General features: G+C 57.3%; 57 protein-coding genes, 1 pseudogene and 1 riboswitch (2 of these 59 only partly in view). Of the genes and pseudogenes, 29 read left to right on the top strand and 29 right to left on the bottom strand.

The window, feature by feature from the left end; all coding sequences use genetic code 11:
* Nucleotides 1–1,107, top strand: the 3' portion of a protein-coding gene (locus BXY66_RS11140; RefSeq protein ID WP_132860173.1) for a xanthine dehydrogenase family protein molybdopterin-binding subunit. Its footprint begins 1,134 nt before the window's first position; 1,107 of the gene's 2,241 nt are visible here — the last part of the coding sequence; its start codon lies off the left edge, out of view; the stop codon is at nt 1,105–1,107.
* A 41-nt stretch (nt 1,108–1,148) separates the two neighbouring features.
* Here the strand turns inward: BXY66_RS11140 and BXY66_RS11135 are convergent, their stop codons facing one another.
* A complete protein-coding gene (locus tag BXY66_RS11135; protein ID WP_132860172.1) occupies nt 1,149–1,913 on the bottom strand; it encodes an enoyl-CoA hydratase/isomerase family protein in 765 nt (254 codons plus the stop codon).
* Between the two features lie 201 nt (nt 1,914–2,114).
* Here BXY66_RS11135 and BXY66_RS11130 point away from each other — a divergent pair, with 201 nt between their 5' ends.
* Nucleotides 2,115–2,498: a response regulator gene (locus tag BXY66_RS11130; RefSeq protein ID WP_132860171.1), complete on the top strand. Its 384-nt coding sequence runs from the start codon at nt 2,115–2,117 to the stop codon at nt 2,496–2,498.
* Here the strand turns inward: BXY66_RS11130 and BXY66_RS11125 are convergent.
* The 3 genes from BXY66_RS11125 to BXY66_RS11115 all read right to left on the bottom strand — a co-directional run bounded on the left by BXY66_RS11125 (nt 2,495) and on the right by BXY66_RS11115 (nt 4,785).
* Nucleotides 2,495–2,833: an Hpt domain-containing protein gene (locus BXY66_RS11125; RefSeq protein WP_165929152.1), complete on the bottom strand. Its 339-nt coding sequence runs from the start codon at nt 2,831–2,833 to the stop codon at nt 2,495–2,497. The genes BXY66_RS11130 and BXY66_RS11125 overlap by 4 nt on opposite strands.
* Before the next feature lie 20 nt (nt 2,834–2,853).
* On the bottom strand, nt 2,854–4,290 hold the full coding sequence (locus BXY66_RS11120) for a sensor histidine kinase (RefSeq protein WP_132860169.1): 1,437 nt from the start codon (nt 4,288–4,290) through the stop codon (nt 2,854–2,856).
* Between the two features lie 111 nt (nt 4,291–4,401).
* Nucleotides 4,402–4,785, bottom strand: a complete 384-nt coding sequence (locus BXY66_RS11115; protein ID WP_132860168.1) for a hypothetical protein — start codon at nt 4,783–4,785, stop codon at nt 4,402–4,404.
* Between the two features lie 551 nt (nt 4,786–5,336).
* Between BXY66_RS11115 and BXY66_RS11110 the strand changes: the two genes are divergently transcribed.
* Nucleotides 5,337–5,924 (top strand): acyl-homoserine-lactone synthase, encoded by a 588-nt coding sequence (locus tag BXY66_RS11110; RefSeq protein ID WP_132860167.1) that lies wholly within the window; start codon nt 5,337–5,339, stop codon nt 5,922–5,924.
* Between the two features lie 50 nt (nt 5,925–5,974).
* Here the strand turns inward: BXY66_RS11110 and BXY66_RS11105 are convergent, their stop codons facing one another.
* The 7 genes from BXY66_RS11105 to cbiE all read right to left on the bottom strand — a co-directional run bounded on the left by BXY66_RS11105 (nt 5,975) and on the right by cbiE (nt 12,535).
* On the bottom strand, nt 5,975–7,054 hold the full coding sequence (locus tag BXY66_RS11105) for a response regulator (RefSeq protein WP_132860166.1): 1,080 nt from the start codon (nt 7,052–7,054) through the stop codon (nt 5,975–5,977).
* Nucleotides 7,055–7,388: 334 nt separating this feature from the next.
* Nucleotides 7,389–8,147, bottom strand: a complete 759-nt coding sequence (gene cobF, locus BXY66_RS11100) for a precorrin-6A synthase (deacetylating) (protein WP_132860165.1) — start codon at nt 8,145–8,147, stop codon at nt 7,389–7,391.
* Entirely contained in the window at nt 8,144–8,866 is a 723-nt protein-coding gene (gene cobA, locus BXY66_RS11095; RefSeq protein ID WP_132860164.1) for a uroporphyrinogen-III C-methyltransferase, read from the bottom strand. Before cobA ends, cobF begins: the two co-directional genes overlap by 4 nt.
* A complete protein-coding gene (locus tag BXY66_RS11090) occupies nt 8,863–10,185 on the bottom strand; it encodes a cobyrinic acid a,c-diamide synthase CobB (protein WP_132860163.1) in 1,323 nt (440 codons plus the stop codon). Before BXY66_RS11090 ends, cobA begins: the two co-directional genes overlap by 4 nt.
* Entirely contained in the window at nt 10,186–10,980 is a 795-nt protein-coding gene (gene cobM, locus BXY66_RS11085) for a precorrin-4 C(11)-methyltransferase (protein WP_132860162.1), read from the bottom strand.
* A complete protein-coding gene (locus tag BXY66_RS11080; RefSeq protein WP_132860161.1) occupies nt 10,977–11,342 on the bottom strand; it encodes a cobalamin biosynthesis protein in 366 nt (121 codons plus the stop codon). The genes cobM and BXY66_RS11080 overlap by 4 nt, the downstream gene beginning before the upstream one ends.
* Nucleotides 11,339–12,535, bottom strand: a complete 1,197-nt coding sequence (cbiE, locus tag BXY66_RS11075) for a precorrin-6y C5,15-methyltransferase (decarboxylating) subunit CbiE (protein ID WP_207911305.1) — start codon at nt 12,533–12,535, stop codon at nt 11,339–11,341. The genes BXY66_RS11080 and cbiE overlap by 4 nt, the downstream gene beginning before the upstream one ends.
* Here cbiE and BXY66_RS11070 point away from each other — a divergent pair.
* Entirely contained in the window at nt 12,534–13,268 is a 735-nt protein-coding gene (locus tag BXY66_RS11070; RefSeq protein ID WP_132860159.1) for a cobalt-precorrin-6A reductase, read from the top strand. The genes cbiE and BXY66_RS11070 overlap by 2 nt on opposite strands.
* Nucleotides 13,269–13,279: 11 nt before the next feature.
* Here BXY66_RS11070 and cobJ read toward each other — a convergent pair whose 3' ends face one another.
* The 7 genes from cobJ to BXY66_RS11035 are packed head-to-tail and all read right to left on the bottom strand — an operon-like array spanning nt 13,280 to nt 21,242.
* Nucleotides 13,280–14,032: a precorrin-3B C(17)-methyltransferase gene (gene cobJ, locus BXY66_RS11065; RefSeq protein WP_132860158.1), complete on the bottom strand. Its 753-nt coding sequence runs from the start codon at nt 14,030–14,032 to the stop codon at nt 13,280–13,282.
* Nucleotides 14,029–14,760 carry a precorrin-2 C(20)-methyltransferase gene (gene cobI / locus BXY66_RS11060; RefSeq protein WP_132860157.1) on the bottom strand — a complete coding sequence of 244 codons (732 nt, stop codon included), beginning with the start codon at nt 14,758–14,760 and terminating at the stop codon, nt 14,029–14,031. Before cobI ends, cobJ begins: the two co-directional genes overlap by 4 nt.
* Entirely contained in the window at nt 14,757–15,386 is a 630-nt protein-coding gene (locus BXY66_RS11055; protein ID WP_132860156.1) for a precorrin-8X methylmutase, read from the bottom strand. The genes cobI and BXY66_RS11055 overlap by 4 nt, the downstream gene beginning before the upstream one ends.
* Nucleotides 15,386–16,531 carry a precorrin-3B synthase gene (gene cobG / locus BXY66_RS11050; RefSeq protein ID WP_132860155.1) on the bottom strand — a complete coding sequence of 382 codons (1,146 nt, stop codon included), beginning with the start codon at nt 16,529–16,531 and terminating at the stop codon, nt 15,386–15,388. The genes BXY66_RS11055 and cobG overlap by 1 nt, the downstream gene beginning before the upstream one ends.
* Nucleotides 16,528–19,818 (bottom strand): cobaltochelatase subunit CobN, encoded by a 3,291-nt coding sequence (gene cobN, locus BXY66_RS11045; protein ID WP_132860154.1) that lies wholly within the window; start codon nt 19,816–19,818, stop codon nt 16,528–16,530. The genes cobG and cobN overlap by 4 nt, the downstream gene beginning before the upstream one ends.
* A 6-nt stretch (nt 19,819–19,824) precedes the next feature.
* Entirely contained in the window at nt 19,825–20,862 is a 1,038-nt protein-coding gene (gene cobW, locus BXY66_RS11040; protein ID WP_132860153.1) for a cobalamin biosynthesis protein CobW, read from the bottom strand.
* Nucleotides 20,859–21,242, bottom strand: a complete 384-nt coding sequence (locus tag BXY66_RS11035; protein WP_132860152.1) for a DUF1636 family protein — start codon at nt 21,240–21,242, stop codon at nt 20,859–20,861. Before BXY66_RS11035 ends, cobW begins: the two co-directional genes overlap by 4 nt.
* A 78-nt stretch (nt 21,243–21,320) precedes the next feature.
* Nucleotides 21,321–21,532: riboswitch (cobalamin riboswitch) on the bottom strand.
* A 41-nt stretch (nt 21,533–21,573) separates the two neighbouring features.
* On the opposite strand from BXY66_RS11035, the gene cobO reads away from it, so the two are divergent.
* From cobO to BXY66_RS11015, 4 genes are read left to right on the top strand one after another with little or no spacing between them, the layout of a single operon-like run.
* Entirely contained in the window at nt 21,574–22,191 is a 618-nt protein-coding gene (gene cobO / locus BXY66_RS11030; RefSeq protein ID WP_132860151.1) for a cob(I)yrinic acid a,c-diamide adenosyltransferase, read from the top strand.
* Nucleotides 22,191–22,538, top strand: coding sequence for a Lin0512 family protein (locus BXY66_RS11025; RefSeq protein WP_132860150.1), 348 nt, complete (start codon nt 22,191–22,193; stop codon nt 22,536–22,538). The genes cobO and BXY66_RS11025 overlap by 1 nt, the downstream gene beginning before the upstream one ends.
* Nucleotides 22,535–22,879 carry a Lin0512 family protein gene (locus BXY66_RS11020; RefSeq protein ID WP_132860149.1) on the top strand — a complete coding sequence of 115 codons (345 nt, stop codon included), beginning with the start codon at nt 22,535–22,537 and terminating at the stop codon, nt 22,877–22,879. The genes BXY66_RS11025 and BXY66_RS11020 overlap by 4 nt, the downstream gene beginning before the upstream one ends.
* Before the next feature lie 16 nt (nt 22,880–22,895).
* Nucleotides 22,896–24,329: a cobyric acid synthase gene (locus tag BXY66_RS11015; RefSeq protein WP_132860431.1), complete on the top strand. Its 1,434-nt coding sequence runs from the start codon at nt 22,896–22,898 to the stop codon at nt 24,327–24,329.
* A 38-nt stretch (nt 24,330–24,367) separates the two neighbouring features.
* Here the strand turns inward: BXY66_RS11015 and BXY66_RS11010 are convergent, their stop codons facing one another.
* Complete coding sequence (locus BXY66_RS11010) at nt 24,368–25,345, bottom strand: GlxA family transcriptional regulator (protein WP_132860148.1); 978 nt, start codon at nt 25,343–25,345, stop codon at nt 24,368–24,370.
* A 73-nt stretch (nt 25,346–25,418) separates the two neighbouring features.
* On the opposite strand from BXY66_RS11010, the gene bcoG reads away from it, so the two are divergent.
* The 5 genes and pseudogenes from bcoG to BXY66_RS10985 all read left to right on the top strand — a co-directional run bounded on the left by bcoG (nt 25,419) and on the right by BXY66_RS10985 (nt 30,056).
* On the top strand, nt 25,419–26,333 hold the full coding sequence (gene bcoG, locus BXY66_RS11005) for a 3-dehydrocarnitine:acetyl-CoA trimethylamine transferase BcoG (RefSeq protein ID WP_132860147.1): 915 nt from the start codon (nt 25,419–25,421) through the stop codon (nt 26,331–26,333).
* Nucleotides 26,334–26,452: 119 nt separating this feature from the next.
* Nucleotides 26,453–27,025 carry a lipocalin family protein gene (locus BXY66_RS11000; RefSeq protein ID WP_243694350.1) on the top strand — a complete coding sequence of 191 codons (573 nt, stop codon included), beginning with the start codon at nt 26,453–26,455 and terminating at the stop codon, nt 27,023–27,025.
* A gap of 26 nt (nt 27,026–27,051) precedes the next feature.
* Nucleotides 27,052–27,381, top strand: a pseudogene (locus BXY66_RS10995) (3-hydroxyacyl-CoA dehydrogenase NAD-binding domain-containing protein); the annotation flags it as partial.
* A gap of 444 nt (nt 27,382–27,825) precedes the next feature.
* Complete coding sequence (locus tag BXY66_RS10990) at nt 27,826–29,301, top strand: carnitine 3-dehydrogenase (RefSeq protein WP_132860145.1); 1,476 nt, start codon at nt 27,826–27,828, stop codon at nt 29,299–29,301.
* Nucleotides 29,298–30,056 (top strand): SDR family oxidoreductase, encoded by a 759-nt coding sequence (locus BXY66_RS10985; RefSeq protein WP_132860144.1) that lies wholly within the window; start codon nt 29,298–29,300, stop codon nt 30,054–30,056. Before BXY66_RS10990 ends, BXY66_RS10985 begins: the two co-directional genes overlap by 4 nt.
* A 16-nt stretch (nt 30,057–30,072) precedes the next feature.
* Here the strand turns inward: BXY66_RS10985 and BXY66_RS10980 are convergent, their stop codons facing one another.
* Nucleotides 30,073–30,930, bottom strand: coding sequence for a helix-turn-helix domain-containing protein (locus BXY66_RS10980; RefSeq protein WP_132860143.1), 858 nt, complete (start codon nt 30,928–30,930; stop codon nt 30,073–30,075).
* Between the two features lie 113 nt (nt 30,931–31,043).
* On the opposite strand from BXY66_RS10980, the gene BXY66_RS10975 reads away from it, so the two are divergent.
* The 3 genes from BXY66_RS10975 to BXY66_RS10965 all read left to right on the top strand — a co-directional run bounded on the left by BXY66_RS10975 (nt 31,044) and on the right by BXY66_RS10965 (nt 33,117).
* On the top strand, nt 31,044–31,250 hold the full coding sequence (locus tag BXY66_RS10975) for a DUF2061 domain-containing protein (RefSeq protein WP_132860142.1): 207 nt from the start codon (nt 31,044–31,046) through the stop codon (nt 31,248–31,250).
* On the top strand, nt 31,243–32,148 hold the full coding sequence (locus tag BXY66_RS10970) for a fatty acid desaturase (RefSeq protein ID WP_132860141.1): 906 nt from the start codon (nt 31,243–31,245) through the stop codon (nt 32,146–32,148). The genes BXY66_RS10975 and BXY66_RS10970 overlap by 8 nt, the downstream gene beginning before the upstream one ends.
* Nucleotides 32,149–32,214: 66 nt before the next feature.
* Nucleotides 32,215–33,117, top strand: a complete 903-nt coding sequence (locus BXY66_RS10965; protein WP_132860140.1) for a DMT family transporter — start codon at nt 32,215–32,217, stop codon at nt 33,115–33,117.
* Here BXY66_RS10965 and BXY66_RS10960 read toward each other — a convergent pair.
* Both BXY66_RS10960 and BXY66_RS10955 read right to left on the bottom strand, forming a co-directional pair.
* A complete protein-coding gene (locus BXY66_RS10960; RefSeq protein ID WP_132860139.1) occupies nt 33,114–33,827 on the bottom strand; it encodes an NUDIX hydrolase in 714 nt (237 codons plus the stop codon). The two genes, BXY66_RS10965 and BXY66_RS10960, sit on opposite strands and share 4 nt — an antisense overlap.
* Before the next feature lie 41 nt (nt 33,828–33,868).
* A complete protein-coding gene (locus BXY66_RS10955) occupies nt 33,869–34,264 on the bottom strand; it encodes a DUF983 domain-containing protein (protein ID WP_132860138.1) in 396 nt (131 codons plus the stop codon).
* Between the two features lie 226 nt (nt 34,265–34,490).
* Between BXY66_RS10955 and BXY66_RS10950 the strand changes: the two genes are divergently transcribed.
* The 4 genes from BXY66_RS10950 to BXY66_RS10935 all read left to right on the top strand — a co-directional run bounded on the left by BXY66_RS10950 (nt 34,491) and on the right by BXY66_RS10935 (nt 36,720).
* Nucleotides 34,491–35,087: an EF-hand domain-containing protein gene (locus BXY66_RS10950; protein ID WP_165929151.1), complete on the top strand. Its 597-nt coding sequence runs from the start codon at nt 34,491–34,493 to the stop codon at nt 35,085–35,087.
* An 89-nt stretch (nt 35,088–35,176) separates the two neighbouring features.
* Complete coding sequence (locus tag BXY66_RS10945; protein ID WP_132860136.1) at nt 35,177–35,761, top strand: RNA polymerase sigma factor; 585 nt, start codon at nt 35,177–35,179, stop codon at nt 35,759–35,761.
* Nucleotides 35,754–36,152 (top strand): hypothetical protein, encoded by a 399-nt coding sequence (locus tag BXY66_RS10940; RefSeq protein WP_132860135.1) that lies wholly within the window; start codon nt 35,754–35,756, stop codon nt 36,150–36,152. Before BXY66_RS10945 ends, BXY66_RS10940 begins: the two co-directional genes overlap by 8 nt.
* A 34-nt stretch (nt 36,153–36,186) precedes the next feature.
* Nucleotides 36,187–36,720: a periplasmic heavy metal sensor gene (locus BXY66_RS10935; protein ID WP_132860134.1), complete on the top strand. Its 534-nt coding sequence runs from the start codon at nt 36,187–36,189 to the stop codon at nt 36,718–36,720.
* Here BXY66_RS10935 and BXY66_RS10930 read toward each other — a convergent pair whose 3' ends face one another.
* Nucleotides 36,721–38,130 (bottom strand): diguanylate cyclase, encoded by a 1,410-nt coding sequence (locus tag BXY66_RS10930; RefSeq protein ID WP_132860133.1) that lies wholly within the window; start codon nt 38,128–38,130, stop codon nt 36,721–36,723.
* Between the two features lie 82 nt (nt 38,131–38,212).
* On the opposite strand from BXY66_RS10930, the gene BXY66_RS10925 reads away from it, so the two are divergent.
* The 6 genes from BXY66_RS10925 (at nt 38,213) to BXY66_RS10900 (ending at nt 44,525) form a co-directional block, all read left to right on the top strand.
* Complete coding sequence (locus BXY66_RS10925; RefSeq protein ID WP_132860132.1) at nt 38,213–38,497, top strand: DUF3572 domain-containing protein; 285 nt, start codon at nt 38,213–38,215, stop codon at nt 38,495–38,497.
* A gap of 72 nt (nt 38,498–38,569) precedes the next feature.
* On the top strand, nt 38,570–39,271 hold the full coding sequence (locus BXY66_RS10920) for an HAD family hydrolase (RefSeq protein ID WP_243694349.1): 702 nt from the start codon (nt 38,570–38,572) through the stop codon (nt 39,269–39,271).
* Nucleotides 39,272–39,484: 213 nt separating this feature from the next.
* Nucleotides 39,485–41,062, top strand: a complete 1,578-nt coding sequence (locus BXY66_RS10915; RefSeq protein WP_132860130.1) for a trimethylamine methyltransferase family protein — start codon at nt 39,485–39,487, stop codon at nt 41,060–41,062.
* A gap of 69 nt (nt 41,063–41,131) precedes the next feature.
* Nucleotides 41,132–42,856: a DUF4153 domain-containing protein gene (locus tag BXY66_RS10910; RefSeq protein WP_132860129.1), complete on the top strand. Its 1,725-nt coding sequence runs from the start codon at nt 41,132–41,134 to the stop codon at nt 42,854–42,856.
* A gap of 64 nt (nt 42,857–42,920) precedes the next feature.
* Nucleotides 42,921–43,508, top strand: coding sequence for a heme NO-binding domain-containing protein (locus tag BXY66_RS10905; protein WP_132860128.1), 588 nt, complete (start codon nt 42,921–42,923; stop codon nt 43,506–43,508).
* Nucleotides 43,509–43,520: 12 nt separating this feature from the next.
* Nucleotides 43,521–44,525 carry a diguanylate cyclase gene (locus BXY66_RS10900; RefSeq protein WP_132860127.1) on the top strand — a complete coding sequence of 335 codons (1,005 nt, stop codon included), beginning with the start codon at nt 43,521–43,523 and terminating at the stop codon, nt 44,523–44,525.
* On the opposite strand, the gene BXY66_RS10895 is transcribed toward BXY66_RS10900, so the two are convergent.
* Entirely contained in the window at nt 44,522–45,424 is a 903-nt protein-coding gene (locus BXY66_RS10895) for a LysR family transcriptional regulator (protein WP_132860126.1), read from the bottom strand. The two genes, BXY66_RS10900 and BXY66_RS10895, sit on opposite strands and share 4 nt — an antisense overlap.
* Nucleotides 45,425–45,623: 199 nt before the next feature.
* Between BXY66_RS10895 and xdhA the strand changes: the two genes are divergently transcribed.
* The 3 genes from xdhA to xdhC are packed head-to-tail and all read left to right on the top strand — an operon-like array spanning nt 45,624 to nt 50,220.
* Nucleotides 45,624–47,093, top strand: coding sequence for a xanthine dehydrogenase small subunit (gene xdhA / locus BXY66_RS10890; RefSeq protein WP_243694348.1), 1,470 nt, complete (start codon nt 45,624–45,626; stop codon nt 47,091–47,093).
* Entirely contained in the window at nt 47,093–49,405 is a 2,313-nt protein-coding gene (gene xdhB, locus BXY66_RS10885) for a xanthine dehydrogenase molybdopterin binding subunit (RefSeq protein WP_132860125.1), read from the top strand. Before xdhA ends, xdhB begins: the two co-directional genes overlap by 1 nt.
* The gene (gene xdhC, locus BXY66_RS10880; RefSeq protein ID WP_132860428.1) at nt 49,402–50,220 is read left to right on the top strand and encodes a xanthine dehydrogenase accessory protein XdhC; all 819 of its coding nucleotides are present in this window, start codon (nt 49,402–49,404) and stop codon (nt 50,218–50,220) included. The genes xdhB and xdhC overlap by 4 nt, the downstream gene beginning before the upstream one ends.
* A gap of 102 nt (nt 50,221–50,322) precedes the next feature.
* On the opposite strand, the gene BXY66_RS10875 is transcribed toward xdhC, so the two are convergent.
* The 5 genes in view from BXY66_RS10875 to BXY66_RS10855 are tightly spaced (at most 11 nt apart) and all read right to left on the bottom strand, a layout consistent with a single transcriptional unit that may run on beyond the window.
* Nucleotides 50,323–51,681, bottom strand: a complete 1,359-nt coding sequence (locus BXY66_RS10875) for an aminotransferase class III-fold pyridoxal phosphate-dependent enzyme (protein WP_207911304.1) — start codon at nt 51,679–51,681, stop codon at nt 50,323–50,325.
* 11 nt (nt 51,682–51,692) lie between these two features.
* On the bottom strand, nt 51,693–52,796 hold the full coding sequence (locus BXY66_RS10870) for a mandelate racemase/muconate lactonizing enzyme family protein (RefSeq protein ID WP_132860124.1): 1,104 nt from the start codon (nt 52,794–52,796) through the stop codon (nt 51,693–51,695).
* Nucleotides 52,793–53,908, bottom strand: a complete 1,116-nt coding sequence (locus BXY66_RS10865) for a mandelate racemase/muconate lactonizing enzyme family protein (RefSeq protein WP_132860123.1) — start codon at nt 53,906–53,908, stop codon at nt 52,793–52,795. Before BXY66_RS10865 ends, BXY66_RS10870 begins: the two co-directional genes overlap by 4 nt.
* Nucleotides 53,905–54,507, bottom strand: a complete 603-nt coding sequence (locus BXY66_RS10860) for an NADAR family protein (protein WP_132860122.1) — start codon at nt 54,505–54,507, stop codon at nt 53,905–53,907. The genes BXY66_RS10865 and BXY66_RS10860 overlap by 4 nt, the downstream gene beginning before the upstream one ends.
* Nucleotides 54,504–54,783, bottom strand: partial view of a mandelate racemase/muconate lactonizing enzyme family protein gene (locus BXY66_RS10855; RefSeq protein WP_132860121.1) — the 3' end only. The gene runs 833 nt beyond the window's last position; only the last 280 of its 1,113 coding nucleotides appear in the window; its start codon lies off the right edge, out of view; its stop codon occupies nt 54,504–54,506. The genes BXY66_RS10860 and BXY66_RS10855 overlap by 4 nt, the downstream gene beginning before the upstream one ends.

The raw sequence follows: 54,783 nt of genomic DNA, 5'->3' as shown, positions 1-54,783 counted from the left end.
ACCGTACTCGTTGAGGACGACAAGGTGACGGTTTGGACAGGTCACCAGATCCCGCGGATGTTGCAACAGCAGGTGGGCAAGATCACAGGCCACAAGCCTGATCAGGTGGAGTTCATCAATCAATACATGGGGGGCAGTTTCGGACACCGACTGGAGTTTGAGCACGTCAAAGTTGCGGCCGAGGTCGCGAACCAGATGCGTGGGACGCCGGTCAAGATGACCTATTCCCGCGAAGAAGACTTCGCCCATGACTTCCCGAGACATATCGGAATGGCGAAAGGCTCCGGCGCGGTCAAAGACGGCAAAGTCGTTGCCATGGACCTTTCGGTTGCAATGCCTTCGGTGATCAATTCGCAGATGGGGCGCGCGGGAATTTCTGTACCAGGGCCGGATACGCAGATTTCCGCGGGCGCGTGGAACAATCCCTATGCGATGGAAAACTTCCGGATGCGGGCTTATCGAGTTCCGGAACTGGCTCCAACGTCGAGCTGGCGTTCTGTCGGGGCATCCGCGGGCGGCTTCTTCTTTGACAGTCTCCTGGACGAACTCATCCATGAAGCTGGCGCAGACCCGCTGGAGGAGCGCATCCGTCTGATGGAGCATGATGTCAGCCGGAAGGTGCTGGAAGCCGTGGGCGAAATGTCAAACTGGGGTAGCCCGATTGGTGCGAATAAAGGGCGCGGTATTGCTTTTGTTGAGAGCTTTGGCGTGCCGACCGCCGAGGTGATCGAGGTCACAAACACCGAAGATGGAATTCGCATCGATAAGGTCTGGGTGGCTGCAGACGTTGGGACTGTGATCGACCCAGTGAACTTTGAAAACCTTGTGCAGGGCGGGGTCGTCTTTGCCCTCGGTCATGCGATGAACAGTGAGATTACGTACTCCGATGGTATGGCCGAACAAGCCAACTATTGGGATGCTGAAGGCATGCGGATGCACCAGTGCCCTGAGATTTTTGTCAAAGGTCTGGAAAGCAGCGACAAGGTGCGCGGGATCGGCGAGCCGCCTGTTCCTCCGGCGGCGCCGGCGCTGGCGAATGCGATATTTGCTGCAACGGGGCAGCGAATTCGTGAGCTGCCGCTCTACAACCACATCGACTTCGTATAATCAAAAAAGCCCTCGCAATCGACCGGTTGCGGGGGCTTGTTTCAGTCGGCTTTGAAATTTGCTGGGCGCTTCTCAAAGAACGCCGCACGGCCTTCTTGGGCGTTCTCACTGTCAAGCAGCCCCGGCTGTACATCGCGTTCGTAATCGATCGCACGGTCCAAACGGCCTGAGTCAAATGCCTTTATCGCTCTCAAGGCGCCGGGCGCGAGCGTTTCGATGTGTTGGGCGAGTTTCAGCGCCTCGGCCACAGCTTCGCCATCCTCGCAGAGATTATCGACCATTCCATAATTATGACCGTCCTCGGCCCCGACAGGTTTTGCATAAAGCATGATCTGACGGGCGCGGGATTGCCCAACGCGGGCTGGTAAGGATCCGAGAAGGCCGTAATCCGGCATCAGGCCGATTTTCGGGAAAGCCGACATGAACCGTGCAGATTTTCCCGCAATAACGGTATCGCACAGCATCGCCAGCGCCATTCCAGCGCCTGCCGCCCAACCTTCGACAGCGCCGATTACTGGCACGGACGCCCCTGTAATCTGGTTAGCCAGGTGCTTGACGCGCTCAAAGTTGATGCGTTTCAGACGCTGAGGTGCGTCCATAGTGGAAATGTCGCCACCTGACGAAAAGTTTCCGCCGGCACCAGTGATAATGATTGCGCGCAAACTGGGGTCAGCTTCGGCTTCTTCGAGCGCGTTGCTGAGCGCTGAGCGGGTGGCGGCGCCAATCGGGTTGAGCCGCTTTGGATCGTTCAGCGTAAGAATAAGGGCGTTACCTTGCCTTTCCTGCAGGATCGCGTTTTCGGTCATTGAGTGTCCTCCTCGTTGGCAGGAGACTAAGTCGGGTGGCGCGCGAGGCAAAGAGGCGCCACGTGGCTGAACGCGACGTTACCTGACAAGAACATCAGCCGCAGAATGGTCACAGGTTGTGACACGCGTTCGGCGGTTGTCTTTCAAATACCCGAGCGGAAGGATAAAGTTTTGGCGGGATGGAAACACTGGACACACTAAATGACGGAAATCCGTAAAATTCTGCACGTGGAAGACGACCCGGACATTCGTGAGATAGCCTATTTGGCACTTGCGGAGCTTGGTGGTCTCGAGGTCTTGCAATGTGCAGACGGCGCGGACGCGCTGGCAAAAGTCGAGGACTTTGCGCCGGATCTGATTTTGCTGGACATGATGATGCCGGGCATGACCGGTGTTGAAACACTTCAAGCTATTCGTGCGCAAACGGCCGTTGATGCTCCGGCGGTGTTCATGACGTCAAAGAATGTCGCGACTGAACATCAGGACGACATCAAGACGCTGGCTGTGGGGGCGATTCAGAAGCCGTTTGATCCGGTGGCGCTTCCGGATCAGCTGCGGGCAATGGCGGCTAACGCGACCGGTTAATCAAGTCCAGCCACGCGTCGCAGCTCTTCGGTAAGCATATCGGTCGCGGACAGAATTTCATAAAAACGTTTCTCGTCAGGACGTTGTTTGCGCGCTTCGTCGACCAACACTTCGGCCTCTTCCGCGCGGCTGCCAAGGGCCGCCATGCCATAAGTCGCGGAAATGCCTGCCAGTTTATGGGTGGCAATGAAGAGGTTTTCATAGACCTTCTTGCTTGGCCCTTTTTCCATCAGCGTGGACACCATGTCCTCGATTTCCGCCTCTCTCTCGGGAAGCGTAGCAAGGAAATGCGCGCGAAGTTTTGCAAATTTGTCTTGATGTTCTTGAGGAAACACTGTCGTCGGTCTCTTGATTATTAGTCGTCGGATACATCCGGCGCGGGGGGGAAAACGATGTAGAAACGGGTGCCTTCGCCAGGCGTGCTTTCAAAGTCGATGTCGGCGTCGTGGTCGTCTACGATTTGGCGCACAATTGATAGCCCAAGTCCCGTACCGTCAAAGTCGCGTCGGTCGGAGTTGTCCACCTGCTGAAATTTTTCGAACACTTTTTCATGTGCGTCTTCGGGGATACCGATGCCATAGTCACGGACTTCGAGCATTGGGCGGTCGCCGTAGAGGCCGGCAGTGAGTTCAATGTACGACCCCGCATAAGAGAACTTCACGGCATTGGACAATAGATTGTCCAGAACCTGCATCATACGCTCGTGATCAGCCCGTATGGTGATCGGGTGCTTGGGGCGACTGACGCGGATAACGGTTTCAAACTGATCTGCATAGGGCGTGACGGATTGCGCGGCCTCCTCGATCAGTTCGCCCAAATCAATTGAAGCAAAGATGTAGGTCATCTTATGCGCTTCCATCTTTTGGATATCGAGAAGGTCGTTGATCAACTTCGACAGGCGTTGGCTGTTTTTGTGCGCGATGTCGAGCATACGGGCGGCGCTGTCCGGGTTCTTTGACAGATCGGTGTCGCGCAACAGCGTGAGCGAGCCATTGATGGATGTCAGTGGCGTACGCAATTCATGGCTCACCACGGATACAAACTGCGACTTCACCTCGTAGCTCTCTTGAGCGCGGTCTCGCTCGGCACGCAACTCGTCGAGTTGGTCCAGACCCTTTTGATAGAGTCTCAGGAAGATGACGGAACATTCCAATACGAAGTAGAGAACGAACAGCGAAGTCGCGAAGTGCAGCCACGCAGTTGATTGATACGATGTGTGTTCCGTCCAGATGTCGGCACCCGGGATATAGATAAACAACATGCCGTAGATGACGAGACGAACAGCCAGAACTTGAGGCAGCTGGTGGTTATTCACAGCTGCAAAAAGGCCAGCGGCAAACAAAAAGAAGAGCGATGCAAAGTGCTCGGTCGGGCCTTCGAGTTTGGCGATAAGATAGGTGAATGTTGCTACTGCAAACGTCGACAACGTGTTGGAAAAGAACAACCACTTCAGCAGCGCGATACTGTGACGGAAAGAATGGTCTTTGCGGTTGATAACGCGCAGCGAAATGAAGCTGTCGAACAGGTCGGTGACCTGGCAGAGGAAGTAGCAAAGGACTGCAATCGGGATGGAATAGTAGAAGCCACACAAAATGGCTGCGCCCGCGTAGATGCCTTGACGTTGCCAGAACAGTGCAAGGCCGCCGCTGGCAAAATCATGCATTTGCTTCTTGAGGCGACGGGCTTCTTCGACGGTAATCTTTTGGGACGGGAAGAGCGTGCGCAAACGGCGGCGCCATCGAAATGCGACCGTTTGAATCCAGTTCGGAGTCTTTATGATGCCTTGCAACATTGCGTTTTCCCACGATTTGGATCCCGACTGGGAATCCTGCCTAATGATTGGTTAACGGGGAAATGTGGCCGCAGAATGGACTGACTGGGCCAAGATTTGGCCGGTTGCCAATCAGTTGGGCAGACCAGCGGTTCGCATCTGAAACACCTGACCGCCGTGCGACAGTTCCGGCATTTTGGCCGATCGCTGCTGGAAACTGCGCATTTCGAAGGTCGTGTCGACATGGCGATTGCCGTGGGGCACATAGCCCGACTGCACAAAGGCACCATGAGCTTCGATGACATCTCCCAAAGCTACGGTTTTTTGAAAGCGCTTTATCAGATCCGGATTACAGATCGTGAAGCTGACGCGGTTCGGGTATTTGAAGCCAGGAGCCTTTTCCCGGGTCGCACATTCGGGAGAGAGATCCACCAGAAGCTTGGGTTCTGTGGCGTTCAACAGCAGCGTTCCGGCAACTTCGCCTTTGACGTGGAAGTTCATAAAGTAGGGCTGCATCGTCAATCTCTCTGCCTGCGTTACATCTCGCGGTCAGCTGCCGCTACGTTACATAGCTGCATTCACAAAACGGCGAATTCGTGTTCGTCTCTGGAAATAATTGCGAAAAATCAAAAAAGCCTTTCCGTTACAAAAAATTCTTTTTTAATCAAAGGCCTGCGAGGCGTCAGTAAAATATGGGCAATGACTTGAGTCCAATGCGCAATTTTCAACCGAAGCATGAGCAAATACCCGCACATGACTGAAAGTTAGTGATTTTTTTATTGGAAAGTTCGGAAAATTATGTCTCAATTGAGGCGAGAGGCCGAGCACTTGCACCGCTTCGGACGCAGAACGCGTTGGTTTAATTTGTGATCGCGGTCACCCTTTGAGGGCGAGACGTGACGCAGGCGTGTGCACCGTAGGGGATGGGGTTTGCAATGCTTGGATTGCTCGTTGTGCGGTGCGTAGTGTTTTGGTTTGTTAACGCGTTCCGGGTCCCCAAGTGTTCAAACGCGGTCCGGTGTTTGTGAGTTTCTCTTATATGCGACTAAGACCGGAGACGAGGCGCAATGCTTGCGACCACACTATCGTTTGAGAACATGCATCAGCATGGCGAACTGATGGTCAACCTTCTGAAGGCGCGAAAGCAGTCTTTCATCGTGCAGAATAACTGGGACCTGCCCGAAGCAGAGGGCATGGAATATGACCAATACGACACCCCGGCCAGTCGTTGGATTGCCGTGCATGAGGATGACAAGATTCTCGCCGGAATCCGTCTGACGCCCACCACGGCGAAGTGCGGCATGTACACGTATATGATCCGCGACGCGCAGAAAGGCATGTTGGAGTCAATTCCGTCAGATTTGTTGGATTTCGAAGCTCCTGTTGATCCTGATGTTTGGGAGTCAAGCCGCGTATTTGTCTCCCACCTCGTACCTGCGGAACAGCGGACCAGAGTTCAGGCGCAACTGATGATGCAGTTGATCGAAACGGCGCGAGCGCTTGAGGCGAAGCAGGTACTGGGACTGGTACCGGCAGTTTGGTCCCGCTGGATCGGGCGACTGGGACTCGTCGCTGTGCCGGCTGGTCCAGTCATGACCATTGACGGTGCTCGCGTTCAGGTCGCCAGCATGGATCTCAATTCTTTCCGCCACTAAAATCGCATGAGCTCGAAACAAAAAACCGGCCTTGGGGCCGGTTTTTGGTTTTATCCGTAGGCCGTTGCAGGACCTTCACTCGATTTATCTTCCCGAAGTGCGTCCTGCAGCAAAACCTCGTACGCTCTTCGCTCCATTTCCGTTTGAAAGCCAGTGCGCGGCGCCATGCGTACCGATTTGCGCAAGAGTGCCAGCACTTCCTTTTGGCTCTTTGCACGGGTTTCTGCGCTTGCAGACGCTTTTTGTAGGCTGAAGAGCGCCCCAGCGCGCGTCAAAGAGCGAAGGCTAAAGGCTTCGCCAACGCACACTTTGGTGGGTGTCTCGATTTCGCGCAGGGCTGGGCAGTACTCGAGCCGTGTGTTCAGGTCGAGTTCGTACTTCTGGTGAGAGAACCCATTATTGCGGGGCAACAGGCACAGGAATACGCCGTTTCCTCGATAGGCGGCCATCGCGCCGTTGTCTGCCAAGACGGAGACGATCTCGCTGGAGATCTCCGTCAGCATTTGGCGAAACGCGATCGGGTCGGACTTGTTGAAGATTTTTTCAACTCCGGCAATCTTCACGGCAAAAACGGAGCTGCGCAGCAACTTGGACCGTGACAGCTGCATGATGTAGTTTTCAAAAGCGACATAGCCAACGACCTGCGTGACGCCGATGACTTCAACCGGTTCGTTCAGGCTGTGGGATGTATTCTGGATGAGATCCCGCTTGAGCGCGGTCATTTCGGAGGCGCTGGCACTCACCCGCTGTTGTTCTCCGACAAGCTTGTCCGCGACGCTGATACGGCTGAACAATTCGAGGAAATCAAACGGCTTTGTGATGTAGTCCGTCGCGCCGGCCGCAAATGCTCCGTCGATGTAGCGCTTCTGCGACATCGCTGTGAGCATGATGATTGGTGTGCGAGCGTAACCTTTTGTTTTGCGGATTTTTTCCGCCAGCGTGATGCCGTCCATGACCGGCATCTGAATATCGAGCAGGAAGCAGTCAAACGGTGTTGACTGTCGCGCGATCGCGCGAATGGCTTCTGGGCCTGACGGCACCGTAACCAGCTCGTGGTTGGTTTTGGCTGTCACTGCTTCGGTGAGCAGTGCGCAGATGTTCTCGTCGTCGTCGACGGCCAAAATCTTCATTCTTAGCCCCTTCTTGGGTCCAAAATTTCCAAGTCTTACCCAAACCGTTTCATACGCAGGTGCTGACGCAAGTGAGTCAGCCTTCGTACAAAAAGTGCAGGGGGATTGCGTCGAGAAATGGGCGAAAGCTGGACCAATTGGTTTTTTTGAACATTTGTCAAAAAACCTTCGGAAAGTGACGCGAAATGGCGTCAAATTGCGACGATAAGGCTTAGATGAGGGCGAAAGTGTGTGGCATTTTTGCAAATATTTCCTGCTGACCCGATGGTTGTCGAACTATTGGCAGCCTGGTCGATCGCCTCAATTTCGGCAGGAGGCTGATAGGATCAACAGCTTAATTTGCTGACTTACGCAGCACATAGATGTCCATGATCCAACCAGATTCGGCCCGCGCCATAGCTCTTGTGCTGACAATGTCCTCGCCGACCTCGGACAAAAGCCCCTCTATTAAGACCTGTTGCGGCATGCCCACATAAGCGCCCCACCAGATTGAAACACCCGAAGGGTCTAGGTGTTGAAAGGAACATTCTCCATCCAGCATCACAGCAACAGTATCTACGCCCTCGGGCCAACCGTCTTCTCGGAGTTTCCGGCCGGTTGTTATGAGAACCGGTGCGCCGAGTGTATTGAGTGGGATGGTATGTGCCGCGGTTAGCATCTGCAGCGAAGTAATGCCTGGTACTACGTTTACGTTCAGAGCCATCCCGCGGGCGATCAATCGGTCAGCTATCCGCAGCGTGCTGTCATAAAGCGACGGGTCGCCCCACACCATCAGAGCCACACTACCCTCCTTGGAGACATGGCTGGAGATGAGCTTTTGCCAAATGGCTGCCAGTGCGTCGTGCCAGGTGTTTACACCATCGAGATATTTCGGTGTGTTGGCGTCCCGCACCGGATAGTCAAATTCTACGATCTTTGGCGAGCCATTCAGGATGTTCTCGGCAATCATGAGCCGCAGGTCCGCAAGATCGCTTTTTTCCGCACCTTTGCGCGGCAGAAGGATCACTTCGGCGCTTTCCAAAATGCGAATGGCTTCGCGGGTCAAGTGATCCGGATTTCCAGATCCGATGCCGACGAGTGACAGAGTAATCATGGGCTCTCTGCCAATTCGCCGAACAAAATAATTCCCGGAGCCGAGGAAATGTCGTCCGCCAGCTGGCTGGCCAAGTTTTCCATCGTTGTGCGTTTCAGGGTTTGATTTGGGTGGCTCACATTTTCCGCGAGTAGTGCAGGACAATCGCGGCGCAATCCAGCTGCAAAAAGTTTTTCGGCGAGTTCAGGGAACGTGCGTTTTGGCATAAAAAGAACGGTGGTTGCGCCGGGGTCCGTTAACGATTGAAGGTGAAGGTCGCCCGGGAGTGCTCCGGCAACATCGTGACCTGTTACGAATTGCACACGTCGCGCCACCAAACGCCGGGTGAGGGGGATACGGGCGGCAGCGGCCGCAGCGCTGGCCGATGTTACGCCTGGTATGATTTCAAAATCGATGCCGGCTTCCTGCAGAGCGGTTATTTCTTCTTCAAGGCGTCCGAAAATGCCACTGTCGCCAGATTTGAGGCGTACAACATGGGCGCCCTCTTTGGCGTAGTCCACTAACAGCTGACTAACGTGATGTTGCTTGGGTGACGGCCGCCCCGCGCGTTTTCCGACGCCGACGAGATCCGCATTTTTGTTAGCGTGCTCAAGGATTGCACCCGCAGAAAGGTCGTCAAAGAGGACAGCCTCGGCTTTTTGCAATCGGTCAACGGCCTTTAGCGTCAGGAGCTCAGGGTCGCCGGGGCCGGAGCCCACGAAGCTGACAAAGCCGGTCATTTGTCTTGTCCTTTTGAAGCTTCAGCAATGAGGTGAAAGAACGTGCCCGTCACATTGCCCTTAATCGATCCGGTTTCAGGCACCGCATTTCCGTCTGCGTCCCCTACCTGCGCCAAAGGCGCGTCTGGTTCTTCCAGAATGGTCGTGTAGTGAAATTCGTGGCCGCGCAAACGTGAGCCCGCCTCGAAGCCCAACATGGGTGCCAATAGGGTGGCCTGCCGGTAGCCCAAGTGGAATTTTCGTTTTTCATAAGACGTCACAAGGCCAAGAAGTCCGGCCATTTCGTGCGCATGGCCGTCCTTGTCGATCAACGTTTTGCCGAGCGCCATGTACCCGCCACACTCGCCATGAACAGGTTTGCTAGCAGCATGCTGGCGCAACCCAGAGAGATAGTTTGTATTCCCTGCAAGCGTTCCCGCGTGCAGTTCAGGATATCCACCGGGAAGCCAGACCAGATCTGCATCCGGAGCAGGGGGCTCGTCCGCGAGAGGCGAAAAAGGTAGCACTTCGGCCCCAGCATTGCGCCACCCTGTCAATAGGTGAGGATAGGTGAAACTGAAGGCAGCGTCGCGTGCGAGCGCAATTCTTTGCGCTGGCGGTTTCGGCAAAGATCCGGTTTTGGGCGCACCTGCCTTGGCTGCAGATTTGATCGCCTGCAGGTCAACATGCTTCCGCAAAAAATCCGCGTAGCCTTTGATTGCTTCTTCCAAGTCGGGGTGTTCCACGGCCTGTATGAGGCCGAGGTGGCGTTCGGGTAGCGTCAGGTCGCCTCGTCTCGGAAGTACGCCAAGGACATTGATGCCGGCCTGATCCATCCCCAAGCGCGCCAGGCGTTCGTGACGCGGTGAGGCGCACCGGTTGAGAATGACACCCGCAAATGGAAGATCAGGATTGTAAGATTTAAAGCCGAGCGCTGTTGCGGCTGCAGATTGAGCCTGACCACCTACGTCGATTACCAGAACAACTGGCCAGCCCATCATCAATGCAGTCTCCGCAGAGCTGCCAAATCCGTTCTCTCCTCTTGTTGCCACGCCGTCAAACAGGCCCATAGACCCCTCTGCCACAACGATTTCCGCACCCTCGGACTGTACCGCAATACCGCCGGCGAGGTCCGGTGGCATCGCCCATGTGTCAAGATTATAAGCGGCTCGCCGCGCGGCCGCGTGATGGAACGCGGGATCGATGTAGTCAGGGCCGGACTTGAAGGGCTGAACCTTGAGGCCGTCTTCGGACAGAGCTCTGAGCAGGCCGAGCATCACGGTGGTTTTGCCGGTACCGGAAGACGGTGCAGAAATGAGTATGCCGGGAGGAGGGGTCACTTAATCATCTCCGTGTTGCCAGCTTGACCAAGGGCTTTCGGCGCTTTGCGGTCGGTATCGGCGATCGTATTCGGTTGCGTAGAGGCAGCTGTCATCGAACCCTTCGCCCGCGAGAGCTGGACCAACAAGTATTAGAGCTGTGCGTGTGATGTTTTCGGTAACATCGGCCTTGAGAGAGCCGAGTGATGTTCGAATGATCTGTTGGTCAGGCCAACTCGCTCGGTAAACCACTGCCACAGGGCAGTCTTTGCCGTAGGCCGGTGTCAGATCGCCGATAACCTGATCAAGGTTTCCAATCGAAAGATGGATTGCGAGTGTTGCGCCCGTCGCCGCAAAATTGGCAAGAGTCTCGCCTTGCGGCATGGTCGAAGCGCGGCCAGGGGTGCGGGTCAGAACCACCGATTGCGCAAGTCCGGGTAATGTCAGTTCGGTTTGTAGGGCCGCAGCGGCGGCTGCAAAGCTGGGAACGCCGGGCGTAACGGACACGGGAATTCCTTCCACCCTAAGGCGTCGAAGTTGCTCTCCCATTGCCGACCAAACAGACAGGTCCCCCGAATGAAGGCGGGCAACGTCTTGCCCGGCTTCGTGAGCCGTCTTGCACTCGGCGACAATCGCATCAAGATCCAGTGGAGCGGTGTTGATAATGCGAGCGTTTTCTGGGCAGTGGGACAGGATTTCGTCGGGCACTAGAGAGCCGGCATAGAGACAAACCGGGCAAGCTGCGATCAGGTCACGACCACGCAAGGTCAGCAGGTCGGCAGCACCTGGGCCGGCACCGATAAAGTGGACGGTCATTTGAGAGCTCCGTATGCAATGGCGCACGTGGCAAGGCGATCGCCAGATACAACACGCTCTTTCTTCAACTCGGCACCTGTACCTGCCGCGATCAACGCGCATGCCTCTGCCACAGAGCCTGTGCCGCGCTTCTCTATTACTTTCGCCGATTGCGTTGTTGTTTTAACGGAAGCCATAATTTCTGCCGGAATTTCGATAACAGGAACAGAGAGTTCGGCCGCCAACTTTTGAATCGCTGTCGATTGGGCTTTGTCGCTAGCAGTTGCCAACGCCGCGACATCAACTTCGCCGGTGATAGCAAGCGCATCTCGCAAACTTTCCGTGGTGGCGGCGGCACGAAATCCGAACCCTGCAACGATCATTTTGTGACACTCCATTGGACAATGGGATAACTGGATTTCCAGCCGCGTTTGCGGCCTAAGGGGTTGGCATGAGCTAACTCGACGCGCAAGAGGTCACCGCCCTTTTGTTCATGCCACGTGGCAAGTAGCACTTCTGCCTCGAGTGTCACGGCATTGGCAACGACGCGTGTGCCCTCGGGCAAGTTCTCCCACAAGTAGGTCAGCATTTCGTCTGAAATACCCCCACCCACAAAGACGGCGTCGGGTAACGGGAGATCGGATAAGGCGTCGGGAGCTGCCCCAACAACGACGTTCAGACGAGCTGCGCCAAGATTTGCCGCATTTTGTGCAATGCGCGCTGCGCGTGTTTTGTCGTTTTCGATGATTGTGGCTTGGCAGGATGGATGCGCCAGCAGCCATTCGATCGCAATCGAACCGGAGCCGCCACCGATGTCCCAGAGGTGCTCGCCGGTTTGTGGCGCCAACGCTGACAAACTCAGCGCGCGCACCGGGCGTTTTGTAATCTGCCCGTCGTTCTCAAAGAGATGGTCGGGGCGTCCGTTTGCCAGCGGTATTGTCGATCCGCCAAAGAATTCCAGCGCGACCGAAACCGGATGCTGGATGTCCACAGGTTGGGACTCATCGGCGCGGGTTTGCCGGATGCGTTCGCGCGGGCCACCTAGCGCTTCGAGAATGTGCAGTGTGCTTCGGCCAAAGCCCACCGAGGAAAGCCAATTGGCGAGATTGGAAACGGCACCACCGTCGCGAACGGTGATGATAGCGCGCTGGCCTTCGCTCAAATGGGGGCGCAGATCGGAAAATGGTGCCGCGTGCAACCCCATGGTCAAGGTGCTTTCTAGTGGCCATCCCAAGGCTGCCGCCGCAAGAGACATCGTCGAAGGAGCCGGCAGCGTCCGCCATTCGGATGGGGACAAATGCTGCGCAATAATTGCACCCGCGCCGTGCCAAAATGGATCGCCAGAGGCAAGGACTACGGCCTTGCGCCCTCTGAGGTCCAGCAGCAGAGGAATTCCGTTAGCGAACGGGACAGGCCATTCTATGGTCTCGGCAGAAAGGTCAGACAGCAAAGTGAGATGACGGGACGCACCCATAACCACCTCCGCGTCGGCGAGCGCTTTGCGACTTGCAGGCGCGAGGCCATCCGGTCCATCTTCGTTTAAACCGACGATAGTCAGCCACGGATCAGCAGACATGACAACCAAACTCCTTATCCTTGGCGGAACCACCGAGGCGAGCCAGTTGGCCTCGTTTGTGGCCCAGAGTGGAGTGGACGCCGTGTTTTCCTATGCTGGCCGCGTTGCAACTCCCAAGGCCCAGCCTTTGCCAACGCGGATTGGCGGGTTCGGAGGGATCGATGGCCTTGTTGGATACCTGCGCGCCCACAATATCACGCATGTTGTCGATGCCACGCATCCCTTTGCTACTCAAATGAGTTGGAACGCGTTTCATGCATGTCAAAGTGCGGGAGTGCAGTTGATCGCTTTGTCGCGCCCAGCGTGGAAAGCCAGGAAAAAAGATCTTTGGACGCACGTCCCGGACATTGGCGGCGCGGTCGATGCTTTGCAGGGAGAGGCCAGACGGGTTTTGCTCGCGCTTGGCAAACAAAACGTACCTGCCTTTGCCGATCAGGCCCAACATCACTACATTCTGCGGCTTGTCGACGAGCCAGAGGCGCCTCCGCCGCTGCCACATCATACTATCGTTGTAAGCCGAGGGCCGTTTACCTTGGCCGGTGACCTCGCAATGATGAAAGAACTTTGCGTGGACGTTGTTGTTTGCAAAAACAGCGGTGGAATCGGCGCCGAGGCCAAGCTTGTTGCGGCCAGAAAGCTGGGACTGCCCGTGATCATGATCGATAGGGCTGAATTGCCACCTCGCCGCGAGGTTTCGACGGTTGAAGCGGTTCTGGATTGGGTCACGAACTAAACGATAGCCCTTCATTGTTCCACCCACCGAGGCGTATAGACCATCGGCGCTCCCTCACGCTCTATGATGCGGGTCTGGCTCGACCCAAGCAGCACGACAGTGCGCATATCGGCCATATCCGGCGTGGTTTCCTGCAAGGGAACGATACGAACGGACTGGTCAGGCCGCGATACATTGCGCGCAAAAATCATTGGGCGGTTGTCGCCGCAGGCAGTTTTGAGAGTTTCCAGAGCCTTTTCAAAGCCTTCGGGGCGGGATTTCGAGCGTGGGTTGTAGAATGCCATCGCAAAATCCGCTTCCGCGGCAAGACGAAGGCGCGTCTCGATCAAATCCCAAGGTTTCAGGTTGTCGCTCAGATTTATGGCGCAAAAGTCGTGCCCGAGAGGAGCGCCGCAGGCCGCTGATGCCGCCAGCATGGCTGTGATGCCGGGCAGCACGCGAACATCAAGATTGCGCCATTCAGGGTCCCCATGTTCGATGGCCTCGTAGACTGCAGCGGCCATGGCGAATACACCGGGGTCGCCTGATGACACGACAACGACACGTTTGCCTTCGGAAGCCATTTTAAGGGCGTGGACCGAGCGGTCGATTTCCACACGGTTGTCTGAAGGATGCAAGGTCAGGTTCTGGTTTTGCGCGACCCGTTCCACGTAGGGAATGTAGCCTACAGCATCTGTGGCTTCGCGAATGGCGGCCTGTACTTGGGGCGTCACAAGGTCTTCATCACCCGGGCCAATGCCGACGATCTGCACCCAGCCGGTCACGGGCGTCGTCCTTGTCCGTGCACGACGATGATCGAAAAGTACGGAGTTACGTCCTCGGTCATCTCGCTGAGTTTGATGACGTTCTGTTTCGGCATGGTGGCGTACTGTACAATCCATGCGTCATCAAAGCGACCGGCAGCTTTTAGAGCGCGCACGACCTTTTCGAAGTTTGTGCCAATTTTCATAACCACCAGCGCATCGGTTTCGGCAATGTGGTGGGTGAGTTTGGTCTCATCGAGGGTCGCCATAAGAACTGTGAGGACGTCATCGCCCCAAGTGATTGGCGTTTCTGTGGCTGTCCAAGCGCCGGACATGCCCGTGATGGCCGGAACAACTTCGACAGGAACAACGTCGCGCAAGCGTGCATAAAGGTGCATGAAGGATCCGTAAAAGAATGGATCACCTTCGCAAAGGACAACCACGTCGTCGCCGGACTTTGCAAGACCAATGAGGTGCTGTGTTACCTCCTCGTAGAATGTCGACAAGGCTTGGTTGTAGCGTGGATCAGATAGTGGAATTTCTGTTGTGACCGGGTATTCCATCGGAAACTCGATCACCGTGTCGGGCAGTATGCCCTCCACAATCTGGCGGGCCTGCCCTTTGCGTCCGGCTTTGCGGAAAAACGCCACGTGTTTTGCACTCTTCAAAAGGCGATGGGCGCGAACACTCATCAAGTCGGGATCGCCTGGTCCGAGCCCGACACCGTGGATTGTTCCAGTCGTACTCATTCCTTTCGGCTCGCGATGGCGTTGATTGCAGCAACGGTCATTGCAGAACCACCGAGCCGGCCCTCCACAATCATGCAGGGTACAGGCTGGTCGGCCCAAAGGGCGTCCTTGCTTTCCATGGCTCCAACAAATCCCACCGGACAACCGATTATCGCCGCCGGCCGCGGGCAGTCGGGGTCTTCCAGCATGTTCAGGAGGTGAAACAGTGCTGTCGGCGCGTTGCCGATGGCGACGATGGCGCCGCCAAGTCTATCGCGCCAATGCTCCAGAGCGGCCGCGGAGCGTGTGTTGCCAATTTTCGCGGCGAGTTCGTAGATTCCGTCGGCGTGAAGGGTGCAGATCACTTCGTTATCCGCGGGCAGGCGAGGGCGGGTGACGCCTTCGCTGACCATGCGGGCGTCGCAAAAGATCGGAGCGCCATTCTCCATCGCGGTACGTGATGCAGCCACCATGCCAGGCGTGAATTTAACGTGATTTTCCAAGCCGACCATACCGGCAGCATGAATCATGCGCACCACAACTTGTTCCTCGTCACTGTCAAACCGATCCAAGTCCGCTTCGCGCCGGATGGTGGCAAAGCTTTCGTCGTAGATCGCCTGACCGTTTTTTTCGTATTCGTATGGCATCAAAGCTCTCCCAAAGCGTCGATGAGGGTGTCAGGCGCTAGGCCGGTTCGGGTGGGGTGATCCCATGGGGTGCCGTTCTGGACAAGGTCAAACCTGCCGTCACGTCCAACAAGAGTGGTTGCGCAAACCCTCGGACGCGCGCAGCCCTTGGCGCAGCCCGAGACATGCAGTGCAGTGGTTTTGTGTCGTGCAAGCTGTCTCGCCACAGATCTGGTTTCGACGCTTGCTGAAGTGCAAAAAGGGGTACCGGGACATGCATCAATTGTCAGGAGCGGATCGTCTGCGTCACAGATGAACTCTGACGTCTGGGTTACGTCGGTGCCTTCGAGTAAAAACATGCGCCATGGCGTAACGCGCATCGCTGTGGCTCTTGTTGCCTCGGAAAGATGCATCAACGATTTTGCGGAAATCTGACCAAAGGCGACACCAAAAACAGCTCCAAGTTCTGATGGGCCGGGGACAATTGGCGAAGCATTCGATGCCGGAAGTACCGCTTGCCATTCCGCCGGCATTTGCGTGAGCGAAACATGGCGCGCCATACGGCGATTTTCAGATCCACCCGTCGCCACGAACCATTCGGCCATTTCCAACGTGCTGTCCACGGCAGAATCTACAGTAACCAGACGTCCTCTTGAGGCCCCGTCAGCTCGGAGCATCAATGACCCGTCGGCGGTGCGTTCAATTCGGAAGTCAGCGGAGCTGCGGGCGAATACTGGCGACGGACCTGTGTCGATTGCAAAGCCCATTTTGGCTGGCAGTTCCGGAAACTCAGCCAGGCGTTGCATCAAGTCCAGAGCAATTCTGTGCGCGGCATCGTTTACGCGCCACATCGGTGGAATCAGAAAATTTCTACGGGCTTCCAGATCCGGTTCGTCGGGCAAAAGGCCCAGATCGTCGAGACGTTGCAGGACGCGTTCGTGGTCGGTTTCTGTCACGCCACGGATTTGAAGGTTTGCCCGACTGGTCAGGTCGATCAAACCCGAGCCGAGCTCCAGAGCGATCTCACAAAGTCCAAAGACTTGCTGTTGGCTCAGGCGCGCCATCACGGGGCGGACGCGAACGACCAAACCGTCGCCGGACATCATTGGCGTGAAGGCGCCCGGGCACCAGCCTTTGGCAAGGGAACGGTCTGGTTCCGATGTCATGACGCATTCTCCAAATCAGCAAGAATGGAGTTCCGGCGTGTGATCCAAAGACCTGCTTCATGCAAGGCGGCGAAACGGTCTCGCATTGCAGCGAGGGCCCGAGGGTTCTCACGTTCTAGGAACGCGACGATCTCGGCACTGCCGAGAGTCGCATCATGGTAGGCGTCAAAAAGCTGGGGCGGAACCGCTCCTGCAAGATTTGCAAATGCCGCCATGTGATCGAGGGTGGCAGCAATTTCCGCGCCACCCCGGAAGCGGTGACGCATCATGCCGGCCAACCATTCCGGATTAGTTGCTCTGGCGTGCACAACTCGCGCGATTTCTTCGGTCAGGCTGCGAGCTCGTGGATTTGCGGGGTTGGTGTTGTCCACATGATAAAGGTTAGCGCTTCCACCGGTGATCGCCTGCGCGGCGGCAAAGCCTGCCTCGTGGGCAGCGTAGTCACTGGCGATCAATACGTCGGTCTCCGGTAAGTCCTGCAGATGCACAAAGCTGTCGGCTGCTCCTACCAAAGCTCGAATACCTTCAGCATCCTTAGTGATTTCGCCGGTGTCCAACGCGTAGGAGGAGGCATCCAGCCAAGCTTCGCCAGCTGCCTTGCGACCCTCTTCGGAGTAGTTCTCGATCTCGTGCCCTATGCCTAGGCCATAGCTGCCTGGCGCGGGGCCATAAACGCGTGGGGCCGTGACGCGGCCAGCGAACGGGTTCCAGTCGGTGGCTTCATCGCGTTCGGCCAAGGCTTTGACCGCTTGTCCGAAGAGTGTGGAAAGCGTGGGGAATACATCGCGGAACAATCCGGACACGCGCAAAGTCACGTCAATTCGGGGACGCTCCATAAGCGCGATTGGCAATATTTCCACCCCTGACACGCGCTCAGAGCCTTGGTCCCACACGGGTTTGGCGCCCAAAAGGTGCAAGGCCATCGCAAACTCTTCGCCGGCTGTTCGCATCGTGGCAGAACCCCAAAGATCTACGATGAGGTTTTTGGGATAGTCACCTTCTTCCTGAAGATGGCGACGGACGAGTTCCTCGGCGAGTTTCACGCCTTGGGCATATGCCGAGCGGGACGGGACCGATCTTGGGTCAGTTGTGTAAAGGTTGCGACCAGTGGGCAGAACGTCCTGCCGACCACGATAGGGCGAGCCTGAAGGACCGGCTTCAATGCGTTTACCGCTCAATGCGCGCAGCAGCGCGTGACGTTCGGCGCTGGCTGAAGGTACAGCATCAAAACCACCAGGGTGTTCCGGGGCACGTCCGAAAATATGCAGGCCATCGCCGAACTGGCTTTCTTTGATGTCGCAAACAAACGTGTCAATCCGAGTGATTGCCTCTGCCAGAGAAGTGGCGTCGTCCAATCCCAACTCAGCTTGAAGGCCGAGCGCTTCAGCTTCCTCGCGAATGTCGGCTTGCAATCGATCTCGGCGCTTCGGATCAAGTCCGTCTGCATTGGAAAACTCGTCGAGCAAAGTTTCCAGGCGCGCGAACCTTTCCGGTGTCGCAGACGTTTTTAACGGCGGCGGAACATGCCCCAAAGTGAGCGCGTTAATGCGCCGTTTGGCCTGAGCGGCCTCTCCGGGGTCGTTGACGATGAAGGGGTATATTACAGGAAGGTCGCCAATCAGCGCTTCTGGCCAACACTCGCCCGACAGTGCGACGGACTTTCCCGGAAGCCATTCAAGGGTTCCATGGGCGCCGATGTGAACCAGAGCATCGATTTCAAGTTCCTGCCGTATCCAGAGGTAGAAGGCTACATAGCTGTGGCGGGGGACGCGTGAGAGGTCGTGGTATTCGTCCTCGCGCAGTTGATCAGATCCGCGCTCTGGTTGAAGTGCAATCAAGGCATTTCCGCTCTGAACCGCGTGAAAATGGAACGCTCCCGCGGAAAAACGTGGGTCATTTTCTGGTGCCCCCCACGCGCTCTCAAGAGCCTTCGCTAGGGAGGGCGGTAACACTTCCAGTGCCTTTTGATAGTCTGTCAAAGACCAAGCAAGGGTTTCTTCAAGCAGGCGATTTTCGAGGTTTGCAGACTTTTCTGGATCAAGCTGAAATCCGGCTTGCGACAGGTCTTCAAGAATAGCGTCTACGCTCGCTAGCGGATCGAGACCAACCGCATGGGCCATATTCCAGTCTTTGCCCGGGTACGTGCTCAGAACACACGCGATCTGTTTGTCCTCGTTTTCCTGTTTTCCGAGCCGCACCCAGCGCTCGACCTTGCTTACGATGGCCGAAACGCGATCAGGGACGGCGCGATGGGCAAAGCGTGAATATTCTAGCGCTGCGTCTTTTTTACCTGGCTCCTTGAATGAGCTGACACCGGCAAACAGGCGGCCGTCTACTTCAGGCAGAACCACGTGCATTGCAAGATCCGCTGGAGCAAGACCGCGTTCGGCTTCTGCCCATGCTTTTTTCCGCGACGTCGAGAGGGCAACCTGAAAAACCGGAGCATCCGTTGCATCCAGCGGGGATGTCCCATCATCCCCCTTGCCGGAAAAGGAAGTAGCGTTCACGATTGCCACTGGTGAGAGCGCGCTAAGGGTTTGGGCAAGCCATTGCGCTGATTCAGGTACCTTCAGAGAGGGCGCAAACAGCCCCACAACGTCAAAGCCACGCGCCTTGAACTCTGCAAACATTGCTTCGATCGGGGCAGTGTCCGCAGCGCTTACGTATGCTCTGTAAAAGGTTATGGCGACCAGCGGTTTGTTTGGGCTCCGATCCGCGAGTGGATCGGTGAGCCCGTTCTCAGGTGTCCAGCCACCATGGTTGGGCAAAGCCTTGGAACCTGGCACGGGACGTGCATAGAGCCCTGCCGCGAGCGCCAATTGCGCCAATGCGGCCTGCGCGGCAATCGCGCCGCCGGTGTCACAAAGGTGCGTCAGGCGGTGAAGCGTCGAGGCGGGTAGGGTGGAGACTTCGTCCAACCGCTCATCAGGCCGACCGTCCGCTGGCAACACTGCCAGCGCGATGCCTTTTTTCTCGCACAAAGCCTGCACCTGCTGAATGCCGTACTGCCAATACGAAATTCCACCGATCAGGCGGATCAGGATAGCTTTGGCGCCTGACAGCGTTTGTTCAACATAAGTGTCGACTGACAGAGGATGTTTCAGCGCCGTCAGATTTGCCAGCCTGAGGGTGGGAAGATCTCCTTTCGCCCGGTGCCAGCCTGCCGCGAAAGCACCAAGGTCACTGTCAGAAAAGGACAGCACCACCAAATCGGCCGGGGACTGGCCCAGGTCAATCGGGGTTTCAGCCTCGTCAAGGCCATGGCTTTCGCGAAAGACGACGTGCATGGTAGCTTAGTCTAGCAGAGCGGCGCGGATCGCATCGACATTTACGTCATCATGTTCGGCAATCACGACCATCCGCCCCTGTCGGCCTTCTTCGGGCTTCCACGGGCGGTCGAATTGATGACGCACGCGCGCACCAACCGCCTGAACCAGAAGACGCATCGGTTTGCCTTCAACCGCTGCATAGCCTTTGACTCGCAGTATGTTGAGATCTTTGGCCATTTTCTCGATTTTTGCAGCAAATGCTCCCGGATCGGATTGCTCTGGAACCTCGATTACAACACTTTCAAAGTCGTCGTGCTCGTGATCGTGATGGCCATCATGGTGAGAGGGGCGGGCATCCATGTCGTCCTCTGCCGCCGCCTCCAGCCCCAGAACCACGCGTGGATCAACATCCCCTTCGGCTACCTCAACCACTGGCAGCGGACGCGGAGCTTCGGACAGAACGATTTCCTTGGCCTTCGCGACTCCTTCCGGACCCGCAAGGTCCGGTTTTGTAAGCAAAACGATGTCTGCGCAGCTGATCTGGTCCTCGAAGACCTCTGACAAAGGCGTTTCGTGATCCAGGCCTTCGTCGGCTTCGCGCTGGGCGTCGACTGCAGCCACATTTGGTGCGAAGCGGCCGTCGGCAACCGCCTCGGCATCGGCCAATGCGATAACGCCATCAACCGTGATCTTGGAGCGAATGTCTGGCCAGTCAAACGCCTTGAGCAAAGGTTTTGGCAATGCGAGGCCGGACGTTTCAATCAGAATATGCTCCGGACGCGGGTCCAGCTTCATCAGTGCTTCGATTGTTGGAATGAAGTCATCCGCCACTGTGCAGCAGATACAACCGTTTGCGAGTTCCATGATGTTTTCGGCCGGGCAGTCCGGAATGGCACAGGATTTGAGAATTTCTCCGTCCACACCTACATCGCCGAATTCGTTTACAATAACGGCAAGGCGCTTGCCTTGCGGCTTCTGCATCAGATTGCGCACAAGGGTCGTTTTGCCGGAACCGAGAAACCCGGTGATGACGGTGACTGGCAGTTTTTCAAGGGTGCTCATTCGGGAATCTCCAGTGGGGGGATGCGTGCGATGCAGTTTTTGCGGAAATGGGTGGAACGGTCGCGCCACGGGACAAGCCCGTTCGTGGTCGCCGCATATTTTGAGACGCCTTCAGCCACAAGTTCGGCATCATCTGCGCCCGTGAAATTGCCGTAGACATAAGTCCATCGGTCATCACCACCGCGGATGGTGACAGAGCAGCCATGGTCGCAATTGGAGAAACACTCAACGCCTTTTAGAGTGACGTTCTCCGGTAAGTCAGCCGCGCTGAGCGCTTCAAAAAGTTGTGTTCCGGGGCGAGGGCCTTCGACGTCGGTCGGCATACCTGCACGGCATTTGATGCAGACAAGCAGTTCGACAGGCGCGTTTGCGTCAGCCATTTGTTTCGGTCCCTTAGCAGGGACGGGGAAAGCGCGGGAAGCCTGTGGACAGCCCGACACCGGAAACACCCCGTCCGGTTCATGTCTTTTTGGCTGGCAGGTCTCCCGGCTTGCGGATTCAGGCTTTCGCCTTCGGTCTGCCTGCCTTCCCGGGCTATGCCCAGTGGCGTGCGGCGGACCTCTCCGGTCACGGTCGCGGGGGCGGCTGCTTTTGGGGGTTGATCTCGGCCCCCTTTCGCATTCCCTTTTCACCTGCTCTAAGAACAGGAACCAGCGTCCACCCGAATGGGCAATGATGCGGGCAGAGTCAAGCACGAACGGAGGGTTACCAATGGCCGAGGCCGAAGACCAGAACGAACGCCACAAGGCAAAAATGGCGAAAATCAAGGCGGCTCGCGACAGGATGATGGCTACGAAGACCGAGGAAAAAGGTCTGATCATCGTGCACACTGGCCCCGGTAAGGGTAAATCCTCGTCGGGATTCGGCATGATCATGCGTTGCATCGCTCATGATATGCCGGTTGCCGTGGTCCAGTTTATTAAGGGTGCGATGGCCACTGGCGAACGGGCTTTTCTTGAAGAGCACTTTCCAAAAGAAGTGAAATTTCACGTTTCAGGAGAGGGGTTTACCTGGGAGACGCAGGACCGAGAGCGTGACATTGCCAAGGCTGAGGCTGGTTGGGAGTTGGCTAAAGAGCTTATCCGTGATCCCTCAAACAAGTTTGTGATGCTCGATGAAATCAACATCGCATTGCGCAACGATTATCTGGATATCGACGACGTGGTGGATTTTTTGCTCAGCGAAAAGCCGGAGATGACACACGTTCTGTGCACGGGACGTAACGCAAAGCCAGAATTGATTGAGGCCGCAGATTTGGTGACGGAAATGACGTTGCTGAAACATCCGTTCAGAGATGGAATAAAGGCGCAGGCTGGGGTGGAGTTCTGATGCCCAGAAAACGTTTGCTTACTGAATTTGGTATGGGCTCATCTCTACGCCGTCAGGACTATACCGAAGCCGCGTCGCGGGCTGTGAAGGATGCGCTGTGGCATAATTCGATCAATCTTGCCGAGCTGTTCGGGAAAGACAAATCCGAAATGTTCATAACCGTAGAGGTGGCGGTTCAGCAGCCTGAGAACGTTGAAACTGATGTCATAGCGGCAATCTTTCCCTACGGACAAGTCACTGTAAAACCTGTCAAGGGAGGCTTGGACGTCCCGCGCCCGGATGGCAACCCAACTGTGATCGCCAATGTTGCGATTTCGGTGGCGCTTGATGTGGAGGTCGCAGCATGAGTGATCAGCGTTTCATCATTGAAATGGGCATGGGCAACGACCAATACGGTCAGGATTACACCAAGGCTGCAGGCCGCGCGATCGAGGACGCGATCCGCCATTCCTCTATTCCGATGTTTGCTGCCTTGGGCAAAGACCCCAAGGAAATGCGAGTGCAGGTGACCGTAGGTGTGCAGGAGCCAGAGAAGGTTGATTGCGACGCTTTGGTTGCGCATCTCCCACGCGGTCGGGCGGAGGTTAAAGCCGTGTTCGGCGGCATGAATGTGACCAATCCCGACGACGGCAATGTGCTGGTGATCGCCTCGGCAGCGGTCGAGGCGTTTTTGCCCAAGCAGGTGTGACGTGACAAAAGCGGTTATGATCCAGGGCACGGGCTCCAATGTCGGCAAGTCGATGCTCGTCGCAGGGCTGTGTCGTGCGGCACGGAAGCGAGGGCTGTCGGTGGCGCCTTTCAAGCCGCAGAACATGTCTAACAATGCGGCCGTGACTTCGGATGGTGGCGAGATTGGCCGTGCGCAGGCTTTGCAGGCGCTCGCCTGCGGTAAGCCCCTTGTCGTGGATATGAACCCAGTACTGTTAAAGCCTGAAACGGATGTGGGGTCGCAGGTCGTCGTTCAGGGAAAACGTCTGACCACTGTGAAGGCGCGTGAATACAGCAAGCTCAAGCCGCAATTGATGAAAGCGGTGCTCGAGAGTTTTAACCGTCTGAAATCTCAGAATGATCTGGTCATTGTGGAAGGGGCCGGCAGCCCGGCAGAGGTGAATTTACGGCAGGGCGATATCGCCAACATGGGCTTCGCGCAAGCCGCCGATGTACCCGTAATTCTGGCCGGAGACATAGACCGCGGCGGCGTGATTGCGCAGATCGTGGGTACTCAGGCGGTGATTTCGGAGGAAGACGCTGCTCTGGTGGCGGGCTTTCTGATCAACAAATTTCGAGGCGATCCGAGTTTGTTTGATGGCGGGTATCAACTCATAAAAGACACGACCGGTTGGCCTGGTTTCGGTGTGCTGCCGTATTTTGGTGAAGCTTGGAAACTACCTGCGGAAGATGCGCTGGACATTAAAAACGCAGAACGGAGCGGCGGGTTGAAAGTGGTTTGTCTGGGTTTGTCGCGGATTGCAAACTTCGACGATCTGGACCCTTTGGCACAAGAGCCCGGCGTGTCGCTCAAGATGTTGCGAGCCGGAGAGCCGGTCCCCGGAGATGCAAACGTGGTTATCATTCCGGGAAGCAAGTCAACGCGAGGTGACCTGGCGTTTCTGAAGGCTCAAGGATGGGATATTGATCTTGCCGCTCATTTGCGGCGTGGAGGGCATGTTCTCGGTATTTGTGGCGGATATCAAATGCTTGGCAAATGGGTGCGCGATCCGGAGGGCATCGAAGGCCCTGCTGGAGACACCGAAGGGCTCGGACTGTTGGATGTGGATACAGTGATGACACCCGACAAACGCCTAACTGAAACGCAGGCGGAGCATGTTGCCTCGGGTCAGGCCTTTCGCGGGTACGAAATACACATTGGGCGAACCGACGGGCCGGATTGTTCGCGGCCTTTCGCTCGGGTTGATGGCCGTGATGAGGGGGCAGTTGGGCTGGATGGCCGTGTCAGCGGGAGTTACCTGCACGGGATGTTCCGTGATGACGGGTTCCGTCGCGCATGGCTTAGGGCGCTTGGGGCTCAGGCCGGAAACGAAGGTTACGATGCGACGGTCGAAGCTGTTCTGGATAAATTGGCGGAACACATAGAAGCTCATGTTGACGTCGAAAACTTGCTGGCAGCCGCGCGGTAAAGTGTCATTCAGTGGTATTTTCACGTAATTTGAAAGACTTAACTGCCTTGTGACCGCAGGGAGCGAACAGACTGGCCATGGGCCTCCTTGAAGGCGCGTGCAAAACTCGCCGGGGAGATAAAGCCTGTCGCTAGCGCAATATCTCGAACTGGATAAGACGTGTCTTGAGCAAGTCGCAGGGCTTCCTCAAGGCGCATTTGTAAGTACGTCGCTTTGGGGGAGAGACCAAGGTGTGTTTGAAACCGCAACTCAAGTGCTCGGACGCTGAGCCCGGCGTGGGCCGCGATATCTGGGATGGGGAGCGGTTCGGAAATAGTCGCCTCCATGCGCTCCAGCGCGCGGGCCAACCTTGGGTTGCGCCGGACTTTGCGCGGCGTGGACGTCAACGGCTGGCTTCCGGCCGGTAGTGGGTCATATAGAAATGCGCTGCCGACCCGTTGTGCGAGTGTTTTGCCAAAGCGCGTTCCTATAAGGTATAGCATCATGTCAATGCACGGTGCTGCGCCTCCTGAGGTCGCAAACCGGCCCGATATGCAAAAGCGGTCCCTGCGGGTGTTTACGTTCGGAAATCGCGTAGCAAACTCCTCCAGATCCTCCCAATGAGTGGTGGCGATTTGCCCGTCGAGCAAGCCTGCACGTGCCAAGAGCCAGGGGCCGCCGTCGATCGCAGCAATGCTCGTTCCCTGACCTGCAATGCGCCGCAGAGAGGACAAAAGCGCTGGTGTGGCATGATCTTCAAGACGAAAACCTGCGACAACCAGCAGCAGGTCGCATGAGGTCAACTTGGCGATGGCCGGACCATTTATGTTCAAGCCGCTCGTGAGCGAGGCTGGCGTGCCAGTTGCCGTGAAAAACTGCCAGTCAAACAGCGGTTTTCCTGCCCTGCGATTTGCGGCCCGCATCGGATCAACGGCGGCTGCAAAGCTCAAGGTGTTGCAATCATCCAGCACAAGTATTGCGGTTGTGAGAGGCCTTGGATTTGGATGGAAAACGCCGTTTTCTTCGTATTTTGACATATAAAATTCGTATTACGAAAAGTCTGGTTGCTCAAGCGAGTTAGGCTAGGGCAAAGCAAAAAGGGGAATCGCCATGCCTTTGGAAATGAACCGTGAGGTCTTTATCACCTGCGCCGTAACCGGATCGGGGGGCACACAGGATCGTAGTCCGCATGTACCACGGTCGCCTGAGCAAATTGCAAACAGTGCGATCGCTGCGGCCAAGGCTGGCGCGGCGGTGGTGCATTGTCACGTGCGTGATCCGGAGACCGGCGCGCCGAGCCGCGATCTGGGACTGTATCGGGAAGTCACGGACCGCATTCGCGACAGCGAGACGGACGTGGTGCTGAACCTGACCGCGGGCATGGGGGGCGACATCGTGTTTGGGGGCGTCGAAAGCCCGCTGCCGCCTGTCGCGGGAACCGACATGGTCGGGGCGACCGAGCGCGTGGCACATGTTGCCGAATGCTTGCCGGAGATCTGTACCCTGGACTGCGGTACAATGAATTTTGCCGAAGCAGATTACGTTATGACCAACACGCCGGGTATGTTGCGTGAGATGGGAAAAATGATGACGGATCTTGGGGTTAAGCCCGAGATTGAAGCATTTGACACTGGCCATTTGTGGTTTGCCAAGCAGTTGGTAAAGGAAGGCATCCTCGAAGCCGATGCACTTGTTCAACTGTGTATGGGCGTGCCTTGGGGCGCGCCCGATGATCTCAATACCTTTATGGCAATGGTCAACAATGTGCCGGAGAACTGGACGTTTTCAGCGTTCTCGCTGGGGCGCAACCAGATGGCTTATGTCGCGGCGTCTGTGCTGGCTGGCGGAAACGTAAGGGTTGGTCTTGAGGACAATCTTTGGCTCGACAAGGGCGTGCTGGCGGAAAACTGGCAGCTGGTGGAACGGGCTGGCACCATCATTGAAAATATGGGTGCGCGGGTGATTGGTCCGGCAGAGGTGCGCGAGAAGCTTGGGCTGACGAAAAAGGCTCCGAAAGGGGCCTGAATGCCTGTCTGCAAAACATCGGCATCACGTCGGTAAACCATCGGTGCCGCGACTGGTTCGATTTTGGGGGTTGGGCCTGAATGCGCTGGCTTACGTAAGGAAGTGAAAAGAGAAGCATGATGAAAGGATATCCCATGCGTCGTTTCCAGTTTTTTGCGTTCGCCTTCGCAACCCTCGCTACCTTTGCGTCGACCAGTGCAGCTGTCGCGGAGAGATATCGTGACCGAGCCGTGCCAATCGAAGCGGTTTCGGCACTCGATCTCGATCGTTATCTCGGAAAATGGCACGAGATCGCGCGCTTTCCCAACCGTTTTGAAAAAGGGTGCGAAGGTGTCACTGCGGAGTATGGTCTGCGGTCCGATGGCAAGATTTCGGTTCTGAATACCTGTCGAGAAGGAAGCCCCGCCGGTGAAGCCAGCACCGCTGAAGGCGAGGCGTGGTTGATAGAAGGCGGCAAGCTGAAAGTGACCTTTGTTCCTTGGTTGCCGTTTGCACGCGGCGACTATTGGGTGCTGTGGATTGATGATGCTTATTCGGTGGTAGCGATTGGCAATCCGGCGGGCAGAACGGGCTGGATACTGGCTCGCGACCCTCAAATTTCAACCGATCTTCGAGCCAAAGCGGAAGCCGCTTTGACCAAGAACGGGTACGACGTGAGCAAGCTGTACGACGTGGCGCAGCCGCCACGCTAACACTGGAAAACGATCGGGAGAGAGAGTTGGGCAAAACAGCAGCGATCATCGGGGGTGGGGTTATTGGCGGCGGATGGGCCGCGCGGTTCCTGCTCAATGGCTCGGACGTGCCGGTGTTTGACCCCGATCCAGAAGCGGAACGCAAAATTGGCGAAGTGATCGCAAATGCGCGGGTGTCTTTGCCAGGATTGAGCGACACAGCGTTGCCCGCAGAGGACCATCTGAGTTTTCATGAGACCATGTCAGAGGCTGTGGACGGAGCCGAGTGGATTCAGGAAAGCGTGCCGAAGCGATTGGAGCTGAAGCATAAGGTGTATCAAACGCTTCAACAGCATTGTGCGGAGAATGCCATATTGCGTCGGTATCACGTCGGTAAAGTTTAGATGCGAGGCGTGTTGGAAACAGTTTTAGAAATGCTGCTTGGAAAACCTGCGATGGGCATTTTGGCTGCCTTGGTTTTAGTGACCGGGTGTCAGGACGCCGCCCCCCGTAACGCGGCAGAGCGCGAAAAAGCGGCGGAGTGCCAAGCGCAAGGCGGCACTTTCGGACGATTGGGAAAGAAAGCGCAAATTCCGATTTGCTCTTTACCGGAGAAACCCGCCAGCGACGCCGGCAAAAGCTGCTCCGATGGGAGCCAGTGCGAAGCGAACATCTGCTTGGCTGAGACCTCAAGCTGCGCCCCCGTCGTGCACGGCAACTATTGTTACAAAACCCTCTTGGTAAAAGGCGAAGAAGTGAGTTTGGAGTGTGCCTACTTTGAATAGTTTGTGCGGCCCGGCATGGAGTTGGAGAGAGAAAACATGACAAAAACAGCAGCGATTATCGGCGGCGGGGTTATTGGCGGCGGTTGGGCCGCGCGGTTCCTGCTCAATGGCTGGGATGTGCGGGTGTTTGACCCCGATCCTGAAGCAGAACGCAAAATTGGCGAAGTGATCGCAAATGCGCGGGTGTCTTTGCCAGGATTGAGCGACACGGCGTTGCCCGCAGAGGGCCATCTGAGTTTTCATGAGACCATGTCAGAGGCTGTGGACGGGGCCGAGTGGATTCAGGAAAGCGTGCCGGAGCGATTGGAGCTGAAGCAGAAGGTGTATCAAACGCTTCAAGAGCATTGTGCGGAGAATGCCATTCTGGGGAGCTCGACGAGCGGGTTCAAACCCAGCGAACTTCAAGGCTGCGCGACGCGCCCTGAGCAGATTGTGGTGACCCATCCGTTCAATCCTGTCTATCTGATGCCTCTTGTGGAACTTGTGCCCACAGAGAAAAACCCTCCCGAGTTGGTCGAACGGGCCAAGGATATCCTGACCGGCGTCGGCATGTTTCCTCTGCACGTACGCAAAGAGATTGACGCGCATATCGCCGACCGCTTCTTGGAGGCCGTTTGGCGTGAGGCGCTGTGGCTGGTCAAAGACGGCATCGCCACCACAGAAGAAATTGATGAAAGTATCCGAATGGGGTTTGGCATCCGCTGGGCACAGATGGGGCTTTTTGACACCTACCGCGTGGCTGGCGGGGAAGCGGGTATGAAACACTTCATGGCACAGTTCGGTCCGGCGCTGGAATGGCCGTGGACCAAGTTGATGGATGTGCCCGAGTTCACTGACGAGCTGGTCGACCTGATTGCGGGGCAGTCCGACGCGCAGTCAGGCCACATGACGATCCGCGAGATGGAGCGCATCAGGGACAACAACATTGTCTCAATGATGCGGGCTCTTAAAGCGCAGAACTTTGCGTCAGGCGCCGTGCTGAACAAGCATGATGCCAAACTCTCGTCCGAGGCAGGTATGGTACGTCGCGCGGCTGACATCGCTGATCTGTCCCAGCCGATTGTCACCACCCGACGCGCCGTACCAGTGGATTGGCTAGACTATAACGGTCATATGACAGAGAGCCGCTACTTGCAGGCCTTTGCGGATGCCTCTGACCGATTGATGGAGATCATCGGGTGTGATCAGGAGTACATCGCAACAGGCGGGAGTTTCTTTACGGCTGAAACGCACATCCGTCACATCGATGAGACACATCTTGGATCAATGATCGACGTACGCACCCGTGTGCTGATGGCTGAAGGTAAGAAGATGCACCTTTGGCACGAGATGTATGCGGGCGACAGACTTCTGGCGACGGGAGAGCACATCCTCATCCACGTAAGCCTTGAGACCCGCAGACCCGCTCCGTTCAGTCCGGAAATAGCCGCCAACCTGCAAAAGATCTCCGAGGCGCAAGCCGGATTGCCTGCGCCCGAAGGCGTCGGTCGCTATGTTGGACAGCCCAGATGAAACGGGCTTTGATCACCGCTGGAGCTTCGGGCGTGGGTCTCGCAATGGCGAGGGCTTTTGATCGAGAAGGCTGGCGTGTCTGGATTGCGGATTTGGACGGCGCCGCTTTGGGCGCCGCGCCAGATACATGGCAAAAATCCCACGTGGATGTCAGCGATGAAACAGCTGTGAAATCCTTGTTTGATGAGGTTTTGGAGCGTTGGGGAGGGGTTGACGCGCTTTGCGCCAATGCAGGTATTGCGGGGCCAACGGCAGTCATTGAGGATATAAAACTGCAAGACTGGCAGGCCTGTGTTGCCGTCAATCTGGAAGGAGCCTTTTTGGCCGCCAAATATGCAGCCCCGATGATGAAGGCACAGAAGGGCGGGTCAATTGTGGTGACTTCCTCAACTGCCGGCCAATACGGTTACCCATATCGCGCGCCATACGCTGCTGCGAAGTGGGCGGTTATTGGGCTAACCAAGACACTGGCAATGGAGTTGGGGCCATTCGGCGTGCGGGCGAACGTGATCTGTCCGGGCGCCGTTGAAGGCGCACGCATGGAGGGCGTTCTGGAACGTGAGGCCGAAGCCAAGGGCATGACACGGGACGATGTCTATGCGGGCTATGCGTCCGGTACAGCGATGGGATCATTCATAGAAGGTCGCGACGTTGCCGAAATGGCGGTTTTTCTAAGTTCAGAGAATGCGCGGCTGGTCAGCGGGCAGGTGATCGCGGTGGATGGGTTTACAGTGAACCCTGATCCGAAGGTTTAATCCGGCCCGATCCGGATCAGATCAGTGCTTTCAGACCGTCCACGTGCTGCGGGATTTGGCGGGCTGTGATGTCTGCCTGACGAACAAGGCTGTCGAAATGCTCGGTGAAACTGGTGACGCGTTCGGTGTCGCGAAAGGCGAGATAATTGCGGCCCAGATAGAGCACAGCGAGCAACGGGCCGAAAACGGTGATCGGGCTTGAGTATAGCCGGTGCGCGTCAAAGAGGTAGAGACGCATACGGGGGTAAAGCTGGTCCGTCAGCTGCGCGAATTGCGCAAGTTGGCGTTTGCGAATGCCAGAAGGCAAGCCAGTGTAGTAACCTTCCCCGCGCGCGAACGCCTCCATTTCGTGGCGCGGCAGAGCGATTTCATAGTCCGATTGAGACGACCGCATCCAGTTGAGGCGGTCACGCGAGGCGTTTATGGCTTGTTCGGTCGTGCGGCCAAGGTGGGGAGAATACTCCCAGACCAGCATTTCGTCTGTTTTCAGCATGTCGGGCAGGCCTGCCGGCACGTGCCGGATTTTGTAGCCGGCGGCCTCCTGATGCCAGTTGAAGATTTGTTCGTCGACAAGGGCGCGCGGGGCTTCGGTTACGCTCATGGCGTTTGCAAGGATGTCGGCCGTGTTTTCAGGTCGGTCCGTCAACGACAGGAGCCAGTCGGCGGAAACACCAAGCGCTGCGGCGCACTCTCCGACAACCTGTGCGTTGGGCAAACGGGCGCCCTTGTCTTTGAGCAACTGCGAGATGGTAGACCGATCCACGCCGATGCGCCGCGACAGTTCCGACTGTGTGACGGATTGGGTTTTCATTGCCGTCTCAAGCCGTTGGCGAAAGCGGCTGGCACGAAGGCGTTTGTCGATAATATCACTCATACGGTGATAAATATCACTTGTGCGGAGTTTTGTTAATCACATTCAGAATCCTCACCGCAGCGTAAGAGCGGTAACACGTTTGTGAGGGATGACTTTCATAAGGTGAGGACGGAATGGAAACGCGGCGGCGCTCTGTGTTGAAGGCTGTGATCTGGAATGCGATCGGACTGGCCACGATGGCCTTGGTTGGATTGGTTGCGACGGGGTCTATGGCTCTGGGCGGGAAAATGGCCGTAGTCAACGCGGCGCTGGGGCTGTCCATGTATGTTGTATACGAGCGCATCTGGGCTGGCGTTCGCTGGGGGCGCATCCATGGCTGATCCACGCAAGACCCCTAAGGTGGAATGGCCGACGCTTGGACTGGTTGTTCTGTGTTATGTCACTTACGCGCTAGGCACTGTCTGGGTTGCGGACTGGTTCCTTCCGTTGGGCATGGCGCTTACGGTGATTGCGATGGCGTTGCACAGTTCCTTGAGCCATGAGGTTCTGCACGGGCACCCGTTCCAATCCCAACTGGCAAGCGAGGCTCTGGTGTTTCCGGCCGTCGGACTATGCATCCCATATTTGCGGTTTCGCGATACCCATCTGGCGCACCACAAGGACAGTCATCTGACTGATCCCTACGACGATCCGGAGACCAATTTTCTCGATCCGAAGCGCTGGGCGCGTATGCCGCGATGGCTGCAGCTTGTTCATGATTTCAACAATACGCTTTTGGGACGCCTTATGGTCGGACCGCTTTTGGGGCAATTGGCGTTCATGCGGTCTGACGCGCAGGAGATCGCGCGTGGCAATACCGCGGTTCTTGTCGGCTGGCTCTTGCACGTTCCCGCTGTGGCGATCGTCGTATGGTGGCTGGTTGCCGTCGGTCAAATGCCGGTTTGGGCCTACCTTCTGAGCGCGTATTGTGCGCTCTCGATCCTTAAAATCCGGACTTTTCTGGAACATCAGGCCCATGCAAAAGCGCGGGGACGGACGGTGATCATCGATGATCGAGGCCCGCTGGCCTGGATCTTTTTGAACAACAATCTGCACGTCGTGCACCACATGCACCCGCGTGTGCCCTGGTACCGTTTGCCGATATTGTTCCGGGAGAACCGCGGCCGGTATCTAATGCGCAATGAAGGTTACTATTTCCGTAGTTATGCGGAGGTGTTCCGGCGGTTTTTCCTGAAGCGAAAAGACCCTGTGCCGCATCCGCTGTGGGGCGGAGAATAGGCGCTAATCGCGCGCTTTGACTGAACGGGCGTGACTTTCGCATAAGCGCGGGTCATCAATGCCGCCATGGAACTTTGGATTATTGCCTCTGTGGCTGCGGCCGCGTTTCAGACCGTGCGCTTCATGTTGCAGAAACATCTGGCGTCAGTGTCGCTATCAGCGGCAGGGGCGACTTTTGCCCGCTTTCTTTATTCCGCGCCCGTTGCTTGCCTGATCCTTGTCGGGTTTGTCGCCGCAGGCCGCATTGATTTGCCCGTGCTGGGGTTGGACTTCTGGATGTTCGGCATGCTGGGTGGCGCGGCGCAGATCACGGCCACAGTGTGCACAGTCTTGCTGTTTGGCCGCAGGAACCTCGCGGTGGGCATGGCGTTTATCAAAAGCGAGGTATTCTTCACGGTCTTGATCGGGCTCGTTTTGCTCTCCGAAACAGTCTCAATTGTCGGGTTTGGCGCGATCGTCGTTGGTGTTGCAGGGGTTTTGGTTTTGTCAGGGCCAATCGAGGCGACAGGCACCGGTTGGCGGCGTATTCTGAGCCCTTCGGCGGCGCTTGGGCTAACCGCGGGAGCTTTGTTCGGTGTTTCCGCCGTGGCGTATCGCGGAGCGTCTTTGGCGGTGGAGTTGGACGCGCCTCTGGCGCGCGCTCTGGTCACGCTGGCGGCTGTAACAGCCATGCAGATGGTTTCCATGTGGACTTGGCTGCAGCTTCGGGAACCGGGAGAGGTCGGGCGGGTGTTGGCCGCCTACAAGAGCGCAGGGTTTATAGGCCTTACCAGCATGGCAGGTACTTTCTGCTGGTTTACCGCGTTCACGCTACAGAACGCAGCATATGTCAAAGCCGTTGGTCAGATCGAACTCGTTTTTGGCATTGTCGGCACTGTGCTGTTCTTCCGCGAAACGATCAGCAGGCGGGAATACTTCGGCATGGCGCTGCTGGCGGCTTCTATCTTTGGATTGATTCTTTACGCCTAGTCGCGATCCCAATCCGGCGCGTGGCCGCGCAGGCGCAAAAAGTGGCTTGCTTCGTCATCGTTCTTGAAAAACGGGACGTTTTCCGGCGCCTCAGGACGGTCAAGGCGGCCCTCGACCTCAGCCAACACCACTTCGGTGATGAAGGGCAGATCAAATTCGCGCGCTTTCTTGAGCGGGACCCATTGCAGGTGGGACAGCTCGTCACAGGCTGCGGAAAAGTCGTCCAGATCGGTGGCGACTGCGGCCGCGTCCAACAGGAAAAAACGTGCATCAAACCGGCGCGGACGTCCGGGAGGCGTAATGGCACGAAATACAAATTGCAGCGCGTCGGCACGCGGCAGGTGACCGGTGGCTGCGAAAGTTTCCCAATCTGAGGGAGGGGCGCTTGCCCATGTGCCCTGTTCGCCAAGGATCAGTCCGGTTTCTTCCCAGAGTTCACGCACTGCCGCAACCGCAAGTGGATGGGCGAGATTCGGTGCAGATTGTTCGCCCAATCGGGCCTCGCAAACCGCGGGCAAGGGGCGGGCTAGGGTGATGTTGCTGTCTGCCGCGTCCACTGCACCGCCTGGAAAGACAAACTTGTTGGGCATAAAGGCCGCTTTGGCGCCACGTTGCCCCATCAGGATCTGCGGGTTCGTCTCGCGATCACGCAGCACTATAACTGTTGCGGCATTGCGGATGGCGGTTTTGTCGACAGATGGCGTGCTCATGAATTCCCCTCGGATCGTGCGGGGCCTTTATAGAACGGATTTCAGAATCCGTGCATCCTTCGTGCCCATTGAAACGCAACGACACAGCCCTTCAGTCTGGGCAGAAGGTAGAGCGAGAGCCCGACGCAGCCAACCGCAAAAACGGTGAAGAGAATGAGTGGGTCCGGACGCCAGTGGACAAAGGCGACGTGCAGAAGGGGCGCCAGGATATGGCCAACAATCAGAATGGTCAGATAGGCAGGTCCGTCGTCAGCCCGCTGGTGCGAAAGATCCTGTTTGCAGACCGGGCAATGGTCGCGGACCTTGAGATAGCCTTTGAACATTGGGCCTGTGCCGCAGTTGGGGCACTTACGTTTCCAGCCGCGCAAAAGCGCCGGTTTTACAGGGCGCTCGTTTTCGATGGCGGTTTCGGAAATCGGGTCTGTCACTGTGCTCATACTCAATACACTTTGATCTGTTCGCGCTATCAAGATGACCCTAGTGCAGCCGAGTTAAAAGGGCGCAAATGCGCTTGCGTCGCCATGTCGCAAAAGCCAAGCGGGGCCAGCCTAAAAAAAAATATCGGAAACTGCGACGGAAAACGCCGCTCCGGCCGTTTCACCATCACGAAACAGGCACAGAGAGCCGATGCGCCATGCGCATTTTCTGAAGGAGACCGAAGACATGAAAACGAGTTATTTTATTGGTGGTGTTGTCGTCGCAGCCCTGAGTGTTACCGCAGTGGGCGCGTCAGCCAAGGAAGGCGACCGGCATCATCGTGGCGGTGAGCCCATGACCTTTGAACAACTGGATACCAACGGCGACGGTTTCATCACCGTTGAAGAGATGGAAGCACACGCCAAGTCGCGTTTCATGCAGCTTGATACGGACGGAGACGGCGCGATTTCTTTGGAAGAGATGAAATCGAAGTTCTCGGCCAAGGAAGGTAGTGAGGGCAATTCGGACCGTCGTGCCAAGAAGCTGGACAAAATGTTCTCCAAAATGGACACAAACGGCGACGGTAAGTTGACCGAAGACGAAATGAAACCGCGCGGCGATCGTCATGCCAAGATGTTTGAGCGTATGGACGCCGACGGAGACGGCAAGATCAGCCAGGCAGAATTCGACGCGCACAAGGCCGAGCGACAAGCCAAAATGGCCGACCGAAAAGCCAAGATGTTTGAAAAACTCGACACCAATGGCGATGGCGTGATCTCCAAGGAGGAGTTCGAGGCCGGTAAATTCGGCAAGAAACGCGCAGGCAAAGCTCAGGGTAACTGAGGTTTGTCAGGATCGTCGGGCGGCCATTCGCCGTCCGACGATAATGCCGAGATTGCAACACGTACGGACACAGGCTAGCCATCGGGACCATGACAATGCCCTATGACCAGCAACAGGATATCCCTGATGAAGCGCTTTTGGTGCTTTACGCAAATGGGGATGGCGCGGCGGCCCGCGCGTTGACCTTGCGGTTGACGCCTCGGGTTTATGCGCATGCCTACCGGATGCTGGGGAGTCAGGCTGATGCGGAAGACGTGGCGCAAGAAGCCTTGATCCGGCTCTGGAAAATCGCGCCTGACTGGCGACAAGGTGAGGCCAAGGTGACGACATGGCTATATCGTGTGGTGGCCAATCTTGCGACTGACCGGTTGCGCAAGGCGCGTGGCGTCGCTCTCGATGCGATTCCCGAACCTGAGGACGACGCCAAGTCTGCGGCGGAAACGATGCAGGATCGGGCGCGTCAGGACGCTTTGCAAACCGCTTTGGCGACGCTGCCAGATCGCCAAAGAGAAGCGGTCGTGTTGCGCCACATCGAAGGTCTGGGCAATCCCGAGATTGCCGAGATCATGGACATAAGCGTCGAGGCTGTGGAAAGTCTGACGGCGCGGGGGAAACGGACGCTGGCCAAGGCTCTGGCCGGACAGCGCGAAGCATTGGGGTATACCGATGGCTGACAAAGACAGAGAAAAAACGCCGCTGGCGCGCGAAGACGAGGCGTTGCTCGACTCGCTTTTTGCGGCAGCCAAGGATGATGCGGCTGCTGATCCTACGCCGGACTTCATGGCGCGTGTGCTTGCTGATGCAGAAGCAGCGATGCCGGTGTCGAACCCGGTCGCGCAGGCCGCTGAAGTACCGCGGGCGTCTTTTGTGGCGAAGGCCGTTGCTTTGCTTGGTGGGTGGCAGTCCGTGTCCGGATTGGCTGCAGCCACCGTGGCCGGTGTCTGGATTGGAGTGGCGGCGGGGCCGGCAATGTTGCAAAGCGACATCGGCACCAGCCTGATTGTATCGAGTGAAGAAACCTATCTCTCGGCGTTGGACGCAAGTTATGCCTTTCTGGGCAACTGACGGGGCCGCCGGGTGAGAGACGAAAGGCGCAATCATGACGCAGATCGATGAAAAGAAACAACGCCGACCGTTGCGCGGATTGCTGGTGGCGTCATTGGCGGTGAACCTTCTGGTCCTTGGCGTGATCGGGGGGGCTGTTCTGTCCCATCGTGGTGGACACGGCGGAGACGGGCCGGGTGCCAAGGAACGGTTCGGAACGCCGTATGTTCAAGCCCTTAGCCGCGAAGACCGTCGCGCAGTGGGGCGCGCAATCCGGCAGAGCTATCGGGATGGCGGGCACACGCTGATGGGAGATCGGGCCCTATATCTGCAGACAGTGGAGGTGTTGCGCTCGGATGCATTTGATCCGGTGGTTCTGAATGACACCCTGCGCGACATTGACCGGTCCGCAGAGGGGCGGCGCGACCTAGCTCGTGCAAAACTGGTGGAACGTATTTCCGCGATGACACCTGAGGAGCGATCAGCGTATGCCGACAGGCTTGAAGAAGTGCTGAAACGCGGTCCGGACAAGCATAAAAAGGGCAAGAAAGACCTTGGTCCCAAAGAGGGCCCCAGCGAGAGTGATTGATCACGCGGCGGGACGTGTCATCGTTACCGAGTCCCGTCCGTCCGCCTTGGCGGAATAGAGCGCCCGGTCCGCGCGCTCAATCAGAAGACCAGCATCGAGGCGCTTTGGGTTGCTTGTCGAAGTCCGGGTCGCAAAACTGTCGTGCCCCATCGTCACGCCAATACTCACGGTCACCGGAACGCGAATGTCGCGGGCCCGCAAATAGACCGGGGTACTTCTGACAACATCGCGCAGGCGGTGCGCCATTTGCGTCGCGTCCTGAGCGCTGGTGTTGTGCATAACGATCAGAAATTCTTCCCCGCCGATGCGCGCAATTAGGTCACCGGCACCCATTTGGCTGCGCAAGCGGCGAGCGACTTCTGCAAGCACAACATCACCGGCGGCATGTCCGAATTTGTCGTTGACCGTTTTGAAGTGGTCGAGATCAGCCATCATCACTGCAAAGTCGTGACCAGTGGCTTGGGCGTGGTGAGCTATGCGTTCGAGTTGAGGGAGGGCGTAACGACGGTTATAGAGCCCGGTCAGCGGATCGGTGACGGCTGCATTCAGTCCGGCTTCCACGGATTTTGAAAGCCGGTCCGTCAACCGCTTGCGGGCAAGTATTGCAGCCAGTCGGACAGCCGCTTCTTCGGGATCGAAGCAGCCAGCCATGACATCGTTTGCCCCCAGATCCAAAGCGTTGACGCGCGTAGAATCGTCCTCGCGGTCAAGTACCATCAGAACAGCTGAGTTTCTGGTGGTGGAACGGGCGCGGATTTCGGCAAGAAAGCGAAGAGCTTCCTCTGGCGCATTTGTTTGGACACCGATCACAAAGCAATCAGGGTTTGCATACAGCGACATCGTCCGGACCGCGTCTCCAATGGGGAGTGCGCGCATTCTGTATGGCACGAGAGGTTTCAGGAAAGAGCTCCACCTCAGCGCATCACTGCCGTCTTGCGCCGCAAACACAACTGAAGATGGCGCGTCAAAGCTCGTGGTCTCTTCGTGCAGACCTGGAATTCTGGCAGCGGATTCTTGCAAGCGAAGGCCCTGTACGGTCTCTCGCGCACGCAAAAGACAGCGTATGCGGGCCAGAAAAGGGGCGTCTTTCAAAGGGGATACAAGCACGTCATCCGCGCCGGACCGCATTGCAGACAGCCGCTGGTCGCGAGAAAGGTGTGGCCCGACGACGATGAGGGGCGGCGCCGCGCTCTGGCCGCCGGATTTGTGACGGAGGCAGAAGGTTTCGCGGGTCATGTCTGTCAGGTCGCCCCCGGCGATGACGAGATCAGGCGGCGTTTCCGCGATCATGGACAAGGCCTCCTGTCCGCATTCTGCCTGACGGATGTCGAGAAAGCTTGCGGAAAGCTTGGCTTTCAGCACGCACCGGTTGGCTGCAATGCTATCGACGACCAAAAGATGACCTGTCATAACGGGACCTGGTTACTCGCAATTTGTTTGCGTTAACCTTGCGGCCACAAAGGTTAAGAAAAGCTTTCGAAAGTGATAAAAAATGACGCTATCGCATGAGGCAGCGGAAACTCTGGCGCTGGATGCGCTGACTTGGCTTGTCAACAATGATGAGGTATTGCCGGTGTTTATGGGCGCAACAGGTGCGTCCGTGGACGATTTGCGTGCCCGGGCTGGCGAGGCAGACTTTCTCGGGTCTGTGCTTGAATTCTTAACGATGGATGATGCTTGGGTGGTGGCGTTCTGCGATACGAAGGGCGTCGGTTATGACCAGCCGCTTATGGCGGCGCATGTTCTGTTAGGGTCTGCTCGGATGCACTGGACCTGAAGGCCATTCATCAACTCTTGCGCTTGTGTCAAACATCGACCTCGGGCAAGGTCGCGCTCAGTAATTTCGGGGATGAAGAACACGATGCGGGCGGACGGATTACTCTTCGACAAAGACGGCACTTTGTTTGATTTCGCTGCGACGTGGAATGCTTGGGCATTCGATGCGATTCACGGCTTCGCGGCGGGGGACAGCGCCTTGGCTGACCGGATCGCCGAGGCACTCGCTTTTGACCTGACCGCGAAGCAGTTTCGTCCGGACAGTTTTGTCATAGCCGGCACGAACCGAGAGGCAGCTGAAGCCGTAGCGGCCGTTGTGCCGGGGGCAGATGTCGACGCGATCGAAATAAAGATGGCGCAGGATGCGGCGCGAGCGCCGCTTGTGCCAGCGGTGCCGCTTTCGCCCTACTTGTCGGGGCTGCGCGCAAAGGGACTGAAGCTTGGCGTTATGACGAACGACAGCGAGTTTTCCGCCCAAGCCCAACTTGACGGTGCCGGAGTAAGCGGTCTTTTCGACTTCATTGCCGGCTTTGACAGCGGTTATGGTGCGAAGCCCGATCCTGAACCGCTCCTGGCGTTTGCTGATAAACTTGAGTTGGCGCCTGAGCGGGTGGTGATGGTGGGCGACAGCACGCACGACCTGATTGCCGGTCGCCGTGCGGGGATGCAAACCGTTGCAGTTCTGACCGGTGTGGCCTTGACCGAAGAGCTGGCGCCATATGCGGACGTCGTGTTGCCCGACATCGGGCACATCACCGATTGGCTGACTGCCTGAACTTCCATTTCTCGAACTAACTTTGGAACGTCCCGAGCTTTTCTGGGCTTCGGATCTTTGGCGTGATCTTTCGCCACTTGTGTGTTCAGCAGAGGACGCCTTCAGTGTTGCTGAAAGCGCGGGGGCGGGAAAACGACAAGTTCTGTCGCATTCACGCAGACTCAGCGTTCATCTCGCGCTTTTGTGGGACGCATCCGGCGATAGGAGGCGATCATGACAGACACAACCGCAGGAGATACGGGCGGACGCAGACGGCGCGGTGGCGGTAGAGCCGGCAACGCCGCACGTCGGATCAAGGCCGGAGTAATCGATCAGATGCCTTGGCGGTTGCCGGTCAACATGGATCGCCCGACGGAACCGCTCACCGAGGAAGGTGTGCAAGCGGTTCACGATGGATCGATGCGCATTCTCGAAGAGATCGGTATTGAGTTTTACAACGCTGAAGCGCGCGACATTCTGAAAGAGGCTGGCTGCATCGTCGAAGGTGATACCGTTCGGATGGGTCGCGACTTTGTCATGGAGATGGTGGCCAAGGCACCATCAAGCTGGACACTGACACCGCGCAACCCAGCGCACACTATCACAATGGGCGACAAGCATATCCTGTTTGGAAACGTCTCAAGTCCGCCGAACTATTGGGACATGGAATTGGGCCGCAAGGTGCCCGGTACGCGTGAGATGTGCGCCAACCTTTTCAAGCTGAGCCAGTATTTCAATTGCATCCATTTTGTTGGCGGTTATCCGGTGGAGCCGCAGGATATTCACGCCTCGGTGCGCCACCTCGACGTGATGTATGACAAGCTGACGCTGACCGACAAGGTTCCGCACACCTATTCGCTCGGCAAGGAACGCGTTGAAGATGCCATGGAAATGGTCCGGATTTCCGGTGGCTGGAGCCACGAGGAATTTGAGGAAAGCCCCAAGATTTACACCAACATCAATTCCACGTCGCCTCTCAAACACGATGAGCCGATGATGGATGGATGGATGCGCATGGCGCGGCGAAATCAGGGGCTCGTTGTTACGCCGTTCACACTGGCTGGTGCAATGGCGCCGGTCACGATGTCCGGCGCGGTTGCACAGTCGCTTGCCGAAGCTCTGTGCGCGGTGGCGCTCGCGCAGTACATCCGGCCGGGAGCGGCCTGTGCGATCGGAACGTTCACCTCCAATGTGGACATGAAATCCGGAGCGCCAGCTTTTGGCACTCCGGAATATATGCGGGCCACGCAGATGACAGGGCAGATGGCGCGGTTCTATGACCTTCCCATGCGGGCAAGCGGGGTCTGCGCGGCCAATGTGCCGGACGGACAGGCAATGTGGGAAACCTCCAACAGCCTTTGGAGCGCCGTGCAATCAGGTGCCAACATGGTTTACCATGCGGCTGGTTGGCTTGAGGGCGGGCTGATCGCCAGCCCGGAAAAGTTCATCATGGATTGTGAAGTTATCCAGATGATCCAGCGCTATATGGAGCCTGAAGTCTGGGCTACAGGGCCGGACGAAATTGCGATTGATGCGATCAAGGATGTTGGTAGCGCCGGGCATTTCTTTGGTATCCAGCATACGCAGGATCGGTACACCACCGCCTTTTATCAACCGTTTGCCTCCGACTGGCGAAACTTTGAGGCGTGGGAAGCGGCGGGCGGGGTGTGGACCCCCGAGCGGGCGCACCACATCTACAAAGAAATCATCACCAATTTCGAAGCGCCACCGATCGATCCTGCTATCCGAGATGAACTTGCGGCCTTTGTGGCCAAGCGCAAAGAGGAAGGCGGCGCACCGACTGACTTCTGAGCCAATACACCGCGTTGTTTTTTCAAGCAGTTTCGCGATAAAATTGCGCGGAGTTGCGGGAGAAGGCAGATGCATAGCGAAGATGGACGGACCATGGCGGGGCGCGCCGAGATGGCCATCATCGGGGCCGTCGCCGGGCTAAGTTTGTGGGCTTTGGGTGAGAAAGCACCGGATATCATCACCAACCCGCACGCCTATCTGGCGTTGGTTGCCACTGTAAGCGGCTTCTTCGCCGTTTTGTTGGGCCTGAGCGGTCCGCATCGCGTAGCACGGGCCGCGGTTCCTGCGATCCTTTTGGCGGTTGCGGGAGCAGTCCTTGTCACAATGTCTGGCCTCCGGTTTGACAGCATCGAAGACCTGAGCAGCGCCGGGCATCCTCTGGCGGTCTGGCTTGTATTTCTGTTTGTGGCTACGCCTTTTGCTGCTGTGAGAATGGTGCAGCATGAAAGTCTTACGGACTATGGATGCCTGTTCGATACCAGTTGGAGCATTCTGGTGCGCTATAGCGCCGGTTGGTTGTTTGCAGGTGTTCTGTTCGCCGTCGCCTACCTGTCGCACGAACTGCTGGACATTGTAGGTATTACGGTCATCGAAGAACTGTTGCGCAACGATCCGTTCCGTTGGGGTTTTCTCGGGTTTGCGCTGGGGCTGGGCCTGTCGGTCGTACACGAATTGCGCCAATACCTGTCCCCTTATCTCTTGCTTCGTATGCTGCGCATGTTGGTGCCAGTGGTGCTGGTTGTCGTTGCGATCTTTGCCGTGGCTGCGGTTTTGCAAGGACCGGATCAACTGTTCGGAAGTCTGAGCCGTGCCGCAACGCTATTGACGGTGGCCCTTGTGATGATTTCGCTCGTCTCTATCGCTCTGGATCGTGGAGATGCGGACGCGATAGACGTGCGCTGGATGCAACTTGCGACAGGCGCGCTGGCAATGCTTTTGCCGGTCATAGCTGGCCTGGCTGCCTATGCGATCTGGTTGCGGGTGGCGCAATACGGATGGACACCGCCCCGCCTTGTCGCGGCGATGATAGCGTTTGTTGTTATGCTTTATGCGGTTGCTTATCCCGCCGCGGTCATAATGGGTCGGGGATGGATGGTCCGCGTCTGCAAAGCGAACGTATGGATCGCTTTATCCTCATTGGTTTTGTTCGCATTATGGCTGTCGCCTGTGCTGAATGCGGAACGGATTTCGACGAACGATCAGGTTGCCCGTGCCGAGGCCGGAACGACGCCGTACTACGACGTGCCGGTCTGGGAGATGCGCAATGATTGGGGGCGTCCGGGACAGGCTGGCTTGAGCATCTTGGCTCAATCCGAGGATGCCGATTTGGCTGCCGCTGCGACGCGTGAATTGGAAGGCAAGGAGGCCGACCCTCAGGACACAAGGTCTGCCCAAATTACGGCCTTGTTAAAGGTTGTCGCGGTTTTGCCGAAGGGCGAGCAGCTCCAGCCAAGCGATTTTGATGGAATGTCCGATTGGGAGATTGAATCGCTTAGGGTCTGCGGAGAGGCCGCAGCCGAGCGATGCGTGTGGATTTTCGGCAATTTTGATCGCGGCTTTGAAGGCCGTCAGGCGATCCTGCTCCGCCCGACAATAAGTGGAAACAACTGGAGAGGTTGGTTGGGGAAAGAGCATCGCGGGCAACTTGAGTTCCAGAGCCTCGACCTCAGTTCCGGTGTGGCCGACATAAGTTCGGGACAAATTCAGCGCCTCGTTGAAGGTGATTTCGAAATTGCACCGTCGCGTTTGAACTCTATTTGGATAGGGGAATACGAATTATTACCGGTCGACTAGCGATGTTCGGACTTTCTTAAGGCTCCTGTGGCTTTATCATTGCAGGACGAATTGGGGTAAGCAGATGCATGGTCTGATTAACAGAGCCATTCAGTGTTTTGTGCGCGATAGCTATGGGCAACGTCGTTGGGTCGACGTGACCCGAATGGCCGGAGTCGAAATTATCGATTTCGAGGCGATGCTGCACTATGAGGACAGCATCACAACCAGTCTTGTGGCATCAACTGCCAAGTCTCTGGGAGTCCCCGAAGAAACAGTGCTCGAAGACCTTGGCACATATCTCGTGTCTCACCCGAATGTTGAAGCGCTGAGGCGCCTGTTGCGGTTCGGAGGCGTGAATTTTGTCGAGTTTTTGCATTCGCTTGACGACCTGCCGGAACGGGCACGTCTGGCCGTCGACGATCTCACGATTCCCGGGTTGGAGCTTGAAGAACACAGCCCTGAAAAGCTGAGCTTGCGATGCACCTATGAGCACGCCGGATTCGGTCACGTGATCATCGGGGTTCTCAGAACGATGGCGGACGACTATGGTGCGCTTGTGTTTCTTGAGCATAGCGGTGTCGAGGACGGCGTGGAAATCATTGACATCACCCTGATCGAAACCGCCTTTGCAAGCGGCCGCGAGTTCGATCTCGGCGCGCGTGCTGAGTAGGATGGTGCGGAGATGACGGTAACGGATGATATGTTGCATATGTTGGACGTATTGTGTCCGATGCATGTGCAATTGGATGGCCAAGGCGTGATTACGCACGCGGGTCCTACGTTGCAGAAACTGTACCCGGACATGTCGCTCGCAGGACAGCCGTTTTTGACCGTTTTCGAGTTGAGCCGCCCCAAGCGCATCACCGATATGGACGGACTTATACGCACAGCAGGGCAAAAGCTGCACCTGCGCAAGCGAACCGCGCCGCAGACCGGATTGAAGGGTGTTCTGGTACCAATGCCAAGCGAGAATGGCGCGATGGTGAACCTCGGGTTCGGCATTTCCATTCTCGACGCGGTCAGCGACTACGACCTGAATGCTGCGGATTTCGCGGCAACAGATCTGACCATAGAAATGCTTTATCTGGTCGAGGCGAAATCCGCTGCGATGGAAGCATCGCGAAAGCTGAACCTGCGCTTGCAAGGCGCAATGATTGCCGCCGAAGAGCAGGCGTTTACAGATACGCTGACCGGTTTGAAGAACCGTCGTGCGCTCGAGCATATCCTGCCGCGGATGGTGAACGATTGTACTGCGTTTGGCCTGATGCAGGTGGATCTCGACTTCTTCAAAGAGGTCAATGACACGCGCGGCCATGCTGCGGGCGACGCGGTTTTGCAGCACGTCGCGCGGGTTTTGGTGGAATCCAGCCGCGAAGAAGACTGTGTTGCACGCGTTGGTGGCGACGAGTTTGTGCTGGTGTTCAATGGCACCACCGATCTCGACATTCTTGGGCGCATTGCCGACCGGATCATTTCGGAAATCGAAACGCCGGTGCCGTTTCAGGACGCGATCTGCAAGGTATCTGCAAGCGTCGGTATTTCTGTCTACCAAGGCAGCAATGACACGGACATGGATACGCTACTGGCCGAAGCGGATACGGCGCTCTATGCATCCAAACATGCGGGGCGTTCGACTTACACAGTGTTTGATCCGCAGTTGAAAGAGAGCGGCCCTTTGGCGAGCTAGATCGCTATGCGCTGCCGGCTTTCACCACTCATGAAATCTACAAACAGCCGGATTTTCGGATCCTGGAACTTGCGGTGGGGATAGAGGCAACCGAAGGCGGCCGGCACAGGCGGTGTATCGGCAAGTACCTCCACCAACTCACCGTTTTCCAAATGCTGTGCTACGTCAAAGCGCACCTTGTTTGCGATGCCTGCGCCTTCGAGAGCCCATTGGGTCAGGACATCCCCGTCATCCGCGTCAAACCGCCCTTTGGCCTCGATCTTGCGGGGGCCCTTTTCAGTTTGAAGCGTCCAGAAGTATTCTGGCGAGCGCGGGAACCGCAACAGGAGACAATTGTGGTTTTTCAAAAGGTCGTCCGGCGATTGCGGTGTGCCTTTCCGTGCCAAATAGTCTGGTGATGCAACGAGAACTCTGTCGCAGTCTGCTATTTTGCGAAGTTTGAAATTGCTGTCTTTGAGCTCGCCGAGCACAAAGGCCACGTCGAGCCCGTCTTCGAGCAAATCGACTTTGCGGTCGGACAGTCGCAGGCGCACATCGACGTCAGGGTACATGTCTGAAAACGCCGGGATCAGCGGAGCTATGATCCTGCGGCCGACGCCAAGAGGGGCGGTGACGCGAATGGTGCCGCGCGGATGGTCTGAAAAGTCTGCAACTACGGCTTCGGCCTCCTCAAGAGCAACAATCACTTTGCGCGCGTGGTCGTAAAAGACTTTGCCGACCTCTGTTGGCGATAGGTTGCGCGTTGTGCGGTTGAACAGGCGTGCGCCAAGCCGGCTCTCAAGCTCCTTGATGCGATTTGAAGCAACCGCTGGTGTCAGGCGCAGGTCGCGCCCGCCCGAGGTGATGGAACCGAGTTCGACAACACGTACGAACACGCGCAGACTTTCCAGATAGGGCATGGTCACTCTCCATCGCGATTTGCAGGCAGTTTGCCTCTATTTCACGCATATTAGCAATGAAACAGGGGGGTATTTTCAATCATTTATTGAAATAGATTTGCGAAATGCCGCGTATCATCGCCCCTTCGGGGCGCTTTAGACTATAGTGAAAGGCGCAACCGGCGCCGATGCATGCCAGCAAATTCACAGGGAACAGCCAATGATGCAGGCCGTAGGGATCCGCAACGAGATCCGATTTTATCTCAATGATCGCGAGATGCGTCTCACCGATGTGGGGGCGGATGACACGCTTCTTGATTTCTTGCGGATCGACCAGCGCCTTACCGGAACCAAAGAAGGCTGTGCAGAGGGGGACTGCGGCGCGTGCACAGTGATGGTCGGGCGGTTGACGCCCAATGGATTGAAATACGAGACCGTCAATGCCTGCATCCGGTTTCTGGCATCGCTGGAGGGCTGTCACGTTGTGACAATTGAATATCTTGGCGGGCCAAACGGACGGCTGGGCCCCGTGCAGGAGGCCATGGTCGAGCACCACGGAAGCCAGTGCGGCTTCTGCACACCGGGGATTGTGATGTCGTTGTATGCTTTGTGGATGGCCCATGAACGGCCGACGGTTCAGCAAGTTGAAACCGCATTGCAGGGGAACCTTTGCCGATGCACGGGCTATGCACCGATCATCCGCGCGGCTCAAGCCGTGACGGATTTCGGAACGCCTTCTTCGGAACATCTGACCAGTGAACGTGACGCTGTGACAGCAAAGCTGCAGGCGTTGCGGGATGGGGCACGTGTGGAGGTGGCCAGAGATGGCAGCCGTGCGATCCTTCCGGCGAATGCGGACGATTTGGCAGAAGTGCTTCAGGAAAACCCGCAGGCAACCATTGTGGCCGGAAGCACCGATGTTGGGCTATGGGTGACCAAGTTTTTGAAACGGCTTTCTCCGGCCGTGTTTGTTGGCAACCTCGAAGATTTGAAGCGGATCGAAGTTGGCGCTGATGCGATCACTATGGGCGCGGGTGTGACCTATTCCGAGGCGCAGCACGTGATTGCCGAACACTATCCGCATCTTAGCGAGTATTGGGATCGCATCGCCGGATGGCAGGTTCGCAACATGGGGACGATTGGCGGTAACATTGCCAACGGATCGCCAATTGGTGACACGCCGCCTGTGCTGATTGCGTTGGGGGCATCGATCACGCTGCGCAAAGGCAATTCCCGGCGGGAGATGCCGATCCAGGATTTCTTTGTTGCCTATGGAAAACAGGATTTGGCAGAGAGCGAGTTCGTCGAGAGTATCTCGGTACCGCGCATTTCCCACGGTCATCATGCTGCTTACAAGATTTCCAAACGCCGCGAGGAAGATATTTCCTCGGTGGCCGTAGGGATGAAAGTGGATGTTAAAGACGGCGTGATCATCTCTGCAGTTTTGGCATTTGGTGGCATGGCAGCCACACCCAAAAGAGCCGGAAACGCCGAGGCGGCCCTGATTGGAAAACCATGGTCTGAGCAGACAATGCTCGCGGCTGCGGCGAAGCTTCCCGAAGATTTCCAACCTTTGAACGACATGCGCGCAACGGCGGAGTATCGCATGAAAGTGGCGCAGAACCTGTTCAGACGATTTTGGCTCGAACAGTCAGGCGCTGAGGCCCGGCTGACTGCGGAGGGCGTGTGATGAAAGAGACCGTTTCCATCAAGGGCGGCGTGCACCGCGACCTGATCCACGACAGCGCCGCAAAACACGTGACCGGTGCAGCTGACTATACCGATGACATCGCGGAACCTATCGGAACACTCCATGCCTATTTCGGCACTTCGACAGTGGCGCACGGCCGGATTGTATCGATGGACCTGAGCGCCGTCCGAGCCGCTTTGGGCGTGGTCGAGGTCCTGACCGCCAAGGATGTGCCGGGAGTGAATGATGTTAGTCCCACGGGCCGGCATGATGAGCCTCTGTTTGCCGAGGACACGGTTGAGTTCTGGGGGCAGGTCGTCTTTGCCGTAGTTGCGGAAACACGTGATCAGGCCAGACGCGCTGCCGCGCTGGCGCAGATCGACTATGATACACTGGACCACGTCATTGAGGCCGATGAGGCCATTTCCAAAGGATACCCAGATGTTACGCCGCCGATGACGCTACAGCGCGGAGACGTGCTGCAGGGACAAGCTGAGGCCGAACACCGAATTGCCGGGCAGATGCGTATAGGTGGGCAGGATCACATGTACCTTGAAGGCCATATCGCTTTTGCGATGCCGGGCGAAGATGACGACGTTATCGTACACTGTTCGACGCAGCACCCGAGCGAAGCACAGCACATGGTGGCGCATGTGCTTGGCGTGCCGAATAATGCAGTGGTGGTAAATGTGCGTCGTATGGGCGGTGGATTTGGTGGCAAGGAAAGCCAGATGAACCAGTTCGCAGCGCTGGCCGCCTTGGCAGCGAAACGTCTGAAGCGACCTGTGAAAATTCGTCCTGACCGTGATCAGGATATGGAAAGCACCGGCAAGCGGCATGATTTTGTCGTGGACTATGATGTGGCCTTTGATGGCGACGGCCGGATCAGTGCCGTTGACGCCCAGTTTGCGGCGCGCTGTGGCTGGGCCTCGGACTTGTCCGGACCCGTGACTGACCGCGCGCTGTTTCACGCGGACAATGCCTATTTCTATCCGCATGTGCGATTGCAGAGCCGGCCAATGAAGACAAACACGGTGTCAAACACTGCCTTCCGCGGCTTTGGTGGCCCGCAAGGAGTTGTTGGTGCGGAGCGGATGATCGAAGAGATTGCCTATGCGCTTGGTAAAGACCCCTTGGAAGTGCGAAAGGCGAACTTTTATGGTCAGACGGACCGCAACATCACGCCATACCATCAGCAGGTTGAGGACAACGTCATTGGTCGTTTGGTGGAAGAGTTGGAGAAAGACTCCGGGTATCATGCGCGCCGTCGGGCGGTGCTTGAGCACAATGCCAAGGGGGGCATCATCCGGAAAGGCATTGCTCTGACGCCGGTGAAATTCGGCATCAGCTTTACCGCGACGTGGTACAATCAGGCGGGTGCCTTGGTGCATGTCTACAACGACGGATCGATTATGCTCAATCATGGCGGGACCGAGATGGGGCAGGGGCTCAACACCAAAATTGCACAGGTGGTTGCGGATGCGTTTCAGGTCGATATCGGCCACATAAAGATCACCAAAACAACAACTGAAAAGGTTCCCAATACATCGGCCACCGCGGCGTCGTCCGGTACCGACCTGAATGGGATGGCGGCGCTGGATGCCTGTGAACAGATCAAGGCGCGGCTTGTGACCTGGGCGGCGGAAGCTTGGGGTGTCGACGAAGATGCGGTGACTTTTGCACCGAATACCGTGCGTGTCGGAGATCAAGAATTCTCCTTTAGCGATTTTATTTCAAAAGCTTACATGGCGCGTGTGCAGTTGTCTGCTGCCGGCTTCTATAAGACGCCGAAAATCCATTGGGACCGCGAAAAAGGGCAAGGGCGCCCGTTCTACTACTACGCCTATGGTGCTGCTGTCGCGGAAGTTTCGGTGGATACATTGACCGGCGAGTATCGCGTGGACCGAGCAGATGTTCTGCACGATGTCGGTAAGTCCCTGAACCCTGTTCTGGACAAAGGTCAGGTCGAGGGCGCTTTTGTTCAGGGCATGGGCTGGCTGACTTCGGAAGAGCTTTGGTGGGACGACGCCGGACGCCTGCGGACCCATGCGCCGAGCACCTACAAAATTCCCCTGGCGGGTGATATCCCGCGGGAATTCAATGTAAATCTGGCGGATTGGTCGGAGAACCGTGAGTTGACGATCAAGCGCTCCAAGGCCGTTGGCGAGCCTCCGTTCATGTTGCCCGTCTGTGTATTCGAGGCGCTGGGCATGGCTGTTGCGTCGGTCAACGAATATCGCGAATGCCCCCGACTGGATGCGCCGGCAACGCCAGAGCGGGTTCTGATGGCCGTAGAGCGGCTGCGCGGATGAGTCCTGCGGCCATCATCGCGTTCTTGCGGAGTGAGGACCCCGTTGTACAGGTGGAAATCACCCGTGTTCGTGGTTCGTCGCCGAGAGATGCTGGCGCGGTTATGTATGTGTCCTCCACTGGCATGGCAGGCACAATTGGTGGCGGTCAGCTGGAGTACATGGCGCTGGATGAGGCGCGTAAGTTGTTGAAATCGGAGCAGGTTTCAGCGGTGATGGATGTGCCGCTCGGGCCGGAGATCGGGCAATGCTGTGGCGGGCGGGTCGAGGTTGGCCTGACCGTGATGGACGCGGGTGCTCGGGACGCGGCGCAGGCACGGGCGGCGGAAGACGCAGCAGCCGTGCCGAGGGTTTACGTGCTGGGCGCGGGCCATGTGGGGCGGGCTTTGGCAAAACAGTTTCAGCATTTGCCGGTGGCTTGCGAACTGGTGGACAGCCGTGAGGTGGAACTCTCCATGAGCGACGCGAATGTGGGTAAGTCTCTGACCGCATTACCAGAATCCGTGGTCAGAGAGGCGCCGGCCTACAGTGCGTTTATCGTCCTGACCCATGATCACGCGCTCGATTTCTTGTTGGCCTCCGAAGCGCTGGCTCGCGGCGATGCGGCCTATGTTGGTATGATTGGGTCGGCAACCAAGCGGGCGAAGTTTGACAGCTTCGCAAAGACACAGGACGGCGTACGGTCCGAAGACCTGATCTGTCCGATCGGTGGGGCGGGAAGTGCTGACAAGCGCCCGGAAGTTATCGCTGCCTTTGTTGTGGCTGAAGTCATGTCGGCGCTGACCGAAAATGTTTGCGAAACGCAGCTCACCACCTGATTTTTGGGGTGAATCGTCAGTCTGCATTCCGTCAGTAATGCGTCGGTATTGCGTCGGTTAATCCATTGCAGATTGCGGGAGGAGCCAAGCAGGCTAGCACCGTCAACGCGCGGCGTCCGCGATCTCCAAAGTCCGGTCCAGAATGGAGAGGCCGTGCAATAGGTCTTCCTCGGAGATGTTCAAAGGCGGAGTGAGCCGGATCACGTTCGAGAAGAAGCTCAAATAGAGACCTTCATTCATGGCAAAGGCCATCATATCGCTCATCGGTTTTGCGGCTTCTCCCTTGGCGGCAAAGGGTACGAGCGGTTCCTTGGTCGTGCGATCTTTCACCAGCTCAATACCGTTGAACATGCCCAGTCCGCGAATGTCGCCAACAGAGGGGTGGCGCTCTGCAAGTTTCGAGAGTTCGGCACGCAACAGGTGCCCCATTTTGGTCGCGTGAGTGAGGGTATCTTCGTCCTGCATTGCACGGATCGCGGCCACACCGGAGGCGCAGGCCAGCGGATGGCCGGCGTATGTCAGGCCACCGGGCAAGGCACGGGTCCGGAGCCAGTCATGGATTTCCGTTGTGACCGACATGGTGCCCAGCGGCACATAGCCCGAGTTGATCCCTTTGGCTGAGGTCAGGATGTCGGGTGTTACCCCCCAGTGATCGACGGCGAACCATTTTCCGGTGCGCCCGAAGCCGGCCATGACCTCATCAGCAATCAGCAGGATGCCGTATTTGGAGCAGGTCTCGCGGATCGACTGCATGTAGCCATCAGGCGGCACGATGATGCCGTTGGTGCCGACGACCGGTTCAAGGATGACCGCAGCAACCGTGTTGGGGTCTTCGTACATCAGCAACTCTTCGAGATGCGGCCCCCCTTTCGCAACGGGACAGTTGGCAGGGTCGGTGTGTCCGGTGGGCAAGCGATAGAGATAAGGATCGAGCATGCGCACGACACCAGGCATGTCCGCGCGGGTCAGATGGTGCCGGGGGTCACCGGTAAGTGACAACGTGCCGCCGGTCGCGCCATGGTAGCTGCGGTATCGCGCGATAATTTTGTGGCGGCCCGTGTAGTGGCGGGCCAGACGCACGGCCATCTCGTTGGCGGCCGCGCCGCCGGTTGTGAAAAAGGTCGACGTGATGTCGCTTGGCGTGATGTCGACCATCAGCGCGGCAAGTTCCGAACGTACATCGCTGCCCATTGCGGGTCCGATGTAGCAAAGCTTGTCGGCCTGATCCTTGATCGCTTGCACGATCTTCGGGTGCTGGTGGCCGAGGTTTGCATTGACCAGTTGGCTTTGGAAATCCAGATACCGTTTCCCGTCGCTGTCCCAGAACCACGATCCCTGCGCTCCGGTGATCACGCGAGGGCGGTTGCCCTGCGGAGACCAGCTTTGCAGGTAATGGTCAGCGTGCATGTCTTTGACCCAGTCTGGATCATCGGTCGGGAACATGTTTGGAAGCTCGTTCATTGGATGCGTCCTTAGTCGAAAATAGCGGTTGGCTGGCCAAGTGCGGCGGAGTCCGGAGTGACGCCCAAACCCGCACTTTCGGGTGGGGCGATGCGCCCCTGACTGCGGGTTGGACCGTCAGGTGCAAGCCGTGGGCCAACATAGTGTGACAGATCGCACGTGTTCATGATCCCCCGCTGCGGTGTGCTGGCTGCAAGATGCAGAAGCGCGGCAGTGGTGATGTCGCTGCCCCAAGTGTCTTCGATGCACATCTGCGTTCCGAGCGTCAGACAAAGATCGCGGCACCGGCGCATGGCGGACAAGCCCCCCATTTTTGAAAGTTTCAGCGCCGCGGCGTCCATGCAGCCAGCCTGATGGCCGGCGATCAGGCTATCGATGTCCCTTGCGCTTTCATCAAGCTTCATCGGCAAGCCCGTTGCTTTGCGCACATGGGCGCATTCTTCGATGGTTGCGCAGGGCTGTTCCAGCATGATGTCGAGGTGGCTCACCGCGCGCCCGACCCGTGTGGCCGTCAGTGCGTCCGCGCCGCAGTTCCAATCCCCATAGACCAGCGGTCCCTGACCAACTGCCTCGCGCACCTGAATGAGGCGCGCAACATCGGCTTCCCAGTTGGCATCGGCGCCGAGTTTGACCTGAAACTGGCGCATGCCCTGCGCAAAGGCGTCCTTGGCAATGCGGGCCATTTCTTCGGGTGCGATGCAGGTGACGGAATGATAAAGCGGCATGTCCTTGACAGCACGCCCACCAAGCAGCGCATAGAGCGGCAGGCCCGCGGCCTGTGCGGTTAAGTCCCAAAGCGCTGTGTCGACTGCGGATTTTGCATAATCGTGGCCAAGGAGGTGTTTGTTGAGCCGCTCCATCAGGGCTTCCGGACCAATTGGGCTGGCTCCTAGAAGCACCGGGACCATTTCCTGAATGGCAGGGACCACACCGCCGGAATATGCGGGCAAATAATGCGGAATCGGGCAGACTTCGCCCCAACCGGAGAGCCCCGTGTCCGTGTCCAAGCGGACCACGGTCGTTGTTACCGTATCGCAGGTTTTTCCGTCCGCCATGTAGTATGTTTCGTGACTGGTCAGCGGCACCTGCCAGACAGAGACGCGGGTGAGTTTCATGCGGTGGCCTCGTACGTTGCAACGGGCGGGCCGAGGGCCTCCTCATCCGGATGGACCCCAAGGCCCGGCGTTTCCGGCAAGTGCAAATGTCCGTCTTGGTTGCGGGGGCCGCGCCCGCCCGCGATGTCGACGGTCAGCATGTCCTGGCAGGCCCAGACCGCGTGGCAGGCATGATCCGGGATGGTTGCGGCGAGGTGCAGGGCTTCTGTATCGGCCAGAACCGATCCGCCGGTCGCCATGACAAACATGTCGATGCCGTGCGCCAGTGCTATGTCCCGCATGCGGGCGGCCTTTGTCAGCCCCCCGACGCGATTGAGCTTGATGCCAAATACCTCAGCCAGCCCATCGCGTGCGATGCGGGCGGCGTCCTGCAACGTTACGAGGGATTCGTCGACGGACACAGGAGCACTATGGAGGGGGCGAATAGCAGCAATGTCGTCCAGCGTTTCGCCGGGTTGTTCGAACATCACGTGCAGATCTTCGGTTGCCCGCATGACTCGCAAAGCCTGTTGTCGCGTCCAGCCGCGGTTTACATCATACAGCACGATTTCGCCCTCGCGCCGGATGCTTTCGACATCCCGGATACGCGCGATATCTCGTTCTACGTCTCCTCCGATTTTGACGGAATGGGCGACATAGCCGCGCTGGCGGTAGCGATCCATGACGGCGCGGGTTTCGTCGACAGTTTTTGCGCCGACAGAGCTTGCGATCGGGCGGGGCGTGCGGGATCCACCGCCCATCAAATCGGCTATTGGCAAGCCTGCGGCCTGTCCGGCGATGTCCCAGCAGGCCATATCAATCGGGGATTTTGCGTAAAGATGGCCGGGCAGAGCGAGGTCCATGGCGCGTTCGACATCGAGCACGCGGCGCGGGTCCAGCCCAGTCAGGAAAGGGGCGATTGTCTGGATGCCTGCGCGGATGCCGGGCCCGTGGGCTGGCACATAAGTGTGCCCCCACGGTGTGCCTTCGCCCCAGCCCGTGATCCCCGCATCCGTGTCGATGCGCACAAATGTGGCGTCCAGCACCTCGAACTTGAGGCGCCCGCCGGAGAGCCAGTAGGGGTGCTCGAGCGGCAAGTCTTTGTGGAAGACAGTGATGCGGGTGATTTTCATTGTGGCTCTGTGTCCTCTGCCAATTCTGGAAGATCGGAAAAATCGCCGTCGCGGAGTCGGTCGCGTGCCTCCATCAAGGCGAAGCCCAAAAGATTGCCACCTTGCCATTTGGAGGGATCGGAGGCTGCCGGATCGTCCTTGCCCAGCCCGATACCCCAAATTGGGTCCATCGGGCTTGCTTCGACGAGTATTTTGCTCCCCGTGGTCTGAAGGTATCTGCCTAGGTCCGTGTTTTTGCGAAATTTCAGGATGCAGCCGCGCAAGACGATGCCGTAGGACTCACGATCCCAAATGGTGCCGTCGAAGTCAGCGACCTGACGCCCGAGCGCTTTGGCTTTACCGGGGTTGTCTTTGGCGCCAAGGATTTGGGCTTCGGTCGCTGTGTCGCCAAACAGGCGGGCTTTCTCCGCCATCATCCAATGTTCTGCTGTGTCATATCGAATGCCGCGATGGGAGAAACCAGCGGGGAACCATTGGCTGAACACGGCCGGTGAGGCCTGGTCTGCACGGCCTTTGTGGCTCCAGAAGAAAAGGAACTTGGTTTTGGGGTGGCGAGCGGCGTCAATAGCCCACTGCTGATTGTACTTTGGTGTACTCACGTTGGCGTCTCAAATGTAGCTACGGCTGTGCCGAGGCTATCAAAATCGGGATCGACGCCAAGACCCGGTAGGTCGGGGGCGTAGAGTTTTCCATCCCTTGCAACGGGACCGCCGATGCCGGTGGAGCGGGTGTTGTAGTTCATCAGGTCGGTTGTGTTTTGCAGGTATTCCGGCGGCGTTGAGGCAGCGAAGTGGGCCACCACCGAGGACGAAATTTCGCCGCCCCAGGTGTCTTCGGCCACCACAGGGATGCGGTTTTCGACCAGGTAGTCGCGC

Origin of the sequence: Shimia isoporae (assembly GCF_004346865.1) — a bacterium.
Taxonomy (GTDB): Bacteria; Pseudomonadota; Alphaproteobacteria; order Rhodobacterales; family Rhodobacteraceae; genus Shimia; species Shimia isoporae.
Note: the sequence above shows the minus strand (reverse complement) of the source record. Positions and strands in the feature narration are given on the sequence as shown.

Bases quoted from the DNA above. Each gene is read 5' to 3' on its own strand.
- xdhC (WP_132860428.1), top strand. From the start codon at position 49,402: ATGAGTCCTGCGGCCATCATCGCGTTCTTGCGGAGTGAGGACCCCGTT.
- BXY66_RS10955 (WP_132860138.1), bottom strand. From the start codon at position 34,264: ATGAGCACAGTGACAGACCCGATTTCCGAAACCGCCATCGAAAACGAG.
- cbiE (WP_207911305.1), bottom strand. From the start codon at position 12,535: ATGTCTGCTGATCCGTGGCTGACTATCGTCGGTTTAAACGAAGATGGA.
- cobG (WP_132860155.1), bottom strand. From the start codon at position 16,531: ATGACATCGGAACCAGACCGTTCCCTTGCCAAAGGCTGGTGCCCGGGC.
- BXY66_RS10935 (WP_132860134.1), top strand. From the start codon at position 36,187: ATGACGCAGATCGATGAAAAGAAACAACGCCGACCGTTGCGCGGATTG.
- xdhB (WP_132860125.1), top strand. From the start codon at position 47,093: ATGAAAGAGACCGTTTCCATCAAGGGCGGCGTGCACCGCGACCTGATC.
- BXY66_RS10905 (WP_132860128.1), top strand. From the start codon at position 42,921: ATGCATGGTCTGATTAACAGAGCCATTCAGTGTTTTGTGCGCGATAGC.
- BXY66_RS10930 (WP_132860133.1), bottom strand. From the start codon at position 38,130: ATGACAGGTCATCTTTTGGTCGTCGATAGCATTGCAGCCAACCGGTGC.
- BXY66_RS10910 (WP_132860129.1), top strand. From the start codon at position 41,132: ATGCATAGCGAAGATGGACGGACCATGGCGGGGCGCGCCGAGATGGCC.
- cobN (WP_132860154.1), bottom strand. From the start codon at position 19,818: ATGCACGTCGTCTTTCGCGAAAGCCATGGCCTTGACGAGGCTGAAACC.
- BXY66_RS10900 (WP_132860127.1), top strand. From the start codon at position 43,521: ATGACGGTAACGGATGATATGTTGCATATGTTGGACGTATTGTGTCCG.
- BXY66_RS10895 (WP_132860126.1), bottom strand. From the start codon at position 45,424: ATGCCCTATCTGGAAAGTCTGCGCGTGTTCGTACGTGTTGTCGAACTC.
- BXY66_RS11120 (WP_132860169.1), bottom strand. From the start codon at position 4,290: ATGTTGCAAGGCATCATAAAGACTCCGAACTGGATTCAAACGGTCGCA.
- BXY66_RS10915 (WP_132860130.1), top strand. From the start codon at position 39,485: ATGACAGACACAACCGCAGGAGATACGGGCGGACGCAGACGGCGCGGT.
- BXY66_RS10940 (WP_132860135.1), top strand. From the start codon at position 35,754: ATGGCTGACAAAGACAGAGAAAAAACGCCGCTGGCGCGCGAAGACGAG.
- xdhA (WP_243694348.1), top strand. From the start codon at position 45,624: ATGATGCAGGCCGTAGGGATCCGCAACGAGATCCGATTTTATCTCAAT.
- cobF (WP_132860165.1), bottom strand. From the start codon at position 8,147: ATGATTACTCTGTCACTCGTCGGCATCGGATCTGGAAATCCGGATCAC.
- BXY66_RS11115 (WP_132860168.1), bottom strand. From the start codon at position 4,785: ATGCAGCCCTACTTTATGAACTTCCACGTCAAAGGCGAAGTTGCCGGA.
- BXY66_RS10960 (WP_132860139.1), bottom strand. From the start codon at position 33,827: ATGAGCACGCCATCTGTCGACAAAACCGCCATCCGCAATGCCGCAACA.
- cobI (WP_132860157.1), bottom strand. From the start codon at position 14,760: ATGAGTACGACTGGAACAATCCACGGTGTCGGGCTCGGACCAGGCGAT.
- BXY66_RS10865 (WP_132860123.1), bottom strand. From the start codon at position 53,908: ATGAAAATCACCCGCATCACTGTCTTCCACAAAGACTTGCCGCTCGAG.
- BXY66_RS11105 (WP_132860166.1), bottom strand. From the start codon at position 7,054: ATGAAGATTTTGGCCGTCGACGACGACGAGAACATCTGCGCACTGCTC.
- BXY66_RS11000 (WP_243694350.1), top strand. From the start codon at position 26,453: ATGAAAGGATATCCCATGCGTCGTTTCCAGTTTTTTGCGTTCGCCTTC.
- BXY66_RS11130 (WP_132860171.1), top strand. From the start codon at position 2,115: ATGACGGAAATCCGTAAAATTCTGCACGTGGAAGACGACCCGGACATT.
- BXY66_RS10985 (WP_132860144.1), top strand. From the start codon at position 29,298: ATGAAACGGGCTTTGATCACCGCTGGAGCTTCGGGCGTGGGTCTCGCA.
- BXY66_RS10965 (WP_132860140.1), top strand. From the start codon at position 32,215: ATGGAACTTTGGATTATTGCCTCTGTGGCTGCGGCCGCGTTTCAGACC.
- BXY66_RS10875 (WP_207911304.1), bottom strand. From the start codon at position 51,681: ATGAACGAGCTTCCAAACATGTTCCCGACCGATGATCCAGACTGGGTC.
- BXY66_RS11035 (WP_132860152.1), bottom strand. From the start codon at position 21,242: ATGGCTGACGCAAACGCGCCTGTCGAACTGCTTGTCTGCATCAAATGC.
- BXY66_RS10975 (WP_132860142.1), top strand. From the start codon at position 31,044: ATGGAAACGCGGCGGCGCTCTGTGTTGAAGGCTGTGATCTGGAATGCG.
- BXY66_RS11135 (WP_132860172.1), bottom strand. From the start codon at position 1,913: ATGACCGAAAACGCGATCCTGCAGGAAAGGCAAGGTAACGCCCTTATT.
- BXY66_RS11055 (WP_132860156.1), bottom strand. From the start codon at position 15,386: ATGCCATACGAATACGAAAAAAACGGTCAGGCGATCTACGACGAAAGC.
- BXY66_RS11025 (WP_132860150.1), top strand. From the start codon at position 22,191: ATGCCCAGAAAACGTTTGCTTACTGAATTTGGTATGGGCTCATCTCTA.
- cobO (WP_132860151.1), top strand. From the start codon at position 21,574: ATGGCCGAGGCCGAAGACCAGAACGAACGCCACAAGGCAAAAATGGCG.
- BXY66_RS11080 (WP_132860161.1), bottom strand. From the start codon at position 11,342: ATGATCGTTGCAGGGTTCGGATTTCGTGCCGCCGCCACCACGGAAAGT.
- BXY66_RS11110 (WP_132860167.1), top strand. From the start codon at position 5,337: ATGCTTGCGACCACACTATCGTTTGAGAACATGCATCAGCATGGCGAA.
- cobA (WP_132860164.1), bottom strand. From the start codon at position 8,866: ATGACCGGCTTTGTCAGCTTCGTGGGCTCCGGCCCCGGCGACCCTGAG.
- cobW (WP_132860153.1), bottom strand. From the start codon at position 20,862: ATGAGCACCCTTGAAAAACTGCCAGTCACCGTCATCACCGGGTTTCTC.
- BXY66_RS10980 (WP_132860143.1), bottom strand. From the start codon at position 30,930: ATGAGTGATATTATCGACAAACGCCTTCGTGCCAGCCGCTTTCGCCAA.
- bcoG (WP_132860147.1), top strand. From the start codon at position 25,419: ATGCCTTTGGAAATGAACCGTGAGGTCTTTATCACCTGCGCCGTAACC.
- BXY66_RS11010 (WP_132860148.1), bottom strand. From the start codon at position 25,345: ATGTCAAAATACGAAGAAAACGGCGTTTTCCATCCAAATCCAAGGCCT.
- BXY66_RS11020 (WP_132860149.1), top strand. From the start codon at position 22,535: ATGAGTGATCAGCGTTTCATCATTGAAATGGGCATGGGCAACGACCAA.
- BXY66_RS10950 (WP_165929151.1), top strand. From the start codon at position 34,491: ATGAAAACGAGTTATTTTATTGGTGGTGTTGTCGTCGCAGCCCTGAGT.
- BXY66_RS10925 (WP_132860132.1), top strand. From the start codon at position 38,213: ATGACGCTATCGCATGAGGCAGCGGAAACTCTGGCGCTGGATGCGCTG.
- cobM (WP_132860162.1), bottom strand. From the start codon at position 10,980: ATGACCGTCCACTTTATCGGTGCCGGCCCAGGTGCTGCCGACCTGCTG.
- BXY66_RS10945 (WP_132860136.1), top strand. From the start codon at position 35,177: ATGACAATGCCCTATGACCAGCAACAGGATATCCCTGATGAAGCGCTT.
- BXY66_RS10970 (WP_132860141.1), top strand. From the start codon at position 31,243: ATGGCTGATCCACGCAAGACCCCTAAGGTGGAATGGCCGACGCTTGGA.
- BXY66_RS11015 (WP_132860431.1), top strand. From the start codon at position 22,896: ATGATCCAGGGCACGGGCTCCAATGTCGGCAAGTCGATGCTCGTCGCA.
- BXY66_RS10920 (WP_243694349.1), top strand. From the start codon at position 38,570: ATGAAGAACACGATGCGGGCGGACGGATTACTCTTCGACAAAGACGGC.
- BXY66_RS10990 (WP_132860145.1), top strand. From the start codon at position 27,826: ATGACAAAAACAGCAGCGATTATCGGCGGCGGGGTTATTGGCGGCGGT.
- BXY66_RS11070 (WP_132860159.1), top strand. From the start codon at position 12,534: ATGACAACCAAACTCCTTATCCTTGGCGGAACCACCGAGGCGAGCCAG.
- BXY66_RS10870 (WP_132860124.1), bottom strand. From the start codon at position 52,796: ATGAAACTCACCCGCGTCTCTGTCTGGCAGGTGCCGCTGACCAGTCAC.